Consider the following 57,671-nt stretch of genomic DNA (forward strand, 5'->3'; position numbering starts at 1 on the left):
ATGCTTTGGACAGACTGCTTAACTCGCTTGCGACAAGAGCTTTCAGGAAATGTCTATACAATGTGGATACGCCCACTGGTGGCAGAAGATGCAGGTGATAGTCTAAAACTCTATGCACCGAATCCGTATTGGACACGCTATATTCAAGAGCACCATTTAGAACTGATTTCAATTTTAGCGGAACAGTTGTCTGAAGGTCGGGTACGTAAAGTCGAGATTTTGGTCGATTCACGGCCTGGTGCAATTTTATCTGCAGCTGAGCAACCTGCAACAACCACCGCAGCATTAGAGTCAACGCCACAAGTGTCGGCACCAACACGTCCTAAAAAAGAAAAAGAAGAGACGTCTTCAAAAAATAACCGTAAGCGTCAGCTTAACCCATTATTTACCTTTTCCTTGTTTGTTGAAGGTCGTTCCAATCAGATGGCGGCAGAAACCTGTCGTAAAGTCTTGACGCAGCCCGGTGCTTCGCAACATAACCCGTTATTTTTATATGGACCGACTGGTTTAGGTAAAACCCATTTAATGCAAGCCGTAGGTAATGCATTATTGCAAGCGAAGCCGAATGCACGTGTGATGTACATGACGGCTGAAAGTTTTGTACAAGACTTTGTGAGCTCGTTACAGCAAGGTAAGGTCGAAGAATTTAAGAAAAACTGTCGTTCGTTAGATTTGTTATTGGTGGATGATATTCATTTGTTGGCGGGTAAAGAGGCCAGCTTGGTTGAGTTTTTCTATACCTTCAACGCGTTATTAGATGAATCTAAGCAAATCATTTTAACCTCAGATCGTTATCCAAAAGAACTGACTGAACTTGATCCACGTTTGGTTTCACGTTTTTCGTGGGGCTTATCGGTGGGTGTTGAACCGCCTGATATTGAAACCCGTATTGAAATTTTACTGAAAAAAGCGGAAAGCAATGGGGTGGAACTTCCACGGAATTGTGCGTTGTTTATTGCTCAACAAGTGGTTGCCAATGTCCGTGAACTAGAAGGTGCGCTGAATAAAGTCGTAGCCATTTCTCGTTTTAAAGGTACCCCAATCGATCTAGATGTAGTGCGTGAATCGTTAAAAGATGTGTTGGCGATTCGTGCGCGCACCATCAGCACGGAAAATATTCAGCGTGTGGTGAGTGAATATTTCCGTATTCCACTCAAAGAATTGATTGGTCCAAAACGTACACGCATTTATGCACGTCCACGTCAGTTGGCTATGGGGCTAGCACGTGAGCTGACAGGGGATAGTTTTCCTGAAATTGGTATGGCTTTTGGTAATCGTGACCACAGTACTGTGATGCATGCCTGTGAAAAAGTACAAAGCCTGCGTGAAGAAGATCCAATCTTCAATGAGGACTATAAAAACTTGCAACGTCTGCTGCAAAGTTAAGTCTTTTCGTTCAAATTCTGTTCTTGCAATGCGGTATATTCTGCCGCATAGTACACTGCTAAAAAATTAATTTATTTTGTCTGTCTTCAGTTTTTAGAGGAATGTATTGTGCGTTTAAAAATCGCGAAAGAAAGCTTACTGAATGTTCTGTCACATGTCGTAGGAGCGGTTGAACGTCGCCATACCTTAAATATTTTATCCAATGTAAAAGTACAGGTAACAGAGCAAGCTTTGACCATTACGGGGTCGGATCTTGAAGTGGAACTGGTTGCAAGCACATCACTTACTGAAGGTGCATGTTTACAAGCAGGTGTGACGACTGTTCCTGCACGTAAATTGATGGATATCTGTAAATCATTACCGTCAGCGGCATTGATTGATTTGCAAATTACTGAAGATCAACGTTGTATTTTAAAATCTGGAAACAGTCGTTTTGTATTGGGTACTTTGCCTGCAGAAGACTATCCATTATTAACCACTGAAAATACTCAAGGCACTCAAGTCGGTGTGACTCAGCGTGAGTTAAAGCGTTTATTTGAGAAAACATCTTTTGCCATGGCGGTTCAAGATGTGCGTTTCTATTTGACAGGTACTTTGCTTGAAATTGATGAAAATCAATTGCGTGCAGTAACGACCGATGGTCACCGTTTGGCGATGTGTGAAACAGCGGCAAGCTCGAATGCGACACAAGCAATGCAAGCGATTGTTCCACGTAAAGCTGTAGGTGAATTGCAGCGTCTATTGAGTGTTGAAGACGAGCAATTATCGTTGTTGATTGGTCGTGAATTATTAAATGTAACGATTACCATTGCCAGCCGTGATAAAGAGCAGGGTGATATTACCGTACGTTTCACCACAAAATTGATCGATGGTAAATTCCCTGACTACCGCCGTGTGATTCCACGTGGTGGTGATAAAAATGTGCGCATTGCACATGATGTATTTAAACAATCACTACAACGTGTGGCGATTTTAAGTAATGAAAAATTGCGCGGCGTATTCTTGAAGTTTGATGCGGACACTTTACAACTTCGTGCCAATAACCCTGAACAAGATGAAGCGATCGAAGATCTCGCGATTCAATATGCTGATGCACCGATGGAAATGTCATTCAATGCACAGTACTTATTGGAAGTTCTGAATGTGTTGGATGGTGATGATGTTGCAATGACCATGACAGAAGCCAACCAATCTGTATTGGTACAAGATCCACAACAACAAGATCAAACCTATGTTGTGATGCCAATGCGTGTTTAATTCGGACTGACGTCTCAATTATTATGCATATCACGCGTTTACATGTAGAACGTGTTCGAAATTTAAAGACGGTTGCACTCTCTGGGTTGCAGCCGTTTAATGTCTTTTATGGGCAAAATGGTTCTGGCAAAACTTCTGTATTAGAAGCAGTACATTTGCTGGCAACCGGCCGTTCTTTTCGAACCCATATTCCGAAAAACTATATTCAAAATAATAGCCCTGACGCTGTTGTCTTTGCGCAGTCTGCAACAGACCGCATTGGTATGCAAAAAATGCAGTCGGGCGAGCAAGTGATTAAAGTCAATGGCGACCTTGTGGGGACACAAGGGCAGTTGGCTAAGATTTTACCACTACAACTCATCGACCCACAAAGTACCGATATTATTGATCATGGTGCGAAGCCACGACGTCAACTTTTAGATTGGTTGATGTTCCACGTGGAACCGGAGTTTTACCATGCATGGCAATATTATGCGCGGGCATTAAAACAGCGGAATAGTTTGCTGAAATCACGACGTCATTTGAGTTTGTCTGACCTAGAACCGTGGAACAAAATGCTCAGTGATTATGGTGAGATATTACATAGTCTGCGCAGTAATGTGGTGGAACAGTGGACGCGATATTTCCAACAAGATCTCCAAGCATTATTGCCGCATTTAACAGTGACATTGGAATATAGTGCAGGCTTTCATGCTGAAACAGGACTGCTGAATGATCTGACCAATCAGCACTTTAAAGACTGCGAACGTGGCTATACTGAGTATGGTCCGCACCGTGCAGATTTAAGGTTAAAAACCGCTATGGGTGATGCAGATGTTGTGCTCTCTCGTGGGCAAAAAAAGTTATTGATCATGGCGTTAAAACTGTCACAGATTGCAATGCTACATGCTTGTAATAAGGAAACTGTGGTATTATTAGATGATCTGACAGCAGAATTAGATTTAACCGCACAACAGCGTTTAATTGAGCGTTTAAGCCATCTTGGTAGTCAAGTTTTTATTACCACTTTAGACCATGATTCAGTGCAAAAACACTTACATGATTTATCTATTTCTTATCAATTATTCAAAGTTGAAAATGGTACGGTGCAGGCTGTTGTGCAATGAAATACCACCTTTGGATAGACCTATTTTTCACTAGGGAGAAACCATGAGTTCAGAAGATCAAGCTGCTTCTCAAACAGAACAAACCATAGAAAAAGCTTATGATTCCTCTAGCATCAAAGTATTACGTGGTCTAGACGCTGTACGTAAGCGTCCGGGCATGTATATTGGTGATACTGACGATGGTACTGGCCTACACCACATGGTGTTTGAAGTTGTCGATAACTCAATTGATGAAGCGTTGGCAGGTCATTGTGACGAGATCAATGTAACCATTCATGAAGATGAATCTGTAAGCGTATCGGATAACGGTCGTGGTATTCCTACCGACATTCACCCAGAAGAAGGTGTTTCTGCTGCAGAAGTGATTTTGACGATTCTGCATGCGGGCGGTAAATTTGACGATAACAGCTATAAAGTTTCAGGCGGTCTACACGGTGTAGGTGTATCCGTGGTGAATGCGCTTTCAAGCAAGCTCGAATTAACCATTCATCGTGCGGGTCAAATCCACCAGCAAGAATATAAACACGGTGATTCCGTGTATCCATTAAAAGTGGTGGGTGAGACAGATCGTACCGGTACACGTGTACGTTTCTGGCCAAGTGCTGAAACCTTCAGTCAAACGATTTTTAATGTCGATATTTTGGCACGTCGTTTACGTGAATTATCGTTCCTGAATGCAGGTGTACGAATTGTGCTACGTGATGAACGTATCAATTTAGAGCACGTTTATGATTATGAAGGTGGTTTGTCTGAGTTTGTAAAATATATCAACCAAGGCAAAACCCATCTGAACGAGATCTTCCACTTCACTACTCAAGCGGATAACGGCATTGGTGTGGAAGTTGCATTGCAGTGGAACGATTCTTATCAGGAAAATGTTCGTTGCTTTACCAACAACATTCCACAAAAAGATGGTGGTACGCATTTAGCGGGTTTCCGAGCTGCATTAACCCGTGGCTTAAACAGCTACATGGAAAGCGAAAACCTACTCAAAAAAGAGAAAGTGGCGGTTTCTGGTGATGATGCCCGTGAAGGTTTAACTGCAATTGTTTCGGTGAAAGTGCCTGATCCAAAATTCTCTTCGCAAACCAAAGAAAAATTGGTGTCGAGCGAAGTGAAAACTGCGGTTGAGCAAGCCATGAATAAATCGTTCTCTGAATATCTTTTAGAGAACCCACAAGCTGCTAAATCGATTGCAGGCAAAATTATTGATGCAGCACGTGCGCGTGATGCAGCGCGTAAAGCACGTGAAATGACACGTCGTAAGAGTGCGCTTGATATTGCAGGCCTGCCAGGTAAATTGGCCGATTGTCAGGAAAAAGATCCTGCATTGTCTGAACTTTACTTAGTCGAAGGTGACTCTGCGGGCGGTTCAGCTAAACAGGGCCGTAACCGTAAGATGCAAGCGATTTTGCCGCTGAAAGGTAAAATCCTCAACGTGGAACGTGCACGTTTTGACAAGATGATTTCTTCACAAGAAGTGGGAACGTTGATTACTGCTTTAGGCTGTGGTATTGGCCGTGAGGAGTACAACCCAGATAAACTGCGTTATCACAAAATCATCATCATGACCGATGCTGACGTCGATGGTTCGCACATTCGTACGCTATTGTTGACCTTCTTCTTCCGTCAAATGCCAGAACTTGTGGAACGTGGATATATTTATATTGCACAGCCACCGTTGTATAAGCTGAAAAAAGGCAAGCAAGAACAGTACATCAAAGATAATGATGCGCTTGAGACGTACCTGATTTCAAATGCAATTGATGAGCTTGAATTACACATCAGTGCAGAAGCACCAGCCATTCGTGGTGAGGCTTTAGCGGGTGTGATTGCGGATTATCAAACCTCTCAAAAGAGCTTGCATCGTCTGACTGTACGTTATCCTGCAAGTGTGTTGGATGGTTTATTGGCAGTAGAAGGCTTTAAGTTAGATCAAGCAAATAACCAAGACTATGTACAGACTTGGGGTGAGCAACTACGTGCCAATATTGAGAAAACTCAACCTAGCCTACGTCCTGAATTAAGCTTAGAAACGTTTGAGCATGAAGATACTGAAGGCAATAAGTCAGCGACCTATTTCCCGCGTATTACCATCTATGTTCATAATTTACCGCACCAATACTTGTTAGATTCAGGTCTATTGGGTTCAGGTGAATATGCGCGTTTACTCAAAAATTCGAAGAGTTGGTTCACCTTATTGGAAGAAGGTGCTTACCTACAAAAAGGCGAGCGCAAAATTCCAGTGAGCAGCTTCCATCAGGTTTGGCAAAACATCTTACAAGACTCACGCCGTGGCATGATGATTCAGCGCTATAAAGGTTTGGGTGAGATGAATGCTGAACAGCTTTGGGAAACTACAATGGATCCTGAGAACCGTAACATGCTGCAAGTAACGGTACAGGATGCGATTGAAGCTGATCGTATGTTCTCTTGCTTGATGGGTGATGATGTGGAACCACGTCGTGCTTTCATTGAAGAAAATGCGTTAAATGCGGATATTGATGCCTAAATTCTGATTACAGAATCATTCAAAAAAGCACTCTTCGGAGTGCTTTTTTTTGTGCTATCTTAAATAAAATTGAATATTAAATCGCCAATTTGTGTTTTATTAAATTGACTTATTCTGATGCTAAGCTCAAATCAATTTGAACTTAGCAGCTAAAAATAAGAGGTCTATATATGATGGACAATCAACTTGAACACATTCGTGACATCTGGGTAAATGCATTTTTTACCGGAAATTATACTGTTTTAGCCGAATACGAAGATGAGCACTTTAAGGTGGTTTATGAGCAAGACGGGCGTGTCGAAAGTAATTATGTCCGCTATGAACGTATTGCACATGCAGTGAAAAATGGGGTTTGGAAACCACAAAAACCAGACGTAGAATTTGAAGATTATGAGTTTAATCGTGACCAAACTGAGTGCAAAATTTTAATTGGTTTAGCTGAAACACAGCAGCAAATACAGGAAATCTGGCATTTTGATCAAACCTGGAAAATACAAGAATTACGTTTTTTAAAGGCAAAAAAAGTCCATCCTTCTGCCTTATCTTAAACAATAAAAAGTTTAAATTGATGTAGTCAGTGGAGATAAAATGCATCCATCTTATAAATGTGGGTAAGTTTTGTGAATTTTCACATTTAATAGTGTTCAACATCAAAGTCATTTATAATTGTGGATAACATCATTTAAAAATATTTATCCACAAAAAGGTGGTTCGATATTTTGAATTTAAAAAATAAAAATGAATTTAAAACCAAGATTTGAATTTAAAAATGGCTTTTGTGGGTAACTGCGGCAATGAGTTTGATGTGAAGTATATTTTTTGAATTCATTTACAAAATTAGGGTAATAGCTATCGCTGAATTTTTAGATTCTTTCCGAATAGAAATGCCTAACGATGCAATAACCAGTTGGATATGAACATTCGATTTTTTAAATATTTTTTAGATTTATAGTGTGATTATTATTGTGAAGTATAAATAAAAAATCACCGTGGAACATTTAAATTTCACGGCGATTGATTTTTTGAGCTTAAGTTAGGTTTTCTTAATAATGCAAATCTAGGGTTTTGCTTTTTAAATTAAGCCTCAAAACTACTTTCCATTTCTTCTAATTCCATCATTAATTCAAGCATTTGCTCTTCGACAGATTCAAGTTTGGCTTTTAATTCTGTTTGCTCATTCATTAGTTTGAGTAAGTCATCTTTACGACTGGCTTCATATAAAGCACTGTCTGCTAATAATTCCTCGATTTCGTTTAAGCGTGGCTGAATTTTGCTGATTTGCGCTTCATTTTTTTCAATGTTTTTACGAATCGGGCGGGTCAATTCACGCTGACGTGCAGCTTCTTTACGCTGCGCTTCTTTATCGACTTTAGAAATCGTCTGTTTAGTTTCAACTTGAGATTTGATGGGAGTCGGGGCTTGTTGACTATTTTTCATCATGTCGATCCGTGCTTGACGCAGCCAATCGGCATAAGCCACGAGGTCACCATCAAATTCGCGACATTTCCCATGATGTACCAATAATAATTCGTCACAAACACTGGCAATCAATTGACGTTCATGCGAAACCAAAACCACAGCGCCTTCAAAGTCTTGTAATGCCATAGTTAGCGCATGACGCATATCAAGGTCTAAATGGTTGGTCGGTTCATCTAGAATTAAAACATTGGGGCGCTGCCAAACAATCAAAGCCAAAGCCAATCGTGCTCGTTCACCGCCTGAAAATCCTTCACTTGGCGTATCCATGCGTTCGCCACTAAAACCAAAGCTACCTAAGAATGAACGTAATGCCGCTTCACTGATTTTTTTGTCAGCGATTCGAGATAATTGCAACATTGGGCTGGCATTGCCATCTAGAGCATCCATTTGATGCTGTGCAAAATAGCCAATATTCAACAGTTCCGAGGCTTTGCGTGTCCCTTGTAATAAGGGAAGATCACCAACCAAGGATTTAATTAAGGTTGATTTACCAGCACCATTCATTCCCAGTAAACCAATACGACTGTTTGGGGTAATCTGTAAATTCACATTGGTGGCAATCAGTTTGTCACCATAGCCAATGTCGACATGTTCCATTTGTAACAGTGGTGAGCTCATTTTGGTTGGCTCACGGAAACTAAAGGTAAATGGCGTATCGACATGCGCGGCAGAAAGTTCCTGCATGCGTTCTAATTGTTTAATACGACTTTGAGCCTGCTTAGCTTTAGTGGCTTTGGCTTTAAAACGGTCAATAAATTTTTGGAGATGCGCACGAGTTTCGAGTTGTTTTTCATAGGCTTGTTGTTGTTGTGCCAAGCGCTCAGAACGGGTGCGTTCAAAGGTTGAATAGTTACCGGTGTAAAGCGTCAGCTCTTGATTTTCGATGTGTAAAATATGATCAGTCACCGCATCTAAGAAATCACGGTCATGTGAAATTAAGATCAGTGTGCCTTCGTAAGCTTTTAACCAATCTTCTAACCACAAAATCGCATCTAAGTCTAAGTGGTTGGTTGGCTCATCGAGTAATAACAGGTCAGAACGGCTCATCAGGGTACGCGCAAGGTTTAAACGCATACGCCAACCACCTGAAAAGCTTGAAACATTGAGCTGGGACTGATGTTCAAAGAATCCCAGGCCAGCCATCAGCTGTGAGGCTTTGGATGGAGCTGTATAGCCATGGATTTCATCAAATCGGCCATATAAGTGTGCCAATGCTTCATTGTCTAATTGTTCTGGATGTTCAAGTTTATGTTGTATATCCCAATATTCCTCATCGCCTGAAAGAACGAAATCAATCGCTTTCATATCGAGTGCTTTGATTTCTTGTGCCATATGAGCGACGGTCCATACTGCAGGACGAGTTAAGGATCCGCCATCAGATTCCATTCCACCTAAAAGCGCAGAAAAAAGAGTCGATTTACCCGCACCATTTACACCGGTTAAGCCGATTTTCCAGCCTGGATGCAATTGCATAGATGCTTTTTGAAATAAAACACGCCCACCGCGACGAATGGAAAGTTGGTCTAACTGAATCATGGAACTAACTAAACAAGAAGAATGTGGGGCTATTCTAATGGATGGCTTTGCAAAAGAAAAAACAAAGCATCGCAACCATCTGAAAAAATGTGACAGATTCCACGTATTTAGGTATATTGAAAGGGCTTTAGTATTAAAAAAATATTTCAAGTTATTGTTTTAAATGGATTAATAAAACATATTGGGAATATAAGAAATGAGAAAAGGAATTTTAATTTTATCGCTTCTTTCAGGTGTGATGTCTGCACAAAGCTATGCCAATCAGAAGGTTTGTGTGTTCGATTTACTTGGAAAAGCGGGGGAATCTTATAAGCTGATGGAAGAGTGGTCTCTGGCCAGTAAGGCATGGGGAGCACAAGTTCAACTGATTTCATATCAAGATGAATCCAAAGTCGATAAAGATTTTAAAGAAGGGAAATGTGACGCATTTTATATGACCTCGATGCGGGCACGTGCGTATAACAAATTTGCCGGTTCGATTGATGCCATTGGCGGTGTACCGAACAATACTATCGCACAAAAAGCCATTACCTATGTCTTAGATAAGCGGAACAGTAAGCGACTGATTACCAATTCAGGTAAAGATAGTTATGAAGTGGCAGGGATTGGGCAAATTGGTTCAGCCTATATTTTTGTCCGTGATCGCAATATCAATAATTTAGAAAAAGCTGAAGGTAAAAAATTTGCCATTTTGCATTATGACTATGCGCAAAAAGAGATGGTCGACCGTGTCGGCGCTGTGCCAGTCATGTCGGAAATTTCCAATTTTATTCGCAAGTTTAATCAGGCTGAAGTTGAAATTGTGGCTGCGCCGGCTTATGCCTTTAAGCCACTCGAAATTTCAAAAGGCTTAGGCACTACTGGGGCGATGGTGAATTTTCCTGTGGTGAATGTCACGGCAGACTTGATTATTCGTAATAATAAATTCCCAGAAGGTTTTGCAGAGCCTTCTCGGCAATGGTTCGTTAAGCAATTACCAAAAAGTTTTGCCATGGTAAAACGCATGGAAGCTGAAATTCCTGCCAAATATAAGATGAATCTCAGCAAAGATGATCAGTTGAAGTATCAGAAAATATTGCGTGAAGGACGGATGGATTTAACCAAACAAGGAATCTACGACTCCACCATGATGACGGTACTGAAAAAAGCACGTTGTACGATTGAGCGAACCAATTTTGAGTGTTCAGTGGCGGGTGAATAAGCTTTTTTCTGTATTTCTTTGTAAATTTTGATGCAATCGCTGTAAATGTAAAAAGCCATTTTTGCAAATATAAGATGATGATTATATTTATAATTTCACTTTGAATAAAAAGTGATATGCATCACAGAAAAACAGAATATGCCAAAATGACATAAATAAATGGAGTAAATGCTCTATTTTTTTTAAATTAACTTGCTTAATATCGGCGTTGTGTAAGGACACCTCTGAACCATAAAAAGATTTGAAAGGAAAATAGAATGAAAAAAACGCTCCTATCATTGGCTACATTTGCTGCAATTGGCTTTGCTGGTTCAGCTCAGGCAGCAAAAGTAGATATCTGTGTATTTGACTTACTGGGTAAGTCAGGTGAGTCATATCAAATGGCTCAGGAATGGGCGCTTGCAGCAAAAGGCTGGGGTGCTGAAATTAACTTAATTCCGCGTCAAGACGAAGCAGTAGCTGATAATGACTTTAAAGCAGGTAAATGTGACGGCGTATTTATGACGGCGATGCGTGCCCGTCAGTACAATAAATTTGCAGGCTCTATTGATGCGCTGGGTGGCGCACCGAGCAATGCGATTGCGCAACGTGCGATTACCTTTGCATTAGACCAACGTAATGCTGCAAAAATGGTCAGCAATCTAGGTGGTAAGAAATACGAAGTGGCGGGTATTGCCCCATTGGGTTCAGCATTCATCTTTGTCAAAGACAAGAAAATTGACTCAATTGAAAAAGCGGCAGGTAAAAAGTTTGCAGTATTAGGCTATGACGAAGCACAAAAAATCATGGTGCAACGTGTCGGCGCTCAAGCTGTGATTTCAGATGTATCTAACTTTGTGGCGAAGTTTAATAATGGTCAGGTCGATATGGTGGGTGCGCCTGCATATGCCTACAAACCATTAGAGATCTATAAAGGTTTAGGTACCAATGGTGCGATGTTTAACTTCCCAGTTCTACAAGTGACTGCGGACTTTATTATTCGTCCTGATCAGTTCCCAGCTGGCTTTGGTCAAAAATCTCGTGATTGGTTTGTGAAACACTTACCGAAGAGTATCGCGATGATTAACCGTCTAGAAGCGGGTATTCCTGCGAAATATAAACTTAACCTAAGTGCAGAAGATAAAACCAAATATCAAAAATTACTGCGTGAAGGTCGTATGGATATGACGAAACGTGGCATTTATGATGCAGGCATGATGTCTGTATTGAAAAAGGCACGTTGTTCTGTCGATAAAGCCAATTTTGAATGTTCACTTGGCGGCGAATAAGCTGATATTTAAAGAAAAAAGTCTGGATTTATCCAGGCTTTTTTTTGCAAATTTACAGGTCATTCTCGCCATTGAGTCAGCAAAATATTCAGGTAATCTAAATTCAAATTGAGGGCAGTGAGTCAATTGAATCGAACTCAGCATGACCCAAAATTCAAAAAATGGTTAAAAACAAAAACACTAAAAAACAAGGAAAGTCAGTATGAAACAATGGACAAAGGCATTGAGCGTTGCTGCTGCATTAATGGCGGTAAATGGCGTAGCTCAAGCAAAGCAAGTGGTGTGTGTATTTGATTTGGTGGGTAAAAATGGTGATGTTTTTACCCTGATGAGAGATTACCAATTGGCGGCAAAAAACTGGGGCGCAGACATTGAGCTCCGCGTCAGTCAAAATGAAGCGGTGATTGCGGAAGATTTTAAAGCCGGTAAATGTGATGGGATCAGTGTCACCGGTATGCGTGGTCGCCAATTCAATAATTTTACCGGTTCTTTAGATGCGATTGGTGCAATTCCAGATTTGAAACTTGCGGTTAAAGTGATGCAAGGGCTTGCGAGTCCAACGTTTGCAAAGAGCATGGTCAATAGTAAATATGAAGTGGTAGGTGTGATTCCTGTAGGTGATGCCTACCTGTTGGTGAATGACCGTAGTATCAATACTGTCGCTAAAGCAGCAGGTAAAAAAATTGCGGTGCTTGATTATGATGAAGCGCAGAAAATTATGGTGCAACAGGTGGGGGCTCAAGCGGTCAGTGCTGACGTGACCAATTTTGGCTCTAAATTTAACAATGGTCAGGTGGATATTATTGGTGCACCTGCAGCGGTGTTTAAACCCTTGGAGTTACATAAAGGTTTAGGTAGTAAAGGTGCAATTGTTAATTATCCAATTTTACAAGTGACGGGTAATATCATTATTCGCCCAGATAAATTCCCAGCGGGATATGGGCAAAAATCACGTGATTGGGTCAAAACACAATTACCTCGTGCATTCACGATATTAGGCAAAATGAAGTCAGAAATCCCAGCTAAATATTGGATGGATGTTCCAACTGCAGACAAAGCTGGTTATCAAAAAATGATGCGTGAAGCGCGTATCGATTTGACTAAACGTGGTATCTACGATAAGCGAATGATGAAATTATTATGGCAATTCCGCTGTAAACAAGACCCTAAAAACTTCGAATGCGCATTACAGGAAGAAAACTATAAATAAGTTTTAAATGAATCTTGAGAAAAATACTCTGATTTAACTTTAAACTGTGAAGACTGACCATATATTGAGTATGTTATACTTGAAATATGGTCTTTTCTTTTTAAAGACACCCCAATGACTCAGAGGAATCCATCATGAATGCTCAAGCACTTGTGCTGACTGACAATGCTGCCAATAAAGTACGCCAATTGCGTGAGAGTGAAGGTAATCAAGACCTTATGTTACGTGTATATGTGACTGGTGGTGGTTGTTCAGGTTTCTCATATGGATTTAATTTTGCTGAAAGCCAAAACGAAGATGATGCTGAATTTATCAATGGTGATGTGAAGATGTTGGTTGATTCACTGAGCTATCAATATTTAGTTGGTTCAACAGTCGACTATATTGAAGGTCTTGAAGGTTCTCGATTTGTGGTTCAAAACCCGAATGCGACAACCACGTGTGGATGTGGATCTTCATTCTCGATCTAATCGCGATGATGAATTGAGCCATAAAAAAGCCCTCATTTAGAGGGCTTTTTTAATGTTTAAAATCGATATTAGGCTTCAAATTTTAGTGCTTCTAATAGATCTAAAATTACGGTAGTCACGTCTTGAGTCAATTGATAATTATTAAAAATTTCATATGCCGTAATGGTGACATCGGTATCACTCGGAAGCAGGCGTTGTTCTTCTTCGATGAGGTCACGGATCGGCAATAGGGTTTGTTTGACTTGTAAATGCAAGACATCTTTAAACTCAAGATTTTCGTCTTCGAGCTCAATTAATTGCTCATTAAAAAAGGGTAAAAGTACCGCATGGAGATAAGGTTGAATGTCTGTAATATCAAAAATCTCAATATCACGGGTTTGTTCAATCGTGCTGATGTGGTCATTCACTTCAATTAAGATATGGTAGTAACTCACATTGCTCTCCACGGAAGATGTCATTGATATAAGGGGATTATTGCATATCAACAATAACATGAAATGCTGATATTTGTTGGTGAATCCTGAAATATCCTTATAAATTGTATGGTTTTTTATGCTCAGGGCACACTAGTGATAATACAGTAAGCTTTGGTCTGCTGGCATCAGTTTAAAGTTTTCTAATTGTTGCGCGCCCAAGATTGGGTACATTAATGCAGCAGGGTCATTATGGTGAGATAAGCCGAGAGCATGTCCGAGTTCGTGGGCAAGGGTGAGGCGTAAATCATCTTCGGCATCAAATTGATAAATCTGAATCTGATCTCCCATAAAGACACCTTTATGAAACTCTCGTGCAGGAAAGCGCTGACTGGCTTGTATCACGCCTGCATTATATTGATCGATTTGCTGGTTATAGCTTAAGACTTGTTGGTTAAATTGATCATTTTGCTGATTAAATCGATCTATTTCTTGGTCTAATAGCATTGCTTGTGCTTTGACTTGCGCAAGTTCTCTTTCAACGCGTTGCATATTGGGGCCTTGTGCATGCTCGATTCGGCTCCAACCCATACGTTCTTGCGACAGTTGTACTATTTCAGCACGGATCATGGCTTGTTTTGATCGGAGCTGTTGCTCATTCATCTCCAGACCTTTTCTCGAATTTGCTAAGTTCTCGGCATATAAATCATTACGGGCTTTATCTGCGGCTAAGGTCTTTTGGACTTGCTTATAGGCATTGTATTGTTCTTGGCGGTCATCATAAATTAGATGGATCGCCAGTTGTGCATCTGGGTCATAGATAAATAACGGTTTGAGCGTCCCTTTATGCCATATCTCTGCAGCCTCTTGGCTAAGTTGGATCACCTGTTGCTGGGTTAAACCAAAGCGTGGGTCGACGTCTGCAACTCGAAAGCGTAATCGTGTGTCAAAAGGATGGGAAATTCGATCCCACGCAGAATTAAAGCGAAGCTGTGGATGGGATTTAACTTGAAACTGCAAATAAGCTAAATACAGTATCCCCACTGTTATGAGTGCTGAGACAAAGCGCATAGTAAATGAACACAATAATAGGGGTTTAATTTAGCTTGAATTTTGTCCACGTCATAGTCAAATATATACCATCTTGAAATTTTAGCGTTGTCTTAACAATAGCATTACGCTTTTTTTCCAGTTAATTTGGCTGGTAAATTGGATTTATAAATAAGAATGAATCCTATAGAGATAAATATGAAAAAAACCAATTCAATGAGATATTTGAAATTAAATCCATATTCTTTAACGTGTTCCAAACTATAGATCGATATTTCGAGTTTAAAACATTGAGCTAATGTATAAAAAATAATGCCGATAAATAGTGAGATAAATCCTAAGCTCCACGTGTAGCGCTGCTGAATATTAAACATATATAAAATTAGGCAACTTATGAGGAGTCCAAGTGTGAAGGCCGCATCAAGCCCCAAAAATTGTAGATAATTGAGAGGGGATAATAGTATGTTTGAAGGCAGAATGATTAATAGATTACCCATCGGATAATGAAACATCACGGACATTCCCGCAGCTAAGAGCAAAAGCTTGATAAAATTTTTCATGTAAATTATGTTTTATTTTAAAGATAATGAAAAATAACATAAAAAACCGCGCTTTCGCGCGGTCTTTTTGAGCTTTGGAAAACTCGGTTAAAGCGACAAATTATTTTTTGTCATCTTTAACTTCAGTGAACTCAGCATCTACAACGCCGTCATCTGCTTTTTGAGCTTGACCTTCAGCGCCTTGGAAAGCGTTAGGATCAAAACCTTCAGCACCGCCTTGACCTTGTGCAGCTTCATACGCACGTTGAGTGATCGGCATAATGATGTTTTGAAGTGCTTCAGTTTTCGCTTTGATTTCTTCTACGTCATTTTCTTTCGTAGCCGCTTCAAGCTCAGCTGATGCAGTTTCAATTGCAGTTTTTTCATCTGCAGTTACTTGTTCGCCAAGATCTTTTACTGCTTTTTGAGCAGAAGAAACAAGTGCATCAGCTTCGTTACGTGCTTTCGCTAATTCTTCAAATTTACGGTCTTCTTCAGCATTCGCTTCAGCATCTTTGATCATCGCTTCAATTTCAGCATCGCTCAAACCTGAGTTTGCTTTAATTTGAATTGATTGCTCTTTACCAGTGCTCTTGTCTTTCGCAGATACTTTCAAGATACCATCAGCGTTGATGTCGAAAGATACTTCAATTTGTGGCACACCACGTGGAGCAGGTGGGATATCGCCTAATTGGAAGTTACCTAACAATTTGTTTTGCTGCGCCATTTTACGTTCACCTTGGAACACAGAAATATCTACAGCAGGTTGGTTGTCAGCAGCAGTTGAGAATACTTGAGATTTCTTCGCAGGAATCGTGGTGTTTTTCTCGATAATTGCTGTTAACACGCCACCCATGGTTTCAATACCAAGAGTCAATGGAGTTACGTCAAGAAGAAGTACGTCAGTTTTGTCACCTGAAAGTACCGCACCTTGAATCGCAGCACCCATTGCTACAGCTTCGTCAGGGTTCACGTCTTTACGTGGTTCACGACCGAAGAAGTCTTGTACTTTTTGTTGTACAAGTGGCATACGAGACTGACCGCCCACCAAGATTACGTCAGAGATGTCAGAAGTCGAAAGACCAGCATCTTTAAGCGCAATACGGCAAGGTTCGATTGTGCGTTCAACTAAGTCAGCAACTAAACCTTCAAGTTTTGCACGAGTCACGTTGATCACTAAGTGTTTAGGACCAGTCGCATCTGCAGTGATGTATGGAAGGTTGATTTCAGTTGCGTTAGAAGAAGAAAGCTCGATTTTCGCTTTTTCAGCAGCTTCTTTTAAACGTTGAAGCGCAAGAGGATCTTGTTTCAAGTTTACGCTTTGTTCTTTCTTGAATTCTTCAACAAGGAATTCAATTAACGCGTTATCGAAGTCTTCACCACCAAGGAATGTATCACCGTTTGTAGATAACACTTCGATTTGTTGGTCGCCATCAAGGTCAGCGATTTCAATGATTGATACGTCGAAAGTACCACCACCCAAGTCGTAAACCGCAACTTTACGGTCGCCTTCTTTTTTGTCCATACCGAACGCAAGTGCAGCAGCCGTTGGTTCGTTGATGATACGTTTAACATCTAAACCAGCAATTTTACCTGCATCTTTAGTCGCTTGACGTTGAGCATCGTTAAAGTACGCAGGAACAGTAATTACCGCTTCAGTTACTGTTTCACCAAGGTAGTCTTCAGCTGTTTTTTTCATCTTTTTCAAGATTTCAGCAGAGATTTGTTGTGGTGCAAGTTTCTTGTCGTTTACATCAACCCAAGCATCGCCATTGTCAGCTTTGATGATTTTGTAAGGTACAAGGCCGATATCTTTTTGCACAGCTTGGTCTTGGTACTTACGACCGATCAAACGTTTGATTGCAAATAATGTGTTTTTAGGGTTAGTCACTGCTTGACGCTTAGCAGATTGACCGACAAGGATCTCGCCGTCTTTATACGCAATAATAGATGGGGTTGTACGAGCGCCTTCAGCGTTGTCGATTACTTTTACTTTGTCGCCTTCAAGTACTGCTACGCAAGAGTTTGTAGTACCTAAGTCAATACCAATGATTTTCGCCATTTGGATGTTTCCTCTAAAATTCTTTTATTCCCAAACTCTTCCCTTTCTCAAAGGGAAATAAAAAGGGATTTACTTGTTATCCGATATGAGAGCCAATCAAAAATTTTCAAGTAATATTGGTTAAAATTTTTAATTCGTCTCAGAAAATTTGTCTTTATGCACCAACCATAACCATAGCAGGGCGTAATAGACGACCGTTTAAGCTATAGCCTTTTTGCAATACTGTCCCAATTTCATTCGATTTGGCATTTGGATCGATGCCCACAGCCTGATGAAGATCTGCATTGAAACCATTTGCAGTATCCACAGCAACCACACCAAATTTTTCTAAAGTGCTGAGCAATGATTTCAGTGTAAGTTCTACACCTTCAGATAAACCTGATTTTTCATCACCTGCCGCAGCAATCGCGCGTTCAAGGTTATCAACTGACTCAAGCAATTGTTTTGCAAATTTTTCCAGCACAGTATCTTTATGCTTTTCAGATTCGCGTTGAATGCGCTCTACACTTTTTTGCGCTTCATATACGGCATTTGCAGTACGTGCTTTTTCAAGTTTTAAGCTTTCTTCTAAATTGGTGATTTGTGCTTGTAAATCTTCAACTGAAACTTCAGCTTGCTCGTTTTCAGCTTGAGTTTGCTGTTCTGCTTGCTCTTGTTGAAGATCTTGAGCGTCTTGGTTTTGCTCAGTCGCCATTGATTTACTCCGTTTAAATGGGTTCTTAAACATGTTCAGTCCTTATAGCTGTGCGTTCAAACGACATCGATGCGTAACTGCCATGCGTTTTGAATTCATGATTAATAGAAGAAATCGGGGCAGGGGATAAAAATTCAAGCGAAGTCAGCGATTAAATGCAGTTTTTTATTCAAAAAAAATGGTTTTTCAGCCAAATATCGACTGCAAAATTAAATTCTATGAAAATATAAATTATTGATTTGAATGTATAATTATATTTTGATCGGATTTATAGATTTTCATCATAAATTTTAACGGTTTCTCTTTGTGCCTGAAAATTTGCATAATTTATCTATCGGAAGTGACCATATCCACTGGAGAGAGGGATATGGTGACTACCTCTAGATTTTAGAAACACTTTTCCATGCTGATTTCCCAAGAATCAGCATTTTTTTTTGCCTCAAAAAATAGTGGTTAATATTTATACATAAAAACTCTTAGTATCAGTTTTATTAAATATTTCACAAAAAATGATCAGCACAGTATTCTCTGTTTCAGATTCTATCGCTGTAGTTTCTTAATTTATTTCAAATGTGTTTTTCATGGCCTGCTTCTCTCATAAGCAGGCTTTTTTTTGCATGAAATTTATAAAAACAGCCACTTAAGTAACTGAGTTGCAAGTTTTGTTGAACTTTGTTGTATTCAAAAGCTGTGATCACGCTTTATTCAAAATCATTTATATTTATTTTTTTAATAAAAAACAAAGCACTTGAGTTAAATAAATAATGTAAAGCCTCAATATAAAAGAAAACCGCCTAATTAATAAAACATTTCATAAGCTGTACCGTGTCTCGTACAAAGTACAACTCAGAAGGTGGGAACTTCACAGAATTATTTTCCATTATGACTCGGGCAAAGTTGAGCTTTGCTTTTAATGATTCAATGAAGGAAATAATGAAGATGAAAAAAATTGGTTTATTCGCTGTCGCAGTTTTAGGTTTTGGTTTAGCTGCGGTGGGTTGTACTTCTCAAGAAACTGTAGAATCTCCGGAAACCGCACAAGTAACGTCTGCAACTGAAGCATCTGTAACAACAGAGCAATCGGGTGCTGTGGTTCAAGCAGATCCATCAGCTCAAGGTGCTGAAGTTCAATCTGCGCCTGCACCGCAACCTACAGTTCAGCAATAAGATTGTTTAATGCTCTCTGACCTGTAACAACAGGCAGTCAAGAATAGACAGAAGATAGGATGCCTCTTCTGTCTATTTTTTTTCTATTGCTTTTTTTTACCTTTTCTATTTTTAGTGAACGAAAAAAAAGCCCATCATGTAGGTGAGCTTTTTACTTTTAACCGATCTGCAAAAACAACAATTAACGGCGATTTTCCCACGCGCGACGACGTTCTTCAGCCGCTTTACGTTGTTGATCTGATGCCTTTCTTAAATCTTGAAAATTTTTTTTGCGCTCTTGCTCAATTTGTTTTCTACGATCTTGACTGACTTTACGGCGCTGTTCTTCTAAGCGCTGACGCTCTTTGCTGACTTTTTGACGATCTTGTTCAGCACGTTTACGACGTTCAGCTTCAGAGTATTTACGCTGTTGTTCTAGACGTTGACGTTCGAGTTCGTTTTTACGACGATCCCACTCTTGTTGATTTTTACGATTTTGTTCCCAGTTACGCTGGTCAAGTTGCTGCTTTCTACGTTCGAGCTCTAAACGATTACGTTGTTGTTGCTGACGTTCCCATGTACGGCGGTCTTGTTCATAACGACTGTCGTAACGGCGATCATAACGATTATCATAGCGTCGATCATTATGATCATAACGGCGGTCATAACGTTGATCATAACGTCCATCGTAGTAACCATCTTCAGGGAATGCTACGCAGCCTACAGCCAAAAAAGCAGTCGCAAAAGACAGAAGGATGATCTTTTTAGCCATGGTGAGTATCCTTTATCGAGAATGGGTTAGCATAATCAACCCATAAAACTTGGGTAAATTGTCAATGACAACTCTATAAAAGAAGATTAGCTTAACTAGGTCTGTACTATGTATGTCGATGTTGAGACTTATATGTGAATATGGTCACATTTGACCTAGATCATGTAGAAAGTATGAAGAGCATAATTCGAAGGATAGAGCATGTTTGCATTGAATGAATCACTTAAAAATATGAAAGATAAAGGCCAAGGTACGGCTGCTCGGTTACTTGATCGTCTTCCTAACTTTGCCAAAGAAAGCCTCGCAAAACGTCTCGATTATCCGTTTATTTTTCCAGAATTAGATCCGCTGGTGAAATGCATGATGGCGGCTCAACTCAAGCAAGGTAAGTCAGGCTTTGTGACTGAAGACTATGTGAAGTCTCGTAAATTATTTGATTTACAGATGGAGTCGATCAAGACCAAGCCGACCTTTGTGAAACAAGTGCAAGATATACGTCTACCTTTACAAAGTGCTACGCTGTTTGCGCGTCATTATCATCCTGCTCCAAATAAAAAATTACCGATGATCGTGTTCTATCACGGTGGTGGTTTTGTGGTGGGTGGTCTAGACACGCATGATGAAGTTTGTCGTTTATTGGCCGTGCATGCCAAAGCACAAGTTTTAAGTATTGATTATCCACTCACGCCAGAGGCCAGCCCAGCTCAATTAATGCAAAGTTGTGAAGATGCCTTGGCTTGGACTTATCAAAATAGTCGTCAGTTTAAAATTCTAAAAAATCGAATTGCGGTGGCAGGGGATAGTGCAGGCGGCAATATTGCTACCGCAGTTGCGCAGCGCAGTGCTCAGAAAGTTTTTGCCCCGCAAGCTCAGCTATTAATTTACCCAGTAGTGGATTTCAAGAGTCGCCACCCATCTTTCTATGCTTATAAAGATGGTCTAGTTTTGACTGAAAAAGATATTGATGTCGTAACTGCTTTATATGCGGAACAGCATGCAGTGGCCTTGGATGATCCATTAATTTCACCGACCTATGGAAAATTGGCAGGTATCGCACCTGCGTATATCGTGACGGCAGGGCATGATGTTTTACATGACGAAGGTGAAATTTATTCGCATAAACTCCGTCAGCAAGGGGTGAAAGTGTTTTATCAAGAATATACCGATCAAACCCATGGCTTTATTAACTTAACCCCGGTTTCGCACCGAGCTAAAAAATACGTGATTGAGATCAGTACGAAGTTCCGTAAATTTTGGGATAAACGTAGCTAATCATTCCTTTATATAAAGTAAACCCAGTGTTTCACGTGAAACACTGGGTTTTTATTTATTGGGTTATTTATCTTGGATTTTTGCAGCAGGAAAAACGAGGCTAAATTCTGGGACATAAAAGCTTTGCAATAATCGTGCTTCAGAAAAATTTGGAAAAATGTCCTGTGTGTTTTGCCATTCTACCTGTTTCAGTTTAGATAGCCGTCCGCGAAACTTCGGTGAAAATTGATAGCGCTTACCTTCCCACGCTTGTCTGATTTGCAACATCGCTGCAGGGATATGATGACTATTAATATAGAAAGAACGCTGTGAACGTGATTTTTTTAAACGGATCTGCATTTTGTGTTGTTCAACTTCTATAGTACAGACCACTTCATTGTCATGTTGTTGCCATTCAAACTTTGCCAACTCTTTAGGAATGCCCCAGAGTTTTTGACCATGAATGACAGAGATATCTGTCGAAACATAAATCTTAGGTATCGAACTTAACCTTTTCTTACTCCATAAAGGGTGATCTAAAATCAGCAATTCGTCATAAGGACCCACAGGCGAATCATGGTATCGGACCAATAACACCTGAACCACACGACCCAAAGCTGATGTCGCTAAACGGAACATTTGCGCTTGTTGGATAAAACTTGGAGAGATCCAATAATTCAAAATAAAAGCATCGCCACGCAGTTGCCAAGGCGGTAAATGTGTCAATGCAGTGTCCGACGGTATTATTTGCGTCATCATTGTTCTCGTTTTAATAATGGCAGAATAATTACTTTTTAATCATCAAAGACTAATATACAGTCAATAACAAGTACGAGATCAATCAGAAGAGTTAGCAAATGTTAAAACAGATTTTATTTACTGTAGCACTTGGATGTGTGAGCTTAAGCAGTTTTGCTGCCAATACTATTGTCGAAATGAAAACCTCTCAAGGCAATATTGAAATTGAACTATTCAATGACAAAGCTCCTATCTCAGCTAAAAACTTTGAAAGCTATGCAAAAGAAAAATTTTATAACGGTACGATCTTTCATCGCGTGATACCTGGATTTATGGTTCAGGGTGGGGGTATGGATGTCAAAATGCAGGAGAAGCCAACAAAAGCAGCGATTAAGAATGAATCTAGTAATGGCTTGAGCAATAAGCGCGGCACATTGGCAATGGCACGGATGAATCATCCCGATTCAGCAAGTAGTCAGTTCTTTATTAATGTTGCAGACAATGACTTCCTCAATAAAAGTGCAATGAATGCGGGATATGCTGTTTTTGGTAAGGTCACTAAAGGTATGGATATCGTCGATAAAATCGTAAAAGTTCCAACTGCGAACTATGGAATGCATCAGAATGTCCCTGTAAACCCAGTAGTTATACAGAGTGTGGTGATTAAAGCAGCACCTGTAAAAAACTAAGCGCACAAAATAGGAAAAATATTTTACATGATATTTGTAATAAATATCATGTATTTATGTGAGTAAAGTGTGTTTTTTGAACCATAATGGTGCATAAAAATAAAACACTCGTGTTCTTTGTGAGTGAAAAGCACTTGCACGTGTAAGAAATTGCCCTATAATGAGCACCATACCGACGAGATAGACGGAAACGAACGAAACGCGAAGCGTTGAGTTGTTAAGTTTATCGAAGTTCAGCTTCTAGCATTGACGAGATGTTAGAAAGATCATTAAGAGATTATGAAGAACAACTTGTGTGGATTTTTACTGATTGATCGATCGAAATTATTTTCATTGATTAATGGTAGAAATTACTCGAAGTTTATTTGAGCAAATTTTTGTCAGTAATTGATGAGCCAAGATTGGTACACTATATGTACTATTGATTTTAAACTGAAGAGTTTGATCATGGCTCAGATTGAACGCTGGCGGCAGGCTTAACACATGCAAGTCGAGCGGGAATAGGTAGCTTGCTACCGATTTCTAGCGGCGGACGGGTGAGTAATGCTTAGGAATCTGCCTATTAGTGGGGGACAACATTTCGAAAGGGATGCTAATACCGCATACGTCCTACGGGAGAAAGCAGGGGATCTTCGGACCTTGCGCTAATAGATGAGCCTAAGTCGGATTAGCTAGTTGGTGGGGTAAAGGCCTACCAAGGCGACGATCTGTAGCGGGTCTGAGAGGATGATCCGCCACACTGGGACTGAGACACGGCCCAGACTCCTACGGGAGGCAGCAGTGGGGAATATTGGACAATGGGGGGAACCCTGATCCAGCCATGCCGCGTGTGTGAAGAAGGCCTTTTGGTTGTAAAGCACTTTAAGCGAGGAGGAGGCTACTTTGGTTAATACCTAGAGATAGTGGACGTTACTCGCAGAATAAGCACCGGCTAACTCTGTGCCAGCAGCCGCGGTAATACAGAGGGTGCGAGCGTTAATCGGATTTACTGGGCGTAAAGCGTGCGTAGGCGGCTTTTTAAGTCGGATGTGAAATCCCCGAGCTTAACTTGGGAATTGCATTCGATACTGGGAAGCTAGAGTATGGGAGAGGATGGTAGAATTCCAGGTGTAGCGGTGAAATGCGTAGAGATCTGGAGGAATACCGATGGCGAAGGCAGCCATCTGGCCTAATACTGACGCTGAGGCACGAAAGCATGGGGAGCAAACAGGATTAGATACCCTGGTAGTCCATGCCGTAAACGATGTCTACTAGCCGTTGGGGCCTTTGAGGCTTTAGTGGCGCAGCTAACGCGATAAGTAGACCGCCTGGGGAGTACGGTCGCAAGACTAAAACTCAAATGAATTGACGGGGGCCCGCACAAGCGGTGGAGCATGTGGTTTAATTCGATGCAACGCGAAGAACCTTACCTGGTCTTGACATAGTAAGAACTTTCCAGAGATGGATTGGTGCCTTCGGGAACTTACATACAGGTGCTGCATGGCTGTCGTCAGCTCGTGTCGTGAGATGTTGGGTTAAGTCCCGCAACGAGCGCAACCCTTTTCCTTATTTGCCATCGGGTTAAGCCGGGAACTTTAAGGATACTGCCAGTGACAAACTGGAGGAAGGCGGGGACGACGTCAAGTCATCATGGCCCTTACGACCAGGGCTACACACGTGCTACAATGGTCGGTACAAAGGGTTGCTACTCCGCGAGGAGATGCTAATCTCAAAAAGCCGATCGTAGTCCGGATTGGAGTCTGCAACTCGACTCCATGAAGTCGGAATCGCTAGTAATCGCGGATCAGAATGCCGCGGTGAATACGTTCCCGGGCCTTGTACACACCGCCCGTCACACCATGGGAGTTTGTTGCACCAGAAGTAGGTAGTCTAACCGTAAGGAGGACGCTTACCACGGTGTGGCCGATGACTGGGGTGAAGTCGTAACAAGGTAGCCGTAGGGGAACCTGCGGCTGGATCACCTCCTTAACGAAAGATTGACGATTGGTAAGAATCCACAACAAGTTGTTCTTCATGACGATGTATCTGAGGGTCTGTAGCTCAGTTGGTTAGAGCACACGCTTGATAAGCGTGGGGTCACAAGTTCAAGTCTTGTCAGACCCACCACTACTGACGAAGTATTTGAATAAAATACGGAAGCAAACAGAGAATCAGAAACATTGACTTATTGATAAGCTGGGGACTTAGCTTAGTTGGTAGAGCGCCTGCTTTGCACGCAGGAGGTCAGGAGTTCGACTCTCCTAGTCTCCACCAAATTTCAAGATTATAAAAGCAACGCTTTTACTTGAAATTTAAGCAAGAAGCTACGCTTCGCGCAGTATGTGATCATGCAGTGTTGAAGTTGTTTAGTCCTTAAGCGATCAAGTGTTTAGGTTATAGAGCTTAGCAACAAAGTGGCGTATGATTCGCTTCATTGTTATTAAGCTCTGTGATTTATCACAGTTTCCTGACCTGACGAAGGCTGGAAAAATCATTAACAGAATATATTTGAGTTGAAATAATTTGTTCATACTCGTTTGATTTAACCTAACAAGCAATTGTGAAAGTTGAATGAAATGAGTTACTAGCGAAATTAACTGAATCAAGCGTTTTGGTATATGAATCTAATTGAAGCTGTACAGTGATTAAGTTCACGAGACTCTAACTGTGGCAATTAAGTTTGCGACGCGAAATACAACTTGTATGTATTAGCGACTGTTTGGGGTTGTATAGTCAAGTAATTAAGTGCATGTGGTGGATGCCTTGGCAGTCAGAGGCGATGAAAGACGTAATAGCCTGCGATAAGCTCCGGGGAGGCGGCAAATATCCTGTGATCCGGAGATTTCTGAATGGGGAAACCCACCCGCTATAAGGCGGGTATCATAAACTGAATACATAGGTTTATGAGGCGAACGAGGGGAAGTGAAACATCTCAGTACCCTTAGGAAAAGAAATCAATTGAGATTCCCTCAGTAGCGGCGAGCGAACGGGGAAAAGCCCATTAAGTTATCTAAGCTTTAGTGGAACGCTCTGGGAAGTGCGACCATAGTAGGTGATAGTCCTGTACGCGAAAGGGCTTAGATAATGATGTCGAGTAGGGCGAGGCACGTGAAACCTTGTCTGAATATGGGGGGACCATCCTCCAAGGCTAAATACTCCTGACTGACCGATAGTGAACCAGTACCGTGAGGGAAAGGCGAAAAGAACCCCTGTGAGGGGAGTGAAATAGATCCTGAAACCGCATGCATACAAGCAGTGGGAGCCAACTTGTTTGGTGACTGCGTACCTTTTGTATAATGGGTCAGCGACTTACATTCAGTAGCAAGGTTAACCGATTAGGGGAGCCGTAGAGAAATCGAGTCTTAATAGGGCGTTTAGTTGCTGGGTGTAGACCCGAAACCGGGTGATCTATCCATGAGCAGGTTGAAGGTTGGGTAACACTAACTGGAGGACCGAACCCACTGTCGTTGAAAAGCCAGGGGATGACTTGTGGATAGGGGTGAAAGGCTAATCAAACTCGGTGATAGCTGGTTCTCCCCGAAAGCTATTTAGGTAGCGCCTCGGACGAATACCATTGGGGGTAGAGCACTGTTTCGGCTAGGGGGTCATCCCGACTTACCAAACCGATGCAAACTCCGAATACCAATGAGTACTATCCGGGAGACAGACTGCGGGTGCTAACGTCCGTAGTCAAGAGGAAAACAATCCAGACCGCCAGCTAAGGCCCCAAAATTATAGTTAAGTGGGAAACGATGTGGGAAGGCATAGACAGCTAGGAGGTTGGCTTAGAAGCAGCCACCCTTTAAAGAAAGCGTAATAGCTCACTAGTCGAGTCGGCCTGCGCGGAAGATGTAACGGGGCTAAAACTATATGCCGAAGCTGCGGATTTACACATTAGTGTAAGTGGTAGGGGAGCGTTCTGTAAGCCGATGAAGGTGGATTGAGAAGTCTGCTGGAGGTATCAGAAGTGCGAATGCTGACGTGAGTAACGACAAAACGGGTGAAAAACCCGTTCGCTGAAAGACCAAGGGTTCCAGTCCAACGTTAATCGGGGCTGGGTGAGTCGACCCCTAAGGCGAGGCCGAGAGGCGTAGTCGATGGGAAATTGGTTAATATTCCAATACTTCAGTGTAATGCGATGAGAGGACGGAGAAGGTTAAGTCAGCCTGGCGTTGGTTGTCCAGGTGAAAGGAAGTAGGCATGTATCTTAGGCAAATCCGGGGTACTCTATGCTGAGATCTGACAGCAAGCTGTACTTGTACAGTGAAGTGGCTGATACCATACTTCCAGGAAAAGTCTCTAAGCTTCAGTTACACTGGAATCGTACCCGAAACCGACACAGGTGGTCAGGTCGAGTAGACCAAAGCGCTTGAGAGAACTCTGCTGAAGGAACTAGGCAAAATGGTACCGTAACTTCGGGAGAAGGTACGCTGCTTTTGGTGATGGAACTTGCTTCCTGAGCTGAGAGCAGCCACAGAAACCAGGCCCCTGCAACTGTTTATTAAAAACATAGCACTCTGCAAACACGAAAGTGGACGTATAGGGTGTGATGCCTGCCCGGTGCTGGAAGGTTAATTGATGGGGTTAGCGTAAGCGAAGCTCTTGATCGAAGCCCCAGTAAACGGCGGCCGTAACTATAACGGTCCTAAGGTAGCGAAATTCCTTGTCGGGTAAGTTCCGACCTGCACGAATGGCATAATGATGGGGGCGCTGTCTCCAGCAGAGGCTCAGTGAAATCGAAATCGCCGTGAAGATGCGGTGTACCCGCGGCTAGACGGAAAGACCCCGTGAACCTTTACTGCAGCTTGACATTGAACTTTGATCTTACTTGTGTAGGATAGGTGGGAGGCTTTGAAACCGAGACGCTAGTTTCGGTGGAGCCAATCTTGAAATACCACCCTGGTAATATTGAGGTTCTAACTCTGCTCCATGATCTGGAGCGAGGACCATGTCTGGTGGGTAGTTTGACTGGGGCGGTCTCCTCCTAAAGAGTAACGGAGGAGTACGAAGGTGCGCTCAGCGTGGTCGGAAATCACGCGTAGAGTATAAAGGCAAAAGCGCGCTTAACTGCGAGACCCACAAGTCGAGCAGGTACGAAAGTAGGTCTTAGTGATCCGGTGGTTCTGTATGGAAGGGCCATCGCTCAACGGATAAAAGGTACTCTGGGGATAACAGGCTGATACCGCCCAAGAGTTCATATCGACGGCGGTGTTTGGCACCTCGATGTCGGCTCATCTCATCCTGGGGCTGAAGCAGGTCCCAAGGGTATGGCTGTTCGCCATTTAAAGAGGTACGCGAGCTGGGTTTAGAACGTCGTGAGACAGTTCGGTCCCTATCTACCGTGGGCGCTGGAAATTTGAGAGGATCTGCTCCTAGTACGAGAGGACCAGAGTGGACGAACCTCTGGTGTACCGGTTGTGACGCCAGTCGCATCGCCGGGTAGCTATGTTCGGAAGGGATAACCGCTGAAAGCATCTAAGCGGGAAGCCTACCTCAAGATAAGATTTCCCTTGGACTTTATGTCCACTAAAGAGCCGTTGAAGACTACGACGTTGATAGGTTGGATGTGGAAGTGCGGTGACGCATGAAGCTGACCAATACTAATTGCTCGTGAGGCTTGACTATACAACACCCAAACAGTTGTTGTATAAAAGCTCAATTGATTCGATATTAAGCAAAATAACTTGATTTAGTTAACGCTTAAGAACAAAATACTGCAACTCAGATATGATCTGTTAATAACTCATTTGGTAGAAAACTTAGCACGAAGAGCACTGCTCTGAGATTAGACTAAGCAAGTATCCATAACAGTTGTGCTGGCGACAATAGCAAGAGTGAACCACCTGATCCCTTCCCGAACTCAGAAGTGAAACCTCTTAGCGCTGATGGTAGTGTGGGGTTACCCATGTGAGAGTAAGTCATCGCCAGCTCATTATTCGAAACACCCCCTGACTAGTGCAGGGGGTGTTTTTTTATGCTGGGAAGGAAAAGCGGGAAGAAGAAAAGCAGAAGCACAAAACAGGGAGATGATAAAAATATTGATAGATTGTGGCTTGAATTATCTAAACATGGATGATTATTAGACAATAAACGCATTTAAAAATCATTAATTGAGGGAATTCTCAGCTTAAAATGCCGTAAAACCTGAATGTAAGTAAGCTAAAACAACCGTTTAAATGCATAATTATCGACTTAAGTAATTCTTGATGACTTATTTAGAAATCTACGACTTAGATCGTAGAGCCACGATTTTTTTCTATAAAATTTGAGTTTTATTCTGACAATTTTCATATCAAATAATCTATCGTCTGATTGTGATTTAGCTTCTAATAACGCATTGATAATTAATAATTATAAAAACTAGACCCGCAGTCCATCGGTTTTTTATGTATAAATATTTCAAAAATATTGGGGTTTTTATGACATTTTATTCCCAAACAACATGGATATATCTGAAAGGTATGAGTTTATGCTTTTCAGGTTTTGGACAAAATACAGCCAGAAATTCATTGTTAGTTAAAATTTATGTCTCACAATTGGAGGTGAGAATTAATGAAAACAACAATGAATGTTAATACCGTAGTGGATCAGGGCAAATTTAAGTCCTTCCATGTCAACATTATCTTGTGGTGCTTGTTTATTGTCTTATTTGATGGTTACGATTTAGCAATTAATGGCGTTGTTTTACCGCTATTGATGCAAGAGTGGGGGATGAGCGCAGTACAAGCAGGTATGCTCGCAAGTACAGCTTTAGCAGGCATGATGTTTGGCGCTATGGGTTTTGGTATGTTGGCCGATAGAATTGGCCGTAAAAAAGTTATTTTAATTTGTGTTTCATTATTTAGTTTTTTTACTTTCCTCGGTGGCTTTTCATCAAATCCAACTGAATTTGCAGTACTTCGGTTTATTGCTGGTTTGGGAATTGGTGGTGTATTACCTAATTTAGTTGCTTTAACTTCGGAATATGCTCCACAGCGTTTACGCAGTACTTTAGTGACCACAATGTTTAGTGGTTATGCTGTTGGTGGAATCATGGCTGCATTATGTGGTAAATGGTTTACAGCTGATTTCGGCTGGCAAATTATGTTCTTTATTGCAGGTATTCCTTTGCTTTTTATACCTCTATTTTGGAAATTTTTACCAGAATCACTTACTTTCTTAGTGAAGGCTAATAAGCAAGATCAGGCACGTTATTTTTTAAAAAAAGTTGATCCAGATGCTCAAGTATCGCCCGATACACAGTTGGTTTTATCATCTAATGATCAAACTCAAAGTGCATCAGTCAAAGCATTATTTACAGAAAATCGTGCTATAGGAACCTTTTTATTCTGGATAGCTTTCTTTATGTGTCTATTAATGCTTTATGCATTAGGCAGTTGGTTACCAAAACTGATGATGGCTGCTGGTTATTCTTTAGGTAGTAGCTTAATGTTCTTAATGGCTCTTAATATTGGTGCTGTCATTGGAACCATTAGTGGAGGCGTTCTAGCCGACCGCTTTAACTTTAAATCGGTACTTATTGGTATGTTGATTGTGGGGGTATTATCGCTTGTTGGTTTAGGCTTTAACTCTCCGCAACCTGTGATTTATTTACTGGTAAGTCTAGCAGGCGCATCATCAATCGGCTGTAGTATTCTACTTTATAGTTTTGTGGCACAGTATTATCCGGTCGCAGTTCGCTCAACGGGTATTGGCTGGGCATCTGCAATTGGTCGTACAGGTGCAATTGTTGGTCCAATCTTAATTGGTTATTTATTAGGTTTAGAACTTCCACATAAATGGAATTTTATTGCAGTGGCTATTCCAGGGGTTATTGGTGCAATTGCAATATTCTTTATTCGCAAAGCGCAAACAGATGAAGAGGTTGCCGCTTTAGAAAATGTGAATAAGGCTACTGTGAAAACACAGCGTTCGTATAGCTAAAACATAGATTTAAAAAGCCCGTCATTTGATGGGCTTTTTTTATGTTGTACTCATATTTTTTTTGATTAATTTAACTTTGAAAAATTTATTAATGATTTGATAAATAATGTAATTAAATATTTTAAACAGCTTTTCTAATTTAATTTCATCGTTATATAGAGACTCGATCATACGGTTTTCAGTGCAAGCAGAGATCTGAAAATAGGGGATGATATTAAGGGCATTTAGGCAACCAAGTTTAAGGCTTGTGGTTCATTTTGTTACTTAAATATAGTGAACTCTGTGCTCAGTCAGCGCATGATAGAGGGCATAGATTTATTCACATTTATCAATAATATCTCAAGATCATGGAAATATCGTCATGTCCAAAGCCGTACAAGATATAAAAGATTATCCGCTCTATGTTGCAGGTAAAGCAGCGACTACCGATCAGTGGTTAGAAGTGAATCATAAATATACCCAAGACGTATATGCACGCGTTGCACTCGCAGATGCTGCAACCATTGAAAAAGCTATTGATTCGGCGGTTAAATCTAGCGCTGCAATGGCGGCATTGGAACCTTTTCAAAAACAAAAAATCTTACTGCACTGTGTTAAACGTTTTAATGAAATGCGTGCAGAATTGACTGAAATTTTAATTGCGGAAGGTGGAAAACCGCGTAAAGCCGCAGCTGCTGAAGTTGAACGTTTAATTAATACCTTTCAAATTGCTGCCGATGCTGTCACACAGATGGATGATGGTCGCATGATCCCATTGGCGGTTACCGCAGCGGCATCTGGCTATCAAGGCATGGTCAAACATGTGCCAATTGGTCCTGTATCGTTGATCAGCCCGTTTAATTTTCCGATCAATCTGACTGCGCATAAAATTGCACCTGCCATTGCTGCAGGCTGTCCATTTGTGTTGAAGCCTGCAAGTTTGACCCCAATTTCAGCTTTAAAAATTGCGGAAGTTTTAGCAGAAACGGATTTACCTAAAGGTGCCTTTTCGGTTCTACCTTGTCCACGCGAACATGCAGACGTCTTGGTCACTGACGACCGATTTAAACTGCTCAGCTTTACCGGTTCCGATGTAGTCGGTTGGGATATGAAAGCGCGTGCGGGACGTAAAAAAGTGACTTTGGAGCTTGGAGGTAATGCTGCTGTATTGGTTGAGCCTGATACTGAAATTTCAGCGGCATTTATTGAACGCTTAGTCGGTGGGGCGTATAACCATGCAGGGCAGGTGTGTATTAGTGTTCAACGCATCTTGGTGCACGCCGATATCTATGCCGATGTGAAGAAAAAACTCGTGGCGAGAATGAAGCAGCTTAAAGCGGCTGATCCACAGTTGGAAAGTACCATGGTCGGTCCAATGATTAAGGAAGTGGAAGCAACACGCGTACATAAATGGGTCGATAAAGCAGTAAAAAAAGGTGCCAAAGCATTGGTTCGTGGTGAACATCAGGGGGCTTTGCTCGATCCAATTTTATTAGAAAATGTCGATGAATCGCTAGAAGTGTATAAAGATGAAATCTTTGGCCCTGTAGCGATTTTAGAGAAATACAAAAACTTTGAAAAAGGTATCGCCAAAATTAATAGCAGCCGTTTTGGTTTACAGGCGGGTGTCTATACGCAAAATTTGAATAAAATGTTGTATGCGTGGAATCACTTAGAGGTCGGTGGAGTGATTATTAATGACATTCCATCTTTCCGTGTTGATAACATGCCATATGGTGGCGTAAAAGATTCTGGCTTAGGCCGTGAAGGAATTCAGTCTGCCATTCGATATATGCAAGAAGAACGCGTATTGGCGATAAAACTGTAGCAGTTTAAACTTGGGCTTGGTTCAGTATGGATCTGTTCGAAGCCCATTTTTTGAATCATTTCAAAAACTAAAGTGCATAAGAAAAAATGAAACGAATTTTATTATTGGTCAGTTTGATGACCGTGAATATGGCTGTCTTTGCCTTTAACGCCACTCAAATGGTGACCGATGCACGCAGTCAAATTGGGAAGACCTTATATTATGATCCTGCATATACTGCACTGCGTTATCCGATGGGAGATGTTCCCTTAATCAAGGGTGTTTGTACCGATGTGATAATTCGTGCATTACGACAGCAAGGGATTGATTTACAACAAGCTATTCATGAAGATATGAAAGCCAATTTTAAGCAGTATCCACAAAAATGGGGCTTAAAAAGTACTGATAAAAATATTGATCATCGGCGTGTTCCCAATATTCAAACCTGGATGCAACGTCAGGGCTATGTAGTCAAAGATAAGCAGTATTTGGCAGGTGATATTGTCACTTGGGACTTAGGGCGTGGTTTAGTGCATATCGGTGTGGTTTCAGATCGTAAAATGAAAGGTAGCGGGGTTCCGCTGATCATCCATAATATAGGAGAGGGCACACAGGAAGAAGATCTTTTGCATGCCTATCAAATTACCGGACATTATCGAGTGAAATAACTTTAAAAATTTAATTGGAAATAAAATATTCCTAAAAGTTATATTATTGATAACTTAAATTGTATGAAAAATAAGCTGATTAAATGAACATTTAAGCCTAAACACATTATAAAAATGGAATATTTGCCGTAGAAATTACAGAAAAACTTAAAAAAAGTGAGTATTGTTAATTCATACAAAGGGAAAGTTATTTGTGGTGTTTTTAACCAAAATGCGCATGTGATTTTTCTGTTTGCAATTTGGTATAGACGCTCACAAGGTATCTCACCAGATCAAACACCCAGAATTTTATTTTTATGGTTCTTTTTTTGCTCGCGATATAACCATAACAAGCAGCAGTTAAAGATGCCTGAGGTTTAGGTGTTCTATGTCAGATAATCGTGAAAACTGGTCGGCACGATCAGGATTTATCATTGCCGCTATTGGTTCCGCTGTAGGTTTGGGAAATATTTGGCGTTTCCCTTACGTGGCGTATGAAAATGGTGGCGGTGCATTTTTAATTCCCTATTTAATTGCAATTTTTGCAGCGGGTTTGCCTTTATTGTTCTTAGATTATGCAGTGGGGCATAAATTCCGAAAAGCACCGCCTACTGCATATAAAAAACTTATGAACAGTGAGGCATTAGGCTGGTGGCAAGTGATGGTGACACTCATCATCGGGATCTACTATGCCAGCGTATTGTCATGGGCCGGCAGTTATATTTTCTACTCAATTGGTCAAAAATGGGGTGAAGATACGCAAGGCTTCTTCTTTAATACCTACTTGCAAAATGCCGATGGAATTGCCTTTGGTTTTGTACCGACCTTATTCTTTGGATTGGTGATTGTTTGGGCGATTACCATGTTCATTTTATATGGTGGTGTGAAGAAGGGTGTAGAGCTTTCGAATAAAATCTTTATTCCATTGTTGGTGATTTTGTTCTCGATTTTAGTGATTCAAGCAGTGCGTTTACCTGGGGCTACAGAAGGTTTAAATGCATTCTTTACACCAAATTGGGATGCAATGACTGACTATAAAGTATGGTTAGCAGCCTTTGGTCATATCTTCTTCTCCTTATCGATTGGTTTCGGGATCATGTTGACCTATGCGTCTTACTTAAAAGCAAAAACCAACTTGACCGGTTCAGGTGTAGTCGTTGCATTAGCCAACTCATCATTTGAAATTTTAGCGGGTATTGGTATTTTTGCGGCATTGGGCTTTATGGCGCATAGTGCGGGCGTACCTGTAAATGAAGTGGTTTCAGGCGGTATTGGTCTTGCGTTTATTGCCTTCCCGAAAATCATTTCGAGTATGGGGGCAGGCGGTGATTTGTTTGGCTTCTTGTTCTTTGCTTCGTTGGTGGTTGCAGGGATTACCTCTATGGTGAGTATCTTGCAAGTGCCAATTGCAGCGTTTCAAGACAAATTGGGTTGGTCAAAAAATAAAGCTGTAACGATTGTTGCGGGCGGTTCAGCAATCGTATCTACACTTTTATTCTCTACACAAAGTGCCATTACTTTTGTTGATATCATTGACTACTTTGCCAATAACATTGGGATCGTGGGTGGTGGTTTACTCTCTATTATTTTGGTGTCGTGGTTCCATCGTCCATTGATGAAACAATTACAAGAGCATGCAAATCAATACTCAAGTATCAAGTTGGGTCAAGGTTGGAATTTCTTATTGACCGTGATCACCCCAATTTCATTATTGGTTGCACTTGTATTGACGATTAAGGCTGTCGCAACTGAAGGTTATGGCGGTTATCCTGCAACGACACTTTGGTTGGTGGGTGGTTCGGTATTGGCCTTCTTTGTATTGGGTTCTGTTCTATTAAGCTTGTGTAAAGACAAAGGTCCAGAGGAGAATTAATATGAATACATCTGCAATGATCATGATGATTTTATCAATTGTTTTGCTATGGGGTGGTTTACTTTTAGCGACGATTCATTTGGTGAAAAATCCTGACGAAGCTGAAGATTAAATTTAGAATGACGAAAAAAATGCCCGATGAAATCATCGGGCATTTTTTATGATTGTTTACATCTAAAAAGGTGTTTATTGATTTAGGCCGTTTTTACTATACGGCAATAATAGAAGCCATCGCCATAACCCACTTTCGGGAAAAGTTGACGACCATGGATTTGTTCAACTCCCCAATCTGCTTCAATTTTAATTTCTTGGGCATCGGCATGATTGGCAAAGAACTCAACCATTTGCTGTTCATTTTCAGCTTTTAAAATCGAGCAAGTGATGTAAAGCAGCGTACCGCCAACTTTAAGTTGCTTCCACATGTTTTCCAAAATTTGCTTTTGTAATACTACTGTTTTCGCAATGTCGCCCGATTGACGTAGTAAACGAATGTCAGGATGACGACGCATTACACCGACAGCAGTACATGGCGCATCGAGCACGATACAATCAGCAAGCTCAGGAACAGTGTAAGTGATGGCATCGGCAGTTTGGATTTCGACATGTTTACCATCGAGAACCAAACGATCAAGGTTTTCAACTACACGTTTCAGGCGCTTTTCATCTTGGTCGAGTGCGATGAGTTTCTTCGGTTGGAAGGTCTCTAAAATGTGTGCAGTTTTACCACCGGGCGCAGCACAAGCATCAATCACAAATTTACCATCGAGATTTGGTAAGAGTGTTGCACACAGCTGAGCATGTTCATCCTGTACCGAAAAACCACCTGCTTCAAAGCCCGGCAAACTTGGAATATGTAGACTTTCATCCATCACAATACCGACATTAGAGAGTTCACAACGATGTGCATCGATGCCTTCATCTTCCAGAATATCAAGGTATTCATCACGGCTCACTTGGCGTGTATTGATACGTAAAGTCAGTGGCGCAATTTGTTTAAGCTCATAGCTGAGCTCGTCAAATTGTTCACCCCAGTCTTTTTTCAAACGTTTAGATAACCAACTTGGTAAATTGGTTGCTTGTTCAAGTACGTCGTAGAACTGTTCTGTTTCACGTGTTGCACGGCGCAAAATTGCGTTGATGAGGCCACTTAGACTTCCCATACCCAATTGTTTTGCAGCTTCCACCGTTTCAGAAATTGCAGCGTGAGCCGCGACACGGGTACACAACAATTGATACAAACCAAGGTATAAACAGGTTTCAACCACTTGGTTATCTACAGGTTTAGACAGTAATGGTAAAGTCAGTTGTTTCAATGCGTACCATTGACGTAAACAACCAAGCACCAATTCATGGAATAACGCACGGTCTTTATCTGACACGATATTCATTTGCTGCGCGAGTACCGATTGCAGCGATTGACCATTTTGGACAGCCAATAACGTCTTCACTACCTGAGCACGTAAATTAAGGTCTCGGGTCGAGGCGTTGGGAGATTGCTTCATTATAAAATTTGTCCAATAGTCAATTTTTGGGTTTGTAAAATTTGTACAGGGTTGAGTGGTTTAGCACCCGGCCATTGCAAAGAAGTCAAAATAATCACGCTGCCATTGGCACAGGCAACGTGTATGCCTTTTTTATCGATGGCAATGATTTCACCTGCTTGAGCATTCGGTGCAGACGCAGCAGAAAGTTCAGAATGCCAAACGCGTAAATTGTTTTGTTCATCTAACTGAATAAATGCTACCGGCCACGGATTAAAGGCACGGATGTTGCGATCGATTTGTACGGCATCGATGGACCAATCAATTTTTGCTTCAGCTTTTGATAGCTTATGTGCATAAACTGTTAATGCTTCGTCTTGAACTTCACGGCTGTCTAAATATTGCTGCAATGTTTGTTCAGTGTCTAAAACGGCAGCAATTGCAGTTGCACCTTGCTCTGCAAGTTTGTCATGCAAAGTTGCAGAGGTATCCGTTGCTTCAATCGGGCAGATGGTTTTATACATCATGTCGCCAGTATCTAGTCCGGCTGCCATTTTCATAATGGTGACACCTGTTTCAATATCACCTGTTGCGATGGCACGTTGAATCGGTGCTGCACCGCGCCAACGTGGCAGCAATGAACCATGAATATTCAGGCAACCATATTTCGGGGTATCTAGCACGACTTGCGGCAAGATCAAACCATAGGCTGCAACCACCATAACATCGGCATTTAAGGCCTTTAATTCCGCTTGTGCGGCTAAACCTTCTTCAGTCGATGATTTGAAATGAAGGGGTTGGTAAACAGGAAGATGGTGCTCTAAAGCCAATTGCTTTACGGCAGAAGCTGTGAGTTTTTGTCCACGTCCAGCTTTGCGGTCAGGTTGAGTGTATACCGCAACAATTTCATGTTGTGTGTTGAGCAATGCAGCTAGTGCTGTTGCGGCAAATTCTGGCGTACCGGCAAAGATGATTTTCAAAATGAATGAACCGAATCTGTGTTGAATATGTGGATTATAGCAAATGATTAATGCGTAATTTAGAACATTAGAAATTGATTTTTGCAACTTTGAAGCTGTCCAAGCTCAATGATTTCATAACCCAAAATCGCAAATTTGCAATTTTTAAATAAATTATATTTATATAAAATTTAAAAATTATTCATGAAAGTTTTGTATTGTGCAGCCATTGATGGCGGTATAGTAGATTTCAGTTAAAAGATTTTTGTCGTCAAATCACTCGTTTTTATTGATAGACCCATCTGCCCAAATCTCAGCTTAAAAAGCCATCTTTAAAAACAATGGTTTGGTGTATGATAGGTTTAAAATTCGACTGATTTTACATCATTGTCAGTATGATTTAGCCAGAGTGAATCTGTAGGATTCATTTCAAGCTCAAACTTTGTTGGAAATATAAAATGCCTGACTATCGTTCAAAAACATCGACACACGGAAGAAATATGGCGGGTGCGCGCGGCTTATGGCGCGCAACTGGTATGAAAGATGAAGACTTTGGTAAACCAATTATTGCCGTCGTGAACTCATTTACTCAATTTGTACCGGGTCACGTTCATCTTAAAGACCTTGGTCAACTCGTGGCGCGTCAAATTGAGCAAGCAGGCGGTGTAGCCAAAGAGTTCAATACCATTGCGGTTGATGACGGTATTGCGATGGGTCATGACGGTATGCTGTATTCATTGCCTTCACGTGACTTGATTGCAGACTCTGTTGAATACATGGTGAGCGCACACTGTGCCGATGCCATGGTATGTATTTCCAACTGTGACAAAATTACTCCAGGGATGTTGATGGCGGCAATGCGTTTGAACATTCCAGTGGTATTTGTCTCTGGTGGTCCAATGGAAGCGGGTAAAGTTAAAATCCGTGGTAACGACAAAGCCATCGACTTAATTGATGCCATGATTGTGGCTGCAGATGACAACTATACCGATGAAGAAGTAGCAGAATACGAACGCTCTGCATGCCCAACTTGTGGTTCATGCTCAGGTATGTTCACCGCAAACTCAATGAACTGCTTAACAGAAGCATTGGGCCTGTCTTTACCGGGTAACGGTTCTACACTGGCAACACATGCAAACCGTAAAAAATTATTCGAACGCGCAGGCTCTTTAATTGTTGAATTGGCTAAACGTCATTATGAACAAGATGATTACAGCGTATTGCCACGTGAAATGGTGACCAAAGCCTCGTATGAAAATGCCATGACTTTAGACATCGCGATGGGTGGTTCAACCAATACCGTTCTACACTTGTTGGCGGCTGCCAATGAAGCGGGTGTTGATTTCACGATGGATGACATTGACCGTTTATCTCGCAAAGTGCCTGTTCTATGTAAAGTTGCACCTGCGAAAAACGACGTACATATGGAAGATGTACACCGTGCTGGCGGTATCATGTCCATTCTCGGTGAATTAGACCGTGCAGGCTTATTGGACACATCTGTAGGTACTGTTCACGAAGCAAGCTTAAAAGATGCTTTAGATAAATGGGACATTATCCGTACTGAAAATGAAGACGTTTACCAATTCTTCCGTTCAGCGCCGGGCGGTGTACCAACGCAAACTGCATTCTCACAAGATCGATATTACCAACGACTAGATGGTGACCGTGAAAATGGCGTGATCCGTAATGCTGAACATGCGTTCTCGAAAGACGGTGGCTTAGCTGTGCTTTACGGCAACATTGCGCTCGATGGTTGTATCGTAAAAACTGCGGGTGTAGATGATTCAATCTTGAAATTCAACGGTACTGCACGTGTGTTTGAAAGCCAAGATTCAGCAGTAGAGGCGATCTTGGGCAATGAAATCAAAGCCGGTGATGTGGTTGTGATTCGCTATGAAGGCCCACGTGGTGGTCCGGGTATGCAAGAAATGTTGTACCCAACCAGCTACTTAAAATCGAAAGGTCTAGGCAAAGAATGTGCATTATTGACTGACGGTCGTTTCTCGGGCGGTTCGTCAGGCCTGTCTATTGGTCACGTTTCACCTGAAGCAGCAGAAGGTGGTGCAATTGGTTTGGTGGAAGATGGCGATTTAATCGAAATTGATATTCCAAACCGTACCATCAACCTTGCTGTTGATGAAGCAACCATGGCCGCTCGCCGTGCAGCGCAAGAAGCCAAAGGTTGGCATCCAGTTGAAGAGCGTCCACGCAAAATTTCGAAAGCATTGAAAGCGTATGCAATGCATACCACGAGTGCGGCGAAAGGCGCAGTACGTGAAATCTAAACTTTAGATGTTTAATTAAAAAGCACTCCACATGGGGTGCTTTTTTAATTTACATCTACATAACTTGCATTGGATACGAGGAAATGTCATCCGCAACTGTCTGAGGCAAACGGTAATTTAAAAGTGAATGTTTCTGCGATCATTTTTTTAGTTGCAAACAGTTGCCGAGTTTTGCGGATGACAAATGGTTTTGGTTACTTTTGCCGAAACAAAAGTAACATACGAGCTCCGAAAATTAGCTTTTATAGAGGTAAGACTCCGCTGTAATCAGCTTTTAAATGAAATAATGGGACAATAATTCTAAGTTATAGATTTCTTAATCTGATTAAAAATAATGTTTCTTGAAGCAAATAAATAAAATTTAATAATTAGTGGATGTCATTAAAATTCTAAAAAGACAGCCTCGAATAGTAGCTATAATTTATATGGCTTTGTGTAGGCAATCCCTTACTTTTGAAAGATCAAAAGTAACAAAAATCTTTTGTTCTCCTGATATGGCATCCCTGCCATACAGGAAAACAGCGACATCCATGTCGTTTTGTCATGTGATTGAATGGTATTGCATGCGCTAAAAATCTTTTTTGTTGAGATGTAATTTCTTTTACATGCCGAGCGCTTTCTATACAATAAATTTAAAAGAACCCGCCAAAGCTGAAGCCAAAATCAGCCATCGCCAAGGAACAACAATGAGTAAAAATAATATCCGCGAACATTCTGCTCCTGTTTATGAAGGCATAGAGAATGCGCCTGCACGTTCCATGATGCGTGCCACGGGCTTCCAAGATGCAGACTTTAAACGCCCATTTATTGGTATTGCTTCGACTTGGGCCAATGTCACGCCGTGTAATATGCATATTGATGGCTTGGCGCGTGAAGCTGAAAGTGGGGTGAATGCTGCAGGCGGGAAAGGCATTATTTTCAATACCATCACCATTTCTGACGGCATTTCCAACGGTACAGAAGGCATGAAGTATTCATTGCTATCGCGGGAAATCATTGCCGATTCCATTGAAGCTGTGTTGGGCTGTCAGGCCTATGATGGCGTAATTGCCATAGGCGGCTGCGACAAGAATATGCCAGGCTGTATCATGGGTTTGGCGCGATTAAACCGTCCGAGCCTGTTTATTTATGGTGGCACCATCAAACCCGGAGCAGGGCATACCGATATGATTTCGGTATTTGAAGCAGTCGGTCAGCACGCCAAAGGCGAAATCAATGAAATTCAAGTGAAGCAGATTGAAGAAGTCGCGCTGCCGGGGCCGGGTTCGTGCGGCGGTATGTATACGGCCAATTCGATGGCTTCAGCGATTGAAGCCTTAGGCATGAGCTTGCCAGGTTCATCGGCGCAGGAAGCAGTTTCAGCAGATAAAATTGAAGATTGCCAACGCGCAGGTGAAGCCGTGATGAACCTGCTGCGTCTCGATATTAAGCCGCGCGACATTATGACCAAAGCCGCTTTTGAAAACTCGATTAAAGTGCTGATTGCTTTAGGCGGTTCAACCAATGGCGTACTGCATTTGATTGCCATGGCGCATACCGCAGGCGTGGAACTGTCTTTGGATGATTTTGTGCGTATTGGCAAAGATATTCCTGTGGTGGCCGATGTGCGCCCATCGGGTAAATATTTAATGTCGGAACTGATTGCCATTGGCGGCATTCAGCCGCTCATGAAACGCATGCTGGATGCCGGCATGCTCGACGGTTCTTGCCTCACCGTTACGGGCAAAACTTTGGCGGAAAACTTAGCCGATGTAGAGGATTATCCTGAAGGACAGCAAATTATTTTGCCGTTTGATGCGCCAATTAAAAAGGATTCACATTTGGTGGTACTCAAAGGAAATTTGTCGCCGACGGGTGCAGTGGCTAAAATTACCGGTAAAGAAGGGCTGTATTTTGAGGGGCCTGCGCGAGTATTTGAGGGTGAGCAGGGTGCCATGCGCGGTATTTTAGATGGCGAAGTACAAGAAGGTGAAGTGGTGGTGATCCGCGGTGTTGGGCCAAAAGGCGGGCCGGGTATGCCGGAAATGTTAAAACCGACTTCAGCGATTATTGGTAAAGGTCTAGGCCAATCTGTTGCACTGTTGACTGATGGGCGTTTCTCGGGCGGCAGCCATGGTTTTGTGATTGGGCATGTGACACCAGAAGCCTATGAAGGAGGCCCAATTGGCTTGGTTAAAAACGGCGATAAAATTTCAATTAACGCTGAAACCCGTGAAATGACTTGGCATGTGGCTGAGGATGAAATTGCTGCACGTCGTGCGGCCTGGGTCAAACCGAAACCAAACTATACCCACGGCGCTTTGGCTAAATTTGCCAAGCTGACCTCTGGTGCGGAAAAAGGTGCAGTGACTGACCTAAATCTAGACGTCTAATCCATTGTTAAACATTGAACATTCAGCCCTGACTTGATATAAGTTTTGCACAAGGCTTATATCTCATTTAAAACAGCTTCATAATAGAAGTTGAATTTTAAGCATGTGCTGGCAGGTTCGGCACAATTCATCATTTTGAGGCAAAAAACGCATGTCACTGTTACGCCGTTGGTTCGATCCAATCCGATCGAGTTGGTTTTATCAGAAACCGACCCGACAAGCGGTGTTACCCACGGAACAAGGTCTGAGTGTTTATCTTCGACTGGATGATGTCTATAGCTATTTGGCTGCGCAGCAACTGCCTCAATTAGAAGAAATTCTCAGTGATGAAATTAAACCACTGAAAGTGATTATTTGTCGTCAGAGTGCAGAACCTCCTAATCAAATGTCATCGATAGAATGGCAACAATATTGTCTGAATGATGCCCAAATTTTAGCGCGGCAGCATCGTTTTAGTTTTCATGAAACACCTGAACAACCGACCGCTGAAGCTTTAGAACAAGCCGAAATTATTCTAAAAAATACCCCATTACGCGGCCAAGACTTTCTTTATTTACTTGAAGATGTGTTCCACATGTTGTGGCAAAAGCAGTATGGCAAGCTGAGAACACTGTACGCGATGGCCAGTCGTCATCATAAAGCGCAAGATTTTCCAGAACGGATCTTTTCTGACTTACCAATTTTGACGGGGTATTTTGAGTTTGGCGAACGTAAGTACCATGCTGTAGATGATTTACTGCGTTTAACACGCCGTTTAAAACAACAAAAACTCCTGACAGATAACCCGATCTTTATGATCAATCATATTGAATGGCGTGAGCACCTGATCAGTGATGCAGAAGAGTTGAATGAAATTCAGGGACTCGATCCTGAGCTTGATCTCTACATCGCGATGGAAGATCCGATTTCATGGTTACTGTTGGCTTATATTCGTGAGGAATTGGCGGACTATTATAATATTCAGCTGAATGTGTATCCATTGTCGTATCACGGTCGTGATCTGTTTGACTGGAGTTTGGCAACACGTCTGTCTAAACGGACCGAAGTTAAGTTCACGCCATTTTGCCGGCCTACAGAAGCTGCGACATTAGCTATGTCACAGCTTTACTACAGTGCGCCCGAAGAGCAGCGTATTGAGGTGATGTATCGCATTTTGGAGGCCGTATGGACCAAAGGGCGTGATTTATCCTTTAAAGCACATTTTCAGGCTTTACAGTATGAGTTAGAGATTTCTGAACTGACTACTGACGATATTGCTGAAAAATTAAAAGAAAATGATATGCACTGTGAGATGAAGTCACAGCCGGATTTTCCCGTCTTGGAATTACGTATTGCAGGTCAAAGCTATGTATTTAATAGCTTATACCGCGTATGGATGATTGAAAGTATTTTCAGTAATGTGTTAGAAGAGAAGTATAAAAGTGAAAACACCGCTGAAAGTGAAGCCAGAGAAGATGAAGAAAGAAAAAGTTGAGTCATTAGAGCAAGCCCGCGCACAGATTGATGTGATTGATCAGGGGATTATTGAGCTCATTGCTGCACGTCAGTTTTATGTCGATCAAGCGGTGCGTTTTAAGCGTTCAGTACAGGATGTTCAATCACCAGAACGTGTCGAAGCGGTGATTAGTAAAATTCGTCTACAAGCCACAGAGCACGGTGTAAATGCAGATATTGTGGAACGTTTATACCGCGATATGATTCAGCATTTTATTCAACGTGAGTTGAAAGAGATTCGACCATAGTTAGGGCGGATTTGAATTTCGTATAAGAGATTTTATGTTAAAAGATATAGGGCTCTAAATTTTGAGTAAAGTAAAAAACATAACTCATTAATTTTTCATTGATCGAGCAAAAAATATATCTTTGTAAATTGTAAGAGATCATCTATAAGATAGAATATATTTAAATTACAAAAATTTAGGTTCTTAAATTATGGTTTTAGAGTTATCTACTGTTGCTTTAAAAGCTACAGCTCCCAGCATCATTAAAGAAGCATCTGCTTTTATCAAAAAAAGGTATAGTGAGTATAAGGTACTAAATAGTCTTTCCGATAGCAATGAAGATTTAGTGCATTCTATTTCTAAATTAATGTCAGTAAAAACATTATTAACAGGTGCTGATAGCCCAATTAATTTATTTGATTTTTTTCAACAACCACAATTATCTTATGAAGATGAAAAATTTTGTATAAATCATATAGATGAAATTAAAAAAGAAGTAAATATAGATTCTAATACAGTAATATTTAAAGGTACTGTAGGACAAGGAAAGTCAATTTTTTTAAGATCCTTAGTTATACATGATTTTCTTGAAAATAAGAGAATACCTGTATTTATTGAATTAAAAAATATTTCAAAAAATAAAGGTTTAATTCGCTTAATTAAAGATTATTTAAATCCTTGGATAGGTGATGATGATGAAATTTTTAGATTAATATTAAAAAGTGGAAAAATATCAATTTTTCTTGATGCATTTGATGAGGTAGACTTAGATTTATTTCAAGAAACATATAGTAGTATTGATAATTTAACAAAAAACTATCCAGATTTAAAAATAACTATAACAAGTAGACCTGAAACAATAATACTTCAGCACCCTAGTTTTTATACAATATCGTTAAGACCTTATAGTTATAAAGAACAAAAAGGATTAATTGAGAAAATCGTAGATGATGTAGAAAATCAAGAAAAATTAATTGAGTCTATTCAATCATCTAGCTTTGAAGTTAGATCTGTTTTAACCACACCTTTAATGGTTGTTTTATATATTAAACAGTATACTTTTGGATTTTCTGTTCCACAACATGTTTCTGATTTTTATAAAAATATATTTGATGTTGTTACTTTTACACATGATAAATCTAAAGGTATTGAGAAAAGAAAGTCATTCTCAAGTCTTAGTCAAGATCAATTGGAAAAAGTATTCGAAAGATTTTGTTTTGAAACATTTCTAATAAGAAAAACTGTTTTTGATAAAGCATTATTTATAGAACTTTTAAAGAAAAGTATAAAAAAGATTGGTATATCTACTGATCTAGATTATATGGACCTAATAGATGATTATACACGTTTCGCTTGTTTAATACTAAAAGATGGTTCTGAATTTACTTTTATACATAAAAGTATACAAGAGTATTATGTAGCTAGCTTTATTTCAAATCTACCCGAGGCATCTGCAAAAGAAGTAATTAATAAAAAATTTATAAAACAAAATTTTTTCAGTTTTATAAATACAAATTATCTTGATTTTATAGAGGTATTAAAACCTTATTTTTACAAGAAATATTATTTACTAGGTGGGGTTGATTTATATAAGGAAGAAGTAAACCTAATATTTATAAATGATGATATAAATTTTAAAAAATTTTTGGATACTATCTATAAATGTCATGAAGAACATGAAGGTGAGATATCAACACATTTTGGTATAAATGTGGGCTCATCTCAAGTTTATTTTGTGCTATTTGAAAATGTAATTAGACAAGGGTTTTCATATGCATATACTAAAAATATAGTAAGTGATGAAGTACTTCAATTAATTACTAATCGGCAATTAGAAGATTTAATAATTAATAATGATGATAACTATGAAAAAGTAGTTGAAGTTATTAAAGATGAAGTTTTTTTTACAGAATTGAGAAAAACTTGGGGTGAAATATGTGAGGAAGTTGAAGATATCATTAAAAAAGTTGAAAAAATTGAGGCTTCTGTTCTAGATGATGAATTTGATATTTGAGATTTCCTAAAATTAACATAATGCACGTTATACGTAATTATTAAAATTTTAATATAAACATCAATATCTTAACTAAAACGGTTCCAGTGGCCAACACATTGGAACCGTTTTTATATCCCTATTCCACCAATACGCTTATAACTTATTCGAAATCAAAAGAGTTTGTTTAGCCCATCTACGCTATCTGCTTTAGACGCTATAACCTAGCCTCAACTTTTTATTGAGGCTCTATTCCAAAAACACTGATTTTTCAAAGCGCCTGAATTGCATAGCATAGAGCCAATTTTTCAGCGAGTTTCGCCATGATTTGGTTCGTCATCACAGTTTTTGCAATCGCAGGTCTAATTAAAGGCACGATTGGGTTAGGCCTGCCTGCGGTATCGATGGGCTTACTCACCATGGTGATCAGTCCATTTCAGGCAGCGACGTTATTAATCATTCCATCTATGGTCACCAACTTTTGGCAATTATTTGCCGAAGGGCAGGTGCTGCGCCTCATTCAACGCTTTTGGTCCTTGTTACTTGGGATTATCGTCGGTTCAATTTGGAGTATTTTTCCAACTTTAGGACATGGTGAATTTAAAAGTGAAGCTTTACTGGGGGGCATGTTGGCACTATACGGACTGTATGGGCTTTGTGCCAAAAGCTTGCCGAACTTTGCACCGCATGAAAAATGGCTATCTCCAATGATCGGTTATCTCGGTGGAGCGCTGACTGTTGCGACCGGTGTGGTGGTGATCCCGGTAGTACCATATTTGCAAGGTTTGCAGCTCAAACGTGATGACCTCGTACAGTCACTTGGTTTAGCCTTTACCACATCAACCATTTGTTTGGCAGTGTTCTTACAGCAAAATCCAGTGGAAGATCTCCCGATTGATTATGCCATGTCAGCCATAGCACTGATTCCAGCGCTCATTGGGATGTGGGCAGGGAAAAAAATTCGTTACCGCATTCCAGAACAAAAATTCCGTAAGGTGTTTTTTATCGGGTTGATTGCCCTCGGTGGCTATATGATGCTGCACCAGTTTGGTGTGATTTAAAGCCTAGACTTGGCCATCCAAAGCAGATTTTTGTGACAGTAGAAACTGACTGAAATGCTGATAATTTAAGGGTAGATCATCAAAATTACGTGCGGTGAGGAGCAGTTTCCGATTGGCCCATTCACCGCTGAGCTCAACTTGTGCAAAGGCATATAAACTGATTAATCGTTGGGCCGCACGTTTTGGCATGATGGCTATGCCCACACCATTCGCCACCACTTGCGCGATCGCGGCAAAGTTCGGCAAACGCAGCCGATACTGAATTTCACAGCCGAATAATTTGGCTTGAGCCTCGATCGATTGTTGCAAGGAATGATATTGCATCAAACCGACAAAGGGATAATTCAAAATCTCTGCGGGTTTGATGCTAGGTGTGGTGGCCAATTCATGGGTTATAGGGCAGATCAGAACCAAAGGATCATCTGCAAACTCAAGTGTCTGTAGTTGTTCGGATTTAAAGAAACCAGAAATTAAGCCCAGTTGTGCATTGCCTTGTTCAATCGCTGCAATGATGTCTTTAGACTCGGCTTCATGCAGCTCAATTTGTGTGTTGGGATTTTCTAGCAAATAACGTGGCAGCAAGACCGGCAAATATTCACTTTGTGCAGATGAATTACACCATAAGGTCATATTTGAACTTAGCCCATGGGCAAAGGGCAGCATCGCGTGTTCTAATTGTTGCCCCTCACCTAAGATGCGCTGTGCATGTTCAACTAAGGTTTGACCGGCAAGAGTCAGTTTGACCCCTTTGGCTTGGCGAGTGAACAGGGCTGTGCGGTAATGCTGTTCGAGTTTTTTAATCCGTTCACTGGCTGCTTGTAGCGAGATGGCAGAACGAGCAGCGCCTTTGGTCAGACTGCCGCTGTCTACAATGTGCAGCACCAATTGGAGGTCGAACAAATCCAGTCGCATAGGGTGTATTCCTTGGCTAATGCCTTATCTTACCGAAAGTGTAGCTATAAAAAAAAGCGACCTTTCGGCCGCTTTTCAAATGAATATTGTATTCTTTTTAAATGCTTTGGAGGCTTATTCTGATTTATCGCCCAAGCTAAAGAACCAGTTCAAAATCAGCGCTGCAAATGTTGCAGTACCAATACCGCCTAAGTTGAAGTTACCGAATTGAAGTGCAAAGTCACCTGTACCTAAAATAATCGTAACTGCTGCCACCATCAGGTTTTTATTTTTTGAGAAATCGACTTTGTTTTCAATCCAAATTTTCGCACCTGCAATGGTAATTAGACCAAATACAACAATCGATGCACCTGTCAAAATGGCTTGCGGAATGGTATGAATAATCGCACCAAACTTTGGAGAAAGACCAAGGAAGATGGCGAATACACCTGCAAAGACAAAAACGATGGTCGAGTAAACACGCGTTACTGCCATCACACCAATATTTTCGCCATAAGTGGTCATACCCGGACCGCCGACACCGCCTGAAAGTGTGGTTGCAACACCATCTGCAACGAAGGCTTTACCAATGTGCGGATCAAGATTTTCACCTGTCATCGCGCCTACAGCTTTGATGTGGCCAAGGTTTTCTGCAACCAAAATCAACGCAATCGGTGCAATAATAAGCATGGCATTGAAGTCGAAGACGGGTGAATGGAAGTGCGGAACACCAAACCAAGCGGCTTCTTGTACGGGAACGAAATTGATTGGTGTGCCATGACCCATGACATTGGAAATGATGTAATACACCAAGTAAGCGAGTAGAAGGCCAACTAAGAGTAATAGACGTTGTAATAAACCTTTGGTGAACACTGCAATCGAACCCATACATAGTACGGTTACTAAAGCCATCCACATATTAAAGTTATTACCGGCAACCCCTTTAATGGTCACTGGGGCAAGGTTGAGACCAATGATCATCACCACTGCACCTGTAACGACAGGCGGCATGAGTTTTTCAATCCAACGGGTACCCGTTGCCATCACGATAAAACCAAAAATGGCATATAAAATACCGCAGGCCATAATCCCGCCAGCAGCCAATGCGATATTGGCATTTGCTGCGCCAGTACCTGACGCTGCATAACCGGTTGCGGCAATGACCACACCAATAAAGGCAAAGCTTGAGCCTAAATAACTTGGTACACGACCACCTGTCATAAAGAAGAACAGGATGGTACAGATCCCCGACATTAAAATCGCAAGGTTGGCATCAAAGCCCATCAAAAATGGCGCAAGGACAGTTGCACCAAACATTGCAAAGGCATGTTGTATCCCCAATACAACACTTTGCACCGGAGGTAGGTACTCATTTGTACCTACAGGACGTGCATCAATATTGCCTTCGTACGGGCGCCATTTGGGAAACCAATTGGACATAAAATGAGCACTCAAAAGATAAATTGTGCACATCATACTCTTGTTTTTTAGAAGATTTAATCTCTTTTAAAAATATTTTGTTCAAACTAATTACATGACTTTACATGTAAATTTACCAAATGGTAAAAGTTTTAAAGGTGTAAAAAAGGCATTAAATCATGCAATTAATCCAATAGGATAAGAGTCAATACTTCATAAATTTTTCTTATTTTATATATTCCAAAATAAATTAAAACCAATATGAATGGTCAAAAAAAAAGCACACAGTTCTGTGTGCTTTTTGAAAACTTGGAAGATTTAGCCAGTGTTACGCAACCCTGCCGCAATACCCGCGATGCTGACCATCAACGCATGGTCGACTGGGGTATTTTCAGCCTGACGCTCGGCAAGGTAAGCGCGGCGGCGTTTCATTAGCTCGGCTTGCAGTAAATGTAGTGGCAATAAATAAGGTTTACGCACCTTCATGGATTGGTCGAGCACATCGTTACTGCTGAGTAATTTTGATTCACCTTTGAGTGCTAATAGCGTTTGTACCGCATCACGTAAGCGCTGACGCAACTCTTCACCCAACTGTTTGAGGTCTGCGTCATCAGTCAGATGAGACTCATAATACAGCGCCACATGACCATCGGCTTTGGACAAGACCATTTCCAACATATCAATTAACGTTTGGAAATAAGGCCACTGTTGTAGCATTTCTTCTAAGGTTGCTTTTTGACCCTGATCAATCACTTGATTAATCGCAGCACCTGTACCGAGCCAAGCAGGTAGCATCAAACGGATTTGCGTCCATGCGAACACCCAAGGAATCGCACGTAATGACTCAATTCCACCGCTGACTTTACGTTTGGCTGGGCGTGAGCCGAGCGGTAACATTTGTAGTTCCAGTTCTGGCGTTACAGTCCGTAGGTATTTTACAAAATGCGGATTTTCACGCACGGTTTGACGATACACCTGTACCGACAGATCCGTCATGCTGTGCATGAGCTGACGCCATTCCTGTTTCGGTTCAGGCGGTGGCAATAATGTCGCTTCTAAGGTCGCAGCGGTGTAAATTTCCAAGTTTTGTAAGGCAATGCCTTCTAATCCAAACTTGAAGCGAATCATTTCTCCTTGTTCAGTGACACGGATCGCCCCTGAAATCGAGCCTGGTGGCTGTGAAAACAGCGCTTGCTGTGTCGGCGCACCACCACGGCTGATTGAACCGCCACGGCCATGGAATAATGTCAGTTGCACATCATGCTTTTTCGCAACCGCAGTTAATTCTTCCTGCGCACGATACTGCGCCCAGTTTGCCGACATAAAGCCCGCATCTTTGGCTGAGTCTGAATAGCCAATCATCACTTCGTGTTTACCCTGAATATGCTGCTTATACCAATGCATATTGAATAGGGTATTCATGGTACGGGCGGCACCATCCAAATCTTTTAAAGTTTCAAACAGTGGCACAACGCGTAGCGCTTGTTTGATGCCCGCTTCTTTTTGCAGTAACAATACGGCCAAGACATCGCTCGGATGCTCTGCCATGGAAATAATATAAGCCCCTAAACTTTCAGGTGGCTGTTCTGCCAAAGTGCGCATGGTCGCAAAGACTTCTTGTACATCTGGATGTTCAATCAGACTTTGCTTCGGCTCATTTAAAAACTTCGGTAGCAGTGGGCGTTTGCTTTGCAGTTCCTGAATTAAGAAGTTTTGACGGGCTTGCTCCGTCCATGTTTCAAAATTACCTAAACCTAAATATTCGGTAATGGCAGAAATCGCTTGGCGATGACGCGTGGATTCCTGACGGATATCGAGTTTGAGTAATTCGATACCGAAACAATTCACTCGATGAATAAAGTCGAGTAACTGACCATTGGCAATTTCAGGTAAACCGCTGTCAATCAGTGAACGGTAGCAAACCAACAGTGGATCGAGAAGCTCATGTCGGCTTTTAATGACTTGGCTATCGTCAGCATCTTCGCCACGGAGTTTCAGTGCCAACCAGTGACGAGTGGCTTTGAGGCGTTCACGCGCATCACGCAGGTATTCACGATAGGGTTCAGGGTGGAAATGGCCCAAGGCATCACTGAGTTCTTTACTGCATTCTTGAATCGAAAGTTCCCAGCGCAGGTCTTCGATATCGCGTAAATACAGGTCGGCAGCTTTCCAACGTGAAAGCCAAAGCACTTCTTGAGTAATGTTATGGGTGACGTTTGGGTTGCCATCACGGTCACCACCCATCCATGACGCAAAGCGTACAGGGGCAACATGTAAAGGCAAGGTCTTGCCACAATGATCTTGAACCATGCCATCCAATTCACGCATGAATTTGGGTACAGCATTCCACAAGGTCTGTTCAATGGTCGTGAAGCCCCATTTTGCTTCGTCGACAGGCGTCGGGCGATGTTGACGAATTTCATCCGTTTGCCATGCCGAGCAAATCAGTTGTTTTAAATCATCCAGTACGGCTTTGCGTTCGCGTGGCGTAAGTTTTTGTTGATCCATTTTAAACAGGCAATCATTAATCCCATCATATTTTTGGATCAAGGTACGGCGGCTAACTTCAGTTGGATGTGCAGTCAGTACCAATTCAATTTTTAATTCACAAATTTGTTGGAACAGTTGTTCCGCACTGATGTTATTGCTTTTAAATTTTTCAAATAAATGATCGAGTGGATTCGGTGATGGTGCTTGCTCATCAAACTCACTTTGGCGACGGCTGCGCACCACATTGTATTGTTCGGCAATATTGGCAAAGTTGAGAAAGTGCGTAAATGCACGGGTCAGTGGCAAAATTTCTTCATCTTTTAAATTTAAAAATAATTGTTCTAACTGTTTTTCAGCTTCAACTTGTCCATCGCGCGCGCCTTTAGACAAAGCACGAATTTGCTCTACCTGATTAAACAAATCTTGTCCTGCATGCTGCTTTAGGGTTTCACCCAATAAATTGCCCAGTAAGCGCACGTCTTCACGTAATGGAGCATCAATTTGTTGAATCATTTGTTATTTCTCCGCGTATTCCTGTCTCGACTATACCCCGAAAGTGCCGTGGCAAAAGGGGGTACAGACAAAAGTCGGATGACTTTTCTAGCTAAATGAGCAATAGCTATGCCATTTGTTTCAGTTTAGCCTTGAAATATTTCAGAAAATGCTTAGCTCTGCGTGCCGAGTTGATATTTCAACATAAAGATGTCGATGGCAGAGTGAATAATGGCCTGTCGCTCTGCTGCTTCAGGTACTGGGCGCATGCCCAATAAGACTTCTTGATGGCGTAGTCCCATCAGTAGCGACACAATCAGTTCAGTTTGTCGGGCAGGATTATCCTGCTGAATGAAATTTAAAGCTGCTGCGTCTTGAAAGAAATTTTCCCAGACTTGGCGCATTTTCAAATGTGAGGCACGGAAAAACTGTTCGACCAAAGGACTGTGTTCGGCAGCCAACTCCAAAAGTAATAAGTCCAGTTTAATGGCTTCTGGCAAATTCATGATGTTCAGCCCCAACTCACAAATTTCAACGAAAGCCTGCATAAAATGACTTTCGCTGTGCAGATGTCGCGGGCGAGTATTTAAAATATATTCACAGGTGTCTTCAATCGCACTGGTAAATAAAGTGGCTTTGTCCTGAAAATGGTTATAGACCGTCAGTTTGGTGACCCCTGCATGTTGCGCAATCTGATTCATGCTGCAACCGTGATAGCCCATTTCTAAAAATAATTGTTTTGCAGACTCTAAAATCCGTTGTCGTTTTTCTAAGTCTTTTGGGCGGCCGACATTCATTTGCTGAAAAAATTCCAAAAAAGGCGAAAAGGTCATTGATTTCGGATAATTAATCTAATTAATGTACCGCATGGTTTATTAATTAAAAAATAACCAAATTAATTGAATAATATTCTGCCCTAAAAAAGACTTTTTATTAAGAGCGAACTTCATGAGTACGATTAAGACCACAGTTGTCAGCATGATTATCGTTTGCAGTGTGACCTTATGGGGATGCAGCAAGGATAAAGCCCAAACGGAACAGGAAGTGCCATTTGTGATGGTGACTCAGCCAGGCGCCACACATTTTGAACAAAAAAGTTATGCGGGTGATGTACAAGCCCGCCAGCAAACGGCTTTGGCGTTTCGGGTTGGCGGTCAAATCACTGAGCGCTATGTCGATGTTGGAGACCAAGTCCGAGTCGGGCAAGTCTTGGCAAAATTAGACGTCAAAGATGCACAGTTGCAACTGAATGCAGCACAAGCCCAGCTTGAAAGTGCGCGTTCCGCTGCACAAATTGCTGAAGATGAATTAAAACGATTTAAGCAATTATTGCCAGTCAATGCCGTGAGTCGTTCGCAGTACGATGCGGTGGAAAACCAATATAAAGCGGCACAGTCGAACTTAAAGCAAGCTCAATCAAATTATGATGTGAGTCGTAATCAGACCGGTTATAACCAATTAATTGCCAATAAAAATGGGGTCATTACTGAGCGTAATATTGAGATTGGTCAAGTGATTGCAGCAGGACAACCGGCATTTCAATTGGCGATTGCAGGTGAACGTGAAGTGGTCATTGGTGTGCCTGAACAAGCGGTTGCTGAAATTAAAACGGGGCAGGATGCATGGGTCACCTTGTGGTCGAAACCACAGGAAAAATTTGCAGGCTATGTACGTGAAATTAGTCCTGCTGCCGATCAGTCTCGTACTTACAGTGTCAAAGTGGCTTTACGTGAAGGCAATAGCGCCATTCAACTGGGGCAAAGTGCACGGGTATTTTTAACTAAAGCACAGCAGAATGTTTTGCATGTGCCGTTATCGAGTGTGTCTGCGAGTGGTCAGCAGGCGTATGTGATGGTGGTCAATGCAGATAATACGGTACGTAAAGTTCCAGTAAGTTTAGGCGAATACGGACGTGACAGCGTGCCCGTACTTAGTGGTCTGCAAGCAGGGGATTTTGTGGTGGTTGGCGGCGTACATTTGCTCCGCGAAAAACAAAAAATACAACCTGTTGATCGTGAAAATCGAGCGGTACACATTCAGACAGGAGTTAAATAATGAATTTTAACTTGTCTGAGTGGGCACTGAAAAATAAAGGCTTAATCCTTTATTTTATGATTCTACTGGGCATTGTTGGGATATTTTCTTATTCCAAATTGTCGCAGAGTGAAGACCCGCCATTTACCTTTAAAGTCATGGTGATTCAAACCTATTGGCCTGGTGCAACAGCCAAAGAAGTTTCGCTACAGGTCACCGATCGAATTGAAAAAGAACTGATGACCACGGGGCAGTATGAACGCATCATGGCGTATTCACGTCCGGGTGAATCTATGGTGACCTTTGTGGCCAAAGACAGTTTACGTTCTCAGCAAGTCCCTGATGTTTGGTACACCGTACGTAAAAAGGTCAATGATATTCGCCATCAATTACCATCTGGGGTGCAAGGTCCTTTCTTTAATGATGAGTTTGGTGACACCTTCGGTAATATCTATGTGCTGACCGGCAAAGACTTTGACTATGCCACCATGAAGGAATATGCCGACCGTTTACAACTCCAGTTACAACGGGTCAAAGACGTTGCGAAAGTGGATTTGATTGGTCTACAAGATCAAAAAGTTTGGATTGAAATTTCCAACACCAAAGCCACGCAAATGGGCATACCCGTGACGGCGATTCAACAAGCCTTGCAGCAGCAAAACACGGTTGCCAGTGCTGGCTTTTTTGAAACCAATTCAGACCGGATTCAAGTGCGTGTCAGCGGCAATTTACAAAACATTGATGAACTACGTCAGATGCCCTTATTGGTGAATGGGCGAACGATTCAATTGGGTGATGTGGCAGATGTACATCGGGGCTTTAGTGATCCACCACAGCCGCGTATGCGTTTTATGGGTGAAAATGGTTTAGGTATTGCCGTGTCGATGCGTAAAGGTGGCGATATTCTGGCTTTGGGTAAAAACCTAGAAACAGAATTTGCCCGCTTGCAAAAAACCTTGCCCTTGGGCATGGAACTGAAAAAAGTGTCGGATCAGCCTGTAGCCGTGAAGCGCAGCGTCAATGAGTTTATGAAAGTCCTCGCTGAGGCGGTGATTATCGTCCTATTGGTGAGCTTCTTCTCCTTGGGTTTCCGTACAGGATTGGTTGTGGCATTTTCCATTCCCTTAGTCTTGGCCATGACTTTTGCTGGCATGCAGATGTTTGATGTCGGGTTGCACAAGATTTCTTTGGGGGCATTGATTCTCGCACTCGGTTTATTGGTGGATGATGCGATTATTGCCATCGAAATGATGGCGATCAAAATGGAGCAGGGCTATAGCCGATTACAAGCCGCCGGACATGCATGGCGGACGACAGCATTTCCAATGCTAACAGGCACGCTAATTACGGCTGCCGGCTTTTTGCCGATTGCCACAGCCGCATCGAGCACAGGGGAATATACTCGCTCGATTTTCCAAGTGGTTACTATTGCATTGGTGGTGTCATGGTTTGCAGCAGTGCTGTTTGTTCCCTATCTAGGGGATAAATTACTGCCCGATTTCAACAAAGATTTGGTACAAAAAGCCCCGTGGTATCAGCGCCTGTGGGCACGTTTGCGCAAACAACCTGAACCTCAGCCGATGGTGCATCATGCCGGTGAACATCACGATCCTTATCAATCTCCGTTTTATCAACGCTTCCGTAGTTGGGTTGATATCTGTGTGACCTATCGCAAGACGGTCATTGCAACGACGGTTGGCATCTTTGTATTATCAATTTTAATGTTTAAAACCGTACCACAGCAGTTTTTCCCACCGTCAAACCGTGCTGAAATTTTAGTGGATTTAAAGCTCGAGGAAGGTGCATCTCTGAAAGCCACAGAAGCGGCAGTAAAAAAAGTCGAAGCGTTCTTGTCGAAAAAACAGGGCATTGATAATTTTGTGGCTTATGTGGGGACAGGTTCACCGCGGTTTTATTTACCTCTAGATCAACAGCTACCCCAAGCCAGTTTTGCTCAGTTTGTGGTATTGGCTTCATCTTTAGATGATCGCAATGAAATCCGTCAGTCATTAGCAGAAGAAATCCGTAAGCTCTTACCTGAAGTACGTACTCGCGTTTCACTTTTAGAAAATGGCCCACCCGTGGGTTATCCATTGCAGTTCCGCGTGTCGGGTGAAGATCTGAGCTTGGTGCGTGAGTGGGCACAACGGGTGTCTGCAAAAGTCAGTGAAAACCCGAACACCACCAATGTGCATTTGGATTGGGGTGAACCAAGCAAAGTCATTAAACTGGACATCGACCAAGATCGCGCACGTCAAATGGGGGTCTCCAGTCTAGATCTGTCCAATTTCCTGAATAGTTCAATCAGTGGTGCAGTGATTAATCAGTATCGTGAGAAACGAGAGCTGATTGAAATTCGGATGCGTGGTGATCAAGCGGAGCGATTGGATGTCGGTTCGCTCAGCAGTTTGGCAGTACCGACCAGCAATGGTGGTTCAGTGCCATTGGCGCAGATTGCGAAAATTGAGTATAGCTTTGAAGAAGGTTTGATTTGGCATCGTAACCGTTTACCGACCATTACTGTGCGCGCGGATATTCGCAGTAAATTGCAACCTGCAACGGTGGTGGGTGAGTTAAAAGATTCATTTGATCAGTTACGTGCAGAGATGCCGAATGGTTATTTACTTGAAGTAGGCGGTACTGTGGAAGAGTCAGCACGTGGTCAAACTTCTGTAAATGCGGGCATGCCATTATTCCTCGCAGTTGTCATGACTTTGTTGATGATTCAATTACGCAGCATGTCACGGGCGATGATCGTATTTTTAACTGCACCTTTGGGCATTATTGGCGTGGTGTTATTCCTGTTATTGTTCAATAAACCCTTTGGTTTTGTGGCAATGCTCGGCACGATTGCACTGTCAGGAATGATTATGCGCAATTCACTGATTTTGATTGATCAGATTGAACAAGATATTCAGTCTGGGGAGTCGTCTTGGGATGCGATTATCAATGCGACGGTACGTCGTTGCCGTCCAATTGTGCTGACTGCATTGGCCGCTGTATTGGCGATGATTCCACTTTCTCGCAGTATTTTCTTCGGTCCAATGGCCGTGGCGATTATGGGTGGATTGATCGTGGCGACCCTGCTGACCTTGTTCTTTTTACCTGCGTTATATGCACAGTGGTTTAAAGTGAAAAAAACTCAGCAGAATCCTTAAAAGTGTCATAATATTGGGTGCGAAATATTGAATTTTTCTCTATAGTAGCACCTGATCTACAAAGACATTTTTAAAAAGTAAAACAACCACAAGTGCAGCGCGGCATATTGTGGTGTACGGGGTTGAATCACAGATGACAGCAGAGAGTTTAGCTAAGTATCGCCGTTATGTTGCGATTTCTTATGTCTTCATGTTTTTCGCTTTATTTACCCTGATTAGTGGTGTATTTGCCTACGGCTTTGCACGCAAAGTGACTCAAATCGATTCTGCAGAAGTTTGGCTCCAAGCCCAAGCGCTTTGGGTCATGCGCACCGTCGTGATTTAT

At 41.6% G+C, this 57,671-nt stretch carries 39 protein-coding genes, 2 tRNA genes and 3 rRNA genes (1 of these 44 running past the window's edge); 31 read left to right on the plus strand and 13 right to left on the minus strand.

The window, feature by feature from the left end:
• The 5 genes from dnaA to AC4CU0_RS00025 all read left to right on the plus strand — a co-directional run.
• The coding region (dnaA, locus tag AC4CU0_RS00005; protein WP_168379515.1) for a chromosomal replication initiator protein DnaA at positions 1 to 1,386 on the plus strand (1,386 nt) is incomplete at its 5' end.
• A gap of 108 nt (positions 1,387 to 1,494) precedes the next feature.
• Entirely contained in the window at positions 1,495 to 2,643 is a 1,149-nt protein-coding gene (gene dnaN / locus AC4CU0_RS00010; protein ID WP_168379516.1) for a DNA polymerase III subunit beta, read from the plus strand.
• A gap of 23 nt (positions 2,644 to 2,666) precedes the next feature.
• A complete protein-coding gene (gene recF / locus AC4CU0_RS00015; protein ID WP_180009130.1) occupies positions 2,667 to 3,749 on the plus strand; it encodes a DNA replication/repair protein RecF in 1,083 nt (360 codons plus the stop codon).
• A 43-nt stretch (positions 3,750 to 3,792) separates the two neighbouring features.
• Positions 3,793 to 6,261, plus strand: a complete 2,469-nt coding sequence (gene gyrB / locus AC4CU0_RS00020; protein WP_180027161.1) for a DNA topoisomerase (ATP-hydrolyzing) subunit B — start codon at positions 3,793 to 3,795, stop codon at positions 6,259 to 6,261.
• Positions 6,262 to 6,431: 170 nt separating this feature from the next.
• On the plus strand, positions 6,432 to 6,809 hold the full coding sequence (locus AC4CU0_RS00025; protein WP_490743437.1) for a hypothetical protein: 378 nt from the start codon (positions 6,432 to 6,434) through the stop codon (positions 6,807 to 6,809).
• A 529-nt stretch (positions 6,810 to 7,338) separates the two neighbouring features.
• Here AC4CU0_RS00025 and AC4CU0_RS00030 read toward each other — a convergent pair.
• On the minus strand, positions 7,339 to 9,276 hold the full coding sequence (locus AC4CU0_RS00030; protein ID WP_180022816.1) for an ATP-binding cassette domain-containing protein: 1,938 nt from the start codon (positions 9,274 to 9,276) through the stop codon (positions 7,339 to 7,341).
• Positions 9,277 to 9,472: 196 nt separating this feature from the next.
• Here AC4CU0_RS00030 and AC4CU0_RS00035 point away from each other — a divergent pair, with 196 nt between their 5' ends.
• From AC4CU0_RS00035 to erpA, 4 genes are all read left to right on the plus strand, one after another.
• Positions 9,473 to 10,477 (plus strand): putative solute-binding protein, encoded by a 1,005-nt coding sequence (locus tag AC4CU0_RS00035; RefSeq protein WP_490743438.1) that lies wholly within the window; start codon positions 9,473 to 9,475, stop codon positions 10,475 to 10,477.
• Positions 10,478 to 10,734: 257 nt separating this feature from the next.
• Positions 10,735 to 11,745 (plus strand): putative solute-binding protein, encoded by a 1,011-nt coding sequence (locus tag AC4CU0_RS00040; protein WP_078194442.1) that lies wholly within the window; start codon positions 10,735 to 10,737, stop codon positions 11,743 to 11,745.
• A 202-nt stretch (positions 11,746 to 11,947) separates the two neighbouring features.
• Entirely contained in the window at positions 11,948 to 12,955 is a 1,008-nt protein-coding gene (locus AC4CU0_RS00045; RefSeq protein WP_490743439.1) for a putative solute-binding protein, read from the plus strand.
• Positions 12,956 to 13,089: 134 nt separating this feature from the next.
• A complete protein-coding gene (gene erpA / locus AC4CU0_RS00050) occupies positions 13,090 to 13,425 on the plus strand; it encodes an iron-sulfur cluster insertion protein ErpA (RefSeq protein WP_078194440.1) in 336 nt (111 codons plus the stop codon).
• Positions 13,426 to 13,493: 68 nt separating this feature from the next.
• Here the strand turns inward: erpA and AC4CU0_RS00055 are convergent, their stop codons facing one another.
• The 4 genes from AC4CU0_RS00055 to grpE all read right to left on the minus strand — a co-directional run bounded on the left by AC4CU0_RS00055 (position 13,494) and on the right by grpE (position 18,183).
• Positions 13,494 to 13,871: a hypothetical protein gene (locus AC4CU0_RS00055; RefSeq protein WP_171263823.1), complete on the minus strand. Its 378-nt coding sequence runs from the start codon at positions 13,869 to 13,871 to the stop codon at positions 13,494 to 13,496.
• Between the two features lie 120 nt (positions 13,872 to 13,991).
• A complete protein-coding gene (locus tag AC4CU0_RS00060) occupies positions 13,992 to 14,909 on the minus strand; it encodes a matrixin family metalloprotease (RefSeq protein ID WP_490743440.1) in 918 nt (305 codons plus the stop codon).
• A 639-nt stretch (positions 14,910 to 15,548) separates the two neighbouring features.
• A complete protein-coding gene (dnaK, locus tag AC4CU0_RS00065; RefSeq protein ID WP_490743441.1) occupies positions 15,549 to 17,489 on the minus strand; it encodes a molecular chaperone DnaK in 1,941 nt (646 codons plus the stop codon).
• 154 nt (positions 17,490 to 17,643) lie between these two features.
• On the minus strand, positions 17,644 to 18,183 hold the full coding sequence (gene grpE, locus AC4CU0_RS00070; protein WP_111885723.1) for a nucleotide exchange factor GrpE: 540 nt from the start codon (positions 18,181 to 18,183) through the stop codon (positions 17,644 to 17,646).
• 939 nt (positions 18,184 to 19,122) lie between these two features.
• Here grpE and AC4CU0_RS00075 point away from each other — a divergent pair.
• Positions 19,123 to 19,350, plus strand: coding sequence for a hypothetical protein (locus tag AC4CU0_RS00075; RefSeq protein WP_228144800.1), 228 nt, complete (start codon positions 19,123 to 19,125; stop codon positions 19,348 to 19,350).
• 181 nt (positions 19,351 to 19,531) lie between these two features.
• On the opposite strand, the gene AC4CU0_RS00080 is transcribed toward AC4CU0_RS00075, so the two are convergent.
• Positions 19,532 to 20,101, minus strand: coding sequence for a hypothetical protein (locus tag AC4CU0_RS00080; RefSeq protein ID WP_490743442.1), 570 nt, complete (start codon positions 20,099 to 20,101; stop codon positions 19,532 to 19,534).
• Between the two features lie 201 nt (positions 20,102 to 20,302).
• Between AC4CU0_RS00080 and AC4CU0_RS00085 the strand changes: the two genes are divergently transcribed.
• On the plus strand, positions 20,303 to 21,373 hold the full coding sequence (locus AC4CU0_RS00085; RefSeq protein WP_078194436.1) for an alpha/beta hydrolase: 1,071 nt from the start codon (positions 20,303 to 20,305) through the stop codon (positions 21,371 to 21,373).
• A gap of 63 nt (positions 21,374 to 21,436) precedes the next feature.
• Here the strand turns inward: AC4CU0_RS00085 and AC4CU0_RS00090 are convergent, their stop codons facing one another.
• Positions 21,437 to 22,108: an acetoacetate decarboxylase family protein gene (locus tag AC4CU0_RS00090; protein ID WP_490743443.1), complete on the minus strand. Its 672-nt coding sequence runs from the start codon at positions 22,106 to 22,108 to the stop codon at positions 21,437 to 21,439.
• Between the two features lie 101 nt (positions 22,109 to 22,209).
• Between AC4CU0_RS00090 and AC4CU0_RS00095 the strand changes: the two genes are divergently transcribed.
• The 11 genes from AC4CU0_RS00095 to AC4CU0_RS00145 all read left to right on the plus strand — a co-directional run bounded on the left by AC4CU0_RS00095 (position 22,210) and on the right by AC4CU0_RS00145 (position 35,099).
• Complete coding sequence (locus AC4CU0_RS00095; RefSeq protein WP_168379531.1) at positions 22,210 to 22,779, plus strand: peptidylprolyl isomerase; 570 nt, start codon at positions 22,210 to 22,212, stop codon at positions 22,777 to 22,779.
• 429 nt (positions 22,780 to 23,208) lie between these two features.
• Positions 23,209 to 24,747, plus strand: a 16S ribosomal RNA gene (locus AC4CU0_RS00100).
• 61 nt (positions 24,748 to 24,808) lie between these two features.
• A tRNA-Ile gene (locus AC4CU0_RS00105) sits at positions 24,809 to 24,885 on the plus strand.
• Positions 24,886 to 24,956: 71 nt separating this feature from the next.
• Positions 24,957 to 25,032: transfer RNA gene (locus tag AC4CU0_RS00110), tRNA-Ala, on the plus strand.
• Positions 25,033 to 25,489: 457 nt separating this feature from the next.
• Positions 25,490 to 28,383: ribosomal RNA gene (locus AC4CU0_RS00115) — 23S ribosomal RNA — on the plus strand.
• Positions 28,384 to 28,573: 190 nt separating this feature from the next.
• A 5S ribosomal RNA gene (gene rrf / locus AC4CU0_RS00120) occupies positions 28,574 to 28,688 on the plus strand.
• The 16S, 23S and 5S rRNA genes sit together here with 2 tRNA genes alongside, the layout of an rRNA operon.
• A gap of 622 nt (positions 28,689 to 29,310) precedes the next feature.
• Entirely contained in the window at positions 29,311 to 30,681 is a 1,371-nt protein-coding gene (locus AC4CU0_RS00125; protein WP_180023011.1) for an MFS transporter, read from the plus strand.
• Positions 30,682 to 31,042: 361 nt separating this feature from the next.
• Positions 31,043 to 32,488, plus strand: coding sequence for an aldehyde dehydrogenase family protein (locus tag AC4CU0_RS00130; protein ID WP_490743632.1), 1,446 nt, complete (start codon positions 31,043 to 31,045; stop codon positions 32,486 to 32,488).
• A gap of 116 nt (positions 32,489 to 32,604) precedes the next feature.
• Positions 32,605 to 33,135: a DUF1287 domain-containing protein gene (locus tag AC4CU0_RS00135; protein WP_490743634.1), complete on the plus strand. Its 531-nt coding sequence runs from the start codon at positions 32,605 to 32,607 to the stop codon at positions 33,133 to 33,135.
• A gap of 367 nt (positions 33,136 to 33,502) precedes the next feature.
• A complete protein-coding gene (locus AC4CU0_RS00140) occupies positions 33,503 to 34,987 on the plus strand; it encodes a sodium-dependent transporter (protein WP_490743631.1) in 1,485 nt (494 codons plus the stop codon).
• A gap of 1 nt (position 34,988) precedes the next feature.
• The gene (locus AC4CU0_RS00145) at positions 34,989 to 35,099 is read left to right on the plus strand and encodes a methionine/alanine import family NSS transporter small subunit (protein WP_180005359.1); all 111 of its coding nucleotides are present in this window, start codon (positions 34,989 to 34,991) and stop codon (positions 35,097 to 35,099) included.
• 82 nt (positions 35,100 to 35,181) lie between these two features.
• On the opposite strand, the gene rsmB is transcribed toward AC4CU0_RS00145, so the two are convergent.
• Positions 35,182 to 36,489 carry a 16S rRNA (cytosine(967)-C(5))-methyltransferase RsmB gene (gene rsmB, locus AC4CU0_RS00150; RefSeq protein WP_490743630.1) on the minus strand — a complete coding sequence of 436 codons (1,308 nt, stop codon included), beginning with the start codon at positions 36,487 to 36,489 and terminating at the stop codon, positions 35,182 to 35,184.
• Positions 36,489 to 37,448, minus strand: a complete 960-nt coding sequence (gene fmt / locus AC4CU0_RS00155) for a methionyl-tRNA formyltransferase (protein WP_180005357.1) — start codon at positions 37,446 to 37,448, stop codon at positions 36,489 to 36,491. Before fmt ends, rsmB begins: the two co-directional genes overlap by 1 nt.
• Before the next feature lie 437 nt (positions 37,449 to 37,885).
• Between fmt and ilvD (AC4CU0_RS00160) the strand changes: the two genes are divergently transcribed.
• The 6 genes from ilvD (AC4CU0_RS00160) to AC4CU0_RS00185 all read left to right on the plus strand — a co-directional run bounded on the left by ilvD (AC4CU0_RS00160) (position 37,886) and on the right by AC4CU0_RS00185 (position 46,862).
• Complete coding sequence (gene ilvD / locus AC4CU0_RS00160) at positions 37,886 to 39,715, plus strand: dihydroxy-acid dehydratase (protein WP_111885144.1); 1,830 nt, start codon at positions 37,886 to 37,888, stop codon at positions 39,713 to 39,715.
• Between the two features lie 686 nt (positions 39,716 to 40,401).
• Positions 40,402 to 42,087 carry a dihydroxy-acid dehydratase gene (gene ilvD, locus AC4CU0_RS00165; RefSeq protein WP_180009589.1) on the plus strand — a complete coding sequence of 562 codons (1,686 nt, stop codon included), beginning with the start codon at positions 40,402 to 40,404 and terminating at the stop codon, positions 42,085 to 42,087.
• Between the two features lie 151 nt (positions 42,088 to 42,238).
• Positions 42,239 to 43,561, plus strand: coding sequence for a hypothetical protein (locus tag AC4CU0_RS00170; RefSeq protein WP_490743629.1), 1,323 nt, complete (start codon positions 42,239 to 42,241; stop codon positions 43,559 to 43,561).
• Positions 43,542 to 43,829, plus strand: a complete 288-nt coding sequence (locus AC4CU0_RS00175) for a chorismate mutase (RefSeq protein ID WP_078191648.1) — start codon at positions 43,542 to 43,544, stop codon at positions 43,827 to 43,829. Before AC4CU0_RS00170 ends, AC4CU0_RS00175 begins: the two co-directional genes overlap by 20 nt.
• A gap of 190 nt (positions 43,830 to 44,019) precedes the next feature.
• A complete protein-coding gene (locus AC4CU0_RS00180; protein WP_490743627.1) occupies positions 44,020 to 45,822 on the plus strand; it encodes an NACHT domain-containing protein in 1,803 nt (600 codons plus the stop codon).
• 302 nt (positions 45,823 to 46,124) lie between these two features.
• Positions 46,125 to 46,862 (plus strand): sulfite exporter TauE/SafE family protein, encoded by a 738-nt coding sequence (locus AC4CU0_RS00185; protein ID WP_180122079.1) that lies wholly within the window; start codon positions 46,125 to 46,127, stop codon positions 46,860 to 46,862.
• Positions 46,863 to 46,865: 3 nt separating this feature from the next.
• Here AC4CU0_RS00185 and AC4CU0_RS00190 read toward each other — a convergent pair whose 3' ends face one another.
• The 4 genes from AC4CU0_RS00190 to AC4CU0_RS00205 all read right to left on the minus strand — a co-directional run bounded on the left by AC4CU0_RS00190 (position 46,866) and on the right by AC4CU0_RS00205 (position 52,951).
• Positions 46,866 to 47,774 carry a LysR family transcriptional regulator gene (locus tag AC4CU0_RS00190; RefSeq protein ID WP_490743626.1) on the minus strand — a complete coding sequence of 303 codons (909 nt, stop codon included), beginning with the start codon at positions 47,772 to 47,774 and terminating at the stop codon, positions 46,866 to 46,868.
• Between the two features lie 114 nt (positions 47,775 to 47,888).
• Positions 47,889 to 49,193 carry a solute carrier family 23 protein gene (locus AC4CU0_RS00195; protein ID WP_180090300.1) on the minus strand — a complete coding sequence of 435 codons (1,305 nt, stop codon included), beginning with the start codon at positions 49,191 to 49,193 and terminating at the stop codon, positions 47,889 to 47,891.
• Positions 49,194 to 49,490: 297 nt separating this feature from the next.
• The gene (ppc, locus tag AC4CU0_RS00200; RefSeq protein WP_490743625.1) at positions 49,491 to 52,175 is read right to left on the minus strand and encodes a phosphoenolpyruvate carboxylase; all 2,685 of its coding nucleotides are present in this window, start codon (positions 52,173 to 52,175) and stop codon (positions 49,491 to 49,493) included.
• A 152-nt stretch (positions 52,176 to 52,327) separates the two neighbouring features.
• Entirely contained in the window at positions 52,328 to 52,951 is a 624-nt protein-coding gene (locus AC4CU0_RS00205; protein WP_233944773.1) for a TetR/AcrR family transcriptional regulator, read from the minus strand.
• A 151-nt stretch (positions 52,952 to 53,102) separates the two neighbouring features.
• Between AC4CU0_RS00205 and AC4CU0_RS00210 the strand changes: the two genes are divergently transcribed.
• From AC4CU0_RS00210 to AC4CU0_RS00220, 3 genes are all read left to right on the plus strand, one after another.
• On the plus strand, positions 53,103 to 54,209 hold the full coding sequence (locus AC4CU0_RS00210; protein WP_180063345.1) for an efflux RND transporter periplasmic adaptor subunit: 1,107 nt from the start codon (positions 53,103 to 53,105) through the stop codon (positions 54,207 to 54,209).
• Positions 54,209 to 57,346, plus strand: a complete 3,138-nt coding sequence (locus AC4CU0_RS00215; protein WP_490743624.1) for an efflux RND transporter permease subunit — start codon at positions 54,209 to 54,211, stop codon at positions 57,344 to 57,346. The genes AC4CU0_RS00210 and AC4CU0_RS00215 overlap by 1 nt, the downstream gene beginning before the upstream one ends.
• A gap of 133 nt (positions 57,347 to 57,479) precedes the next feature.
• Positions 57,480 to 57,671: the 5' portion of a hypothetical protein gene (locus AC4CU0_RS00220; protein ID WP_078194105.1), read on the plus strand. The gene runs 186 nt beyond the window's last position; the window shows 192 of its 378 coding nt (coding positions 1-192); its start codon is at positions 57,480 to 57,482; its stop codon lies beyond the right edge, outside the window.

Source organism: Acinetobacter sp. LipI_15 (genome assembly GCF_058242865.1).

Excerpts from the sequence above, each read along its gene's own strand:
- recF (WP_180009130.1), top strand. The coding sequence starts at position 2,667 with ATGCATATCACGCGTTTACATGTAGAACGTGTTCGAAATTTAAAGACG.
- gyrB (WP_180027161.1), top strand. The coding sequence starts at position 3,793 with ATGAGTTCAGAAGATCAAGCTGCTTCTCAAACAGAACAAACCATAGAA.
- AC4CU0_RS00025 (WP_490743437.1), top strand. The coding sequence starts at position 6,432 with ATGATGGACAATCAACTTGAACACATTCGTGACATCTGGGTAAATGCA.
- AC4CU0_RS00030 (WP_180022816.1), bottom strand. The coding sequence starts at position 9,276 with ATGATTCAGTTAGACCAACTTTCCATTCGTCGCGGTGGGCGTGTTTTA.
- AC4CU0_RS00035 (WP_490743438.1), top strand. The coding sequence starts at position 9,473 with ATGAGAAAAGGAATTTTAATTTTATCGCTTCTTTCAGGTGTGATGTCT.
- AC4CU0_RS00040 (WP_078194442.1), top strand. The coding sequence starts at position 10,735 with ATGAAAAAAACGCTCCTATCATTGGCTACATTTGCTGCAATTGGCTTT.
- AC4CU0_RS00045 (WP_490743439.1), top strand. The coding sequence starts at position 11,948 with ATGAAACAATGGACAAAGGCATTGAGCGTTGCTGCTGCATTAATGGCG.
- erpA (WP_078194440.1), top strand. The coding sequence starts at position 13,090 with ATGAATGCTCAAGCACTTGTGCTGACTGACAATGCTGCCAATAAAGTA.
- AC4CU0_RS00060 (WP_490743440.1), bottom strand. The coding sequence starts at position 14,909 with ATGCGCTTTGTCTCAGCACTCATAACAGTGGGGATACTGTATTTAGCT.
- dnaK (WP_490743441.1), bottom strand. The coding sequence starts at position 17,489 with ATGGCGAAAATCATTGGTATTGACTTAGGTACTACAAACTCTTGCGTA.
- grpE (WP_111885723.1), bottom strand. The coding sequence starts at position 18,183 with ATGGCGACTGAGCAAAACCAAGACGCTCAAGATCTTCAACAAGAGCAA.
- AC4CU0_RS00075 (WP_228144800.1), top strand. The coding sequence starts at position 19,123 with ATGAAAAAAATTGGTTTATTCGCTGTCGCAGTTTTAGGTTTTGGTTTA.
- AC4CU0_RS00080 (WP_490743442.1), bottom strand. The coding sequence starts at position 20,101 with ATGGCTAAAAAGATCATCCTTCTGTCTTTTGCGACTGCTTTTTTGGCT.
- AC4CU0_RS00085 (WP_078194436.1), top strand. The coding sequence starts at position 20,303 with ATGTTTGCATTGAATGAATCACTTAAAAATATGAAAGATAAAGGCCAA.
- AC4CU0_RS00090 (WP_490743443.1), bottom strand. The coding sequence starts at position 22,108 with ATGACGCAAATAATACCGTCGGACACTGCATTGACACATTTACCGCCT.
- AC4CU0_RS00095 (WP_168379531.1), top strand. The coding sequence starts at position 22,210 with ATGTTAAAACAGATTTTATTTACTGTAGCACTTGGATGTGTGAGCTTA.
- AC4CU0_RS00125 (WP_180023011.1), top strand. The coding sequence starts at position 29,311 with ATGAAAACAACAATGAATGTTAATACCGTAGTGGATCAGGGCAAATTT.
- AC4CU0_RS00130 (WP_490743632.1), top strand. The coding sequence starts at position 31,043 with ATGTCCAAAGCCGTACAAGATATAAAAGATTATCCGCTCTATGTTGCA.
- AC4CU0_RS00135 (WP_490743634.1), top strand. The coding sequence starts at position 32,605 with ATGACCGTGAATATGGCTGTCTTTGCCTTTAACGCCACTCAAATGGTG.
- AC4CU0_RS00140 (WP_490743631.1), top strand. The coding sequence starts at position 33,503 with ATGTCAGATAATCGTGAAAACTGGTCGGCACGATCAGGATTTATCATT.
- AC4CU0_RS00145 (WP_180005359.1), top strand. The coding sequence starts at position 34,989 with ATGAATACATCTGCAATGATCATGATGATTTTATCAATTGTTTTGCTA.
- rsmB (WP_490743630.1), bottom strand. The coding sequence starts at position 36,489 with ATGAAGCAATCTCCCAACGCCTCGACCCGAGACCTTAATTTACGTGCT.
- ilvD (WP_111885144.1), top strand. The coding sequence starts at position 37,886 with ATGCCTGACTATCGTTCAAAAACATCGACACACGGAAGAAATATGGCG.
- ilvD (WP_180009589.1), top strand. The coding sequence starts at position 40,402 with ATGAGTAAAAATAATATCCGCGAACATTCTGCTCCTGTTTATGAAGGC.
- AC4CU0_RS00170 (WP_490743629.1), top strand. The coding sequence starts at position 42,239 with ATGTCACTGTTACGCCGTTGGTTCGATCCAATCCGATCGAGTTGGTTT.
- AC4CU0_RS00175 (WP_078191648.1), top strand. The coding sequence starts at position 43,542 with ATGAAGAAAGAAAAAGTTGAGTCATTAGAGCAAGCCCGCGCACAGATT.
- AC4CU0_RS00180 (WP_490743627.1), top strand. The coding sequence starts at position 44,020 with ATGGTTTTAGAGTTATCTACTGTTGCTTTAAAAGCTACAGCTCCCAGC.
- AC4CU0_RS00185 (WP_180122079.1), top strand. The coding sequence starts at position 46,125 with ATGATTTGGTTCGTCATCACAGTTTTTGCAATCGCAGGTCTAATTAAA.
- AC4CU0_RS00190 (WP_490743626.1), bottom strand. The coding sequence starts at position 47,774 with ATGCGACTGGATTTGTTCGACCTCCAATTGGTGCTGCACATTGTAGAC.
- AC4CU0_RS00195 (WP_180090300.1), bottom strand. The coding sequence starts at position 49,193 with ATGTCCAATTGGTTTCCCAAATGGCGCCCGTACGAAGGCAATATTGAT.
- ppc (WP_490743625.1), bottom strand. The coding sequence starts at position 52,175 with ATGATTCAACAAATTGATGCTCCATTACGTGAAGACGTGCGCTTACTG.
- AC4CU0_RS00205 (WP_233944773.1), bottom strand. The coding sequence starts at position 52,951 with ATGAATGTCGGCCGCCCAAAAGACTTAGAAAAACGACAACGGATTTTA.
- AC4CU0_RS00210 (WP_180063345.1), top strand. The coding sequence starts at position 53,103 with ATGAGTACGATTAAGACCACAGTTGTCAGCATGATTATCGTTTGCAGT.
- AC4CU0_RS00215 (WP_490743624.1), top strand. The coding sequence starts at position 54,209 with ATGAATTTTAACTTGTCTGAGTGGGCACTGAAAAATAAAGGCTTAATC.